At 57.5% G+C, this 55369-nt stretch carries 58 protein-coding genes, 2 other RNA genes and 1 pseudogene (1 of these 61 cut by a window edge); 15 read left to right on the top strand and 46 right to left on the bottom strand.

What is annotated here, in order from left to right:
- Nucleotides 1-151, top strand: the 3' portion of a protein-coding gene (locus AB5Y89_RS12795; protein ID WP_039039881.1) for a helix-turn-helix domain-containing protein. The gene continues 146 nt to the left of window position 1, outside the view; only the last 151 of its 297 coding nucleotides appear in the window; its start codon lies beyond the left edge, outside the window; the stop codon is at nucleotides 149-151.
- Nucleotides 152-247: 96 nt separating this feature from the next.
- On the opposite strand, the gene AB5Y89_RS12790 is transcribed toward AB5Y89_RS12795, so the two are convergent.
- Nucleotides 248-724, bottom strand: a complete 477-nt coding sequence (locus AB5Y89_RS12790; RefSeq protein ID WP_045525252.1) for a hypothetical protein — start codon at nucleotides 722-724, stop codon at nucleotides 248-250.
- Between the two features lie 29 nt (nucleotides 725-753).
- Nucleotides 754-1689, bottom strand: coding sequence for a pyrimidine-specific ribonucleoside hydrolase RihA (gene rihA / locus AB5Y89_RS12785; RefSeq protein WP_010674039.1), 936 nt, complete (start codon nucleotides 1687-1689; stop codon nucleotides 754-756).
- A gap of 161 nt (nucleotides 1690-1850) precedes the next feature.
- Here rihA and AB5Y89_RS12780 point away from each other — a divergent pair, with 161 nt between their 5' ends.
- The gene (locus AB5Y89_RS12780; protein WP_368211688.1) at nucleotides 1851-2615 is read left to right on the top strand and encodes an RluA family pseudouridine synthase; all 765 of its coding nucleotides are present in this window, start codon (nucleotides 1851-1853) and stop codon (nucleotides 2613-2615) included.
- 107 nt (nucleotides 2616-2722) lie between these two features.
- Here AB5Y89_RS12780 and udp read toward each other — a convergent pair whose 3' ends face one another.
- Nucleotides 2723-3478, bottom strand: a complete 756-nt coding sequence (gene udp, locus AB5Y89_RS12775; protein WP_010674037.1) for a uridine phosphorylase — start codon at nucleotides 3476-3478, stop codon at nucleotides 2723-2725.
- Nucleotides 3479-3870: 392 nt separating this feature from the next.
- Here udp and AB5Y89_RS12770 point away from each other — a divergent pair, with 392 nt between their 5' ends.
- On the top strand, nucleotides 3871-4023 hold the full coding sequence (locus AB5Y89_RS12770; protein ID WP_368223940.1) for a hypothetical protein: 153 nt from the start codon (nucleotides 3871-3873) through the stop codon (nucleotides 4021-4023).
- 80 nt (nucleotides 4024-4103) lie between these two features.
- Here AB5Y89_RS12770 and AB5Y89_RS12765 read toward each other — a convergent pair whose 3' ends face one another.
- From AB5Y89_RS12765 to AB5Y89_RS12730, 8 genes are read right to left on the bottom strand one after another with little or no spacing between them, the layout of a single operon-like run.
- Entirely contained in the window at nucleotides 4104-4328 is a 225-nt protein-coding gene (locus tag AB5Y89_RS12765) for a hypothetical protein (protein ID WP_368223939.1), read from the bottom strand.
- On the bottom strand, nucleotides 4325-6271 hold the full coding sequence (locus AB5Y89_RS12760) for a hypothetical protein (RefSeq protein WP_368223938.1): 1947 nt from the start codon (nucleotides 6269-6271) through the stop codon (nucleotides 4325-4327). The genes AB5Y89_RS12765 and AB5Y89_RS12760 overlap by 4 nt, the downstream gene beginning before the upstream one ends.
- A 27-nt stretch (nucleotides 6272-6298) precedes the next feature.
- Entirely contained in the window at nucleotides 6299-6703 is a 405-nt protein-coding gene (locus AB5Y89_RS12755; RefSeq protein ID WP_239053225.1) for a hypothetical protein, read from the bottom strand.
- Nucleotide 6704: 1 nt separating this feature from the next.
- The gene (locus AB5Y89_RS12750) at nucleotides 6705-7874 is read right to left on the bottom strand and encodes a hypothetical protein (protein WP_368223936.1); all 1170 of its coding nucleotides are present in this window, start codon (nucleotides 7872-7874) and stop codon (nucleotides 6705-6707) included.
- A gap of 2 nt (nucleotides 7875-7876) precedes the next feature.
- The gene (locus AB5Y89_RS12745; RefSeq protein WP_368223935.1) at nucleotides 7877-9070 is read right to left on the bottom strand and encodes a hypothetical protein; all 1194 of its coding nucleotides are present in this window, start codon (nucleotides 9068-9070) and stop codon (nucleotides 7877-7879) included.
- 47 nt (nucleotides 9071-9117) lie between these two features.
- The gene (locus AB5Y89_RS12740) at nucleotides 9118-12735 is read right to left on the bottom strand and encodes a curculin (mannose-binding) lectin protein (RefSeq protein WP_368223933.1); all 3618 of its coding nucleotides are present in this window, start codon (nucleotides 12733-12735) and stop codon (nucleotides 9118-9120) included.
- Entirely contained in the window at nucleotides 12732-13100 is a 369-nt protein-coding gene (locus AB5Y89_RS12735; RefSeq protein ID WP_368223931.1) for a hypothetical protein, read from the bottom strand. The genes AB5Y89_RS12740 and AB5Y89_RS12735 overlap by 4 nt, the downstream gene beginning before the upstream one ends.
- Nucleotides 13097-15934 carry a tape measure protein gene (locus tag AB5Y89_RS12730; RefSeq protein WP_368223929.1) on the bottom strand — a complete coding sequence of 946 codons (2838 nt, stop codon included), beginning with the start codon at nucleotides 15932-15934 and terminating at the stop codon, nucleotides 13097-13099. The genes AB5Y89_RS12735 and AB5Y89_RS12730 overlap by 4 nt, the downstream gene beginning before the upstream one ends.
- 212 nt (nucleotides 15935-16146) lie before the next feature.
- Between AB5Y89_RS12730 and AB5Y89_RS12725 the strand changes: the two genes are divergently transcribed.
- Complete coding sequence (locus tag AB5Y89_RS12725) at nucleotides 16147-17562, top strand: hypothetical protein (protein WP_368223927.1); 1416 nt, start codon at nucleotides 16147-16149, stop codon at nucleotides 17560-17562.
- Between the two features lie 56 nt (nucleotides 17563-17618).
- On the opposite strand, the gene AB5Y89_RS12720 is transcribed toward AB5Y89_RS12725, so the two are convergent.
- The 21 genes from AB5Y89_RS12720 to AB5Y89_RS12620 all read right to left on the bottom strand — a co-directional run bounded on the left by AB5Y89_RS12720 (nucleotide 17619) and on the right by AB5Y89_RS12620 (nucleotide 32732).
- Complete coding sequence (locus AB5Y89_RS12720; RefSeq protein ID WP_368223925.1) at nucleotides 17619-18368, bottom strand: hypothetical protein; 750 nt, start codon at nucleotides 18366-18368, stop codon at nucleotides 17619-17621.
- Nucleotides 18368-18796, bottom strand: coding sequence for a hypothetical protein (locus tag AB5Y89_RS12715; RefSeq protein WP_368223924.1), 429 nt, complete (start codon nucleotides 18794-18796; stop codon nucleotides 18368-18370). Before AB5Y89_RS12715 ends, AB5Y89_RS12720 begins: the two co-directional genes overlap by 1 nt.
- Entirely contained in the window at nucleotides 18793-19206 is a 414-nt protein-coding gene (locus AB5Y89_RS12710) for a gp436 family protein (protein WP_368223922.1), read from the bottom strand. The genes AB5Y89_RS12715 and AB5Y89_RS12710 overlap by 4 nt, the downstream gene beginning before the upstream one ends.
- A 1-nt stretch (nucleotide 19207) precedes the next feature.
- Nucleotides 19208-19690: a Rho termination factor N-terminal domain-containing protein gene (locus tag AB5Y89_RS12705; protein ID WP_368223921.1), complete on the bottom strand. Its 483-nt coding sequence runs from the start codon at nucleotides 19688-19690 to the stop codon at nucleotides 19208-19210.
- 104 nt (nucleotides 19691-19794) lie between these two features.
- Nucleotides 19795-20703 (bottom strand): Mu-like prophage major head subunit gpT family protein, encoded by a 909-nt coding sequence (locus AB5Y89_RS12700; protein ID WP_368223919.1) that lies wholly within the window; start codon nucleotides 20701-20703, stop codon nucleotides 19795-19797.
- Between the two features lie 54 nt (nucleotides 20704-20757).
- On the bottom strand, nucleotides 20758-21960 hold the full coding sequence (locus AB5Y89_RS12695; RefSeq protein ID WP_368223917.1) for a phage protease: 1203 nt from the start codon (nucleotides 21958-21960) through the stop codon (nucleotides 20758-20760).
- 32 nt (nucleotides 21961-21992) lie between these two features.
- Nucleotides 21993-23054, bottom strand: a complete 1062-nt coding sequence (locus AB5Y89_RS12690; RefSeq protein WP_368223916.1) for an LPO_1073/Vpar_1526 family protein — start codon at nucleotides 23052-23054, stop codon at nucleotides 21993-21995.
- The gene (locus AB5Y89_RS12685) at nucleotides 23044-23235 is read right to left on the bottom strand and encodes a hypothetical protein (protein WP_368223915.1); all 192 of its coding nucleotides are present in this window, start codon (nucleotides 23233-23235) and stop codon (nucleotides 23044-23046) included. The genes AB5Y89_RS12690 and AB5Y89_RS12685 overlap by 11 nt, the downstream gene beginning before the upstream one ends.
- Before the next feature lie 318 nt (nucleotides 23236-23553).
- Nucleotides 23554-24900, bottom strand: a complete 1347-nt coding sequence (locus AB5Y89_RS12680) for a DUF6161 domain-containing protein (RefSeq protein ID WP_368223914.1) — start codon at nucleotides 24898-24900, stop codon at nucleotides 23554-23556.
- Nucleotides 24901-24962: 62 nt separating this feature from the next.
- On the bottom strand, nucleotides 24963-25403 hold the full coding sequence (locus AB5Y89_RS12675) for a phage virion morphogenesis protein (RefSeq protein WP_368223913.1): 441 nt from the start codon (nucleotides 25401-25403) through the stop codon (nucleotides 24963-24965).
- Nucleotides 25403-25603 carry a hypothetical protein gene (locus AB5Y89_RS12670; protein WP_010674009.1) on the bottom strand — a complete coding sequence of 67 codons (201 nt, stop codon included), beginning with the start codon at nucleotides 25601-25603 and terminating at the stop codon, nucleotides 25403-25405. Before AB5Y89_RS12670 ends, AB5Y89_RS12675 begins: the two co-directional genes overlap by 1 nt.
- A complete protein-coding gene (locus AB5Y89_RS12665) occupies nucleotides 25600-27075 on the bottom strand; it encodes a phage minor head protein (RefSeq protein ID WP_368223911.1) in 1476 nt (491 codons plus the stop codon). Before AB5Y89_RS12665 ends, AB5Y89_RS12670 begins: the two co-directional genes overlap by 4 nt.
- Nucleotides 27075-28646 (bottom strand): DUF935 domain-containing protein, encoded by a 1572-nt coding sequence (locus AB5Y89_RS12660; protein ID WP_368223910.1) that lies wholly within the window; start codon nucleotides 28644-28646, stop codon nucleotides 27075-27077. Before AB5Y89_RS12660 ends, AB5Y89_RS12665 begins: the two co-directional genes overlap by 1 nt.
- Nucleotides 28646-30205 carry a hypothetical protein gene (locus AB5Y89_RS12655; RefSeq protein WP_368223908.1) on the bottom strand — a complete coding sequence of 520 codons (1560 nt, stop codon included), beginning with the start codon at nucleotides 30203-30205 and terminating at the stop codon, nucleotides 28646-28648. The genes AB5Y89_RS12660 and AB5Y89_RS12655 overlap by 1 nt, the downstream gene beginning before the upstream one ends.
- Nucleotides 30205-30780: a DUF3486 family protein gene (locus tag AB5Y89_RS12650; protein ID WP_368223907.1), complete on the bottom strand. Its 576-nt coding sequence runs from the start codon at nucleotides 30778-30780 to the stop codon at nucleotides 30205-30207. The genes AB5Y89_RS12655 and AB5Y89_RS12650 overlap by 1 nt, the downstream gene beginning before the upstream one ends.
- A gap of 12 nt (nucleotides 30781-30792) precedes the next feature.
- Nucleotides 30793-31089 (bottom strand): hypothetical protein, encoded by a 297-nt coding sequence (locus AB5Y89_RS12645; protein ID WP_010674005.1) that lies wholly within the window; start codon nucleotides 31087-31089, stop codon nucleotides 30793-30795.
- Nucleotides 31086-31388, bottom strand: a complete 303-nt coding sequence (locus AB5Y89_RS12640) for a DUF2730 family protein (protein WP_081332095.1) — start codon at nucleotides 31386-31388, stop codon at nucleotides 31086-31088. The genes AB5Y89_RS12645 and AB5Y89_RS12640 overlap by 4 nt, the downstream gene beginning before the upstream one ends.
- Nucleotides 31369-31596: a TraR/DksA C4-type zinc finger protein gene (locus AB5Y89_RS12635; protein ID WP_042074576.1), complete on the bottom strand. Its 228-nt coding sequence runs from the start codon at nucleotides 31594-31596 to the stop codon at nucleotides 31369-31371. The genes AB5Y89_RS12640 and AB5Y89_RS12635 overlap by 20 nt, the downstream gene beginning before the upstream one ends.
- 26 nt (nucleotides 31597-31622) lie before the next feature.
- Nucleotides 31623-31844, bottom strand: a complete 222-nt coding sequence (locus tag AB5Y89_RS12630) for a hypothetical protein (protein ID WP_368223906.1) — start codon at nucleotides 31842-31844, stop codon at nucleotides 31623-31625.
- Complete coding sequence (locus tag AB5Y89_RS12625) at nucleotides 31837-32148, bottom strand: hypothetical protein (protein ID WP_336593112.1); 312 nt, start codon at nucleotides 32146-32148, stop codon at nucleotides 31837-31839. The genes AB5Y89_RS12630 and AB5Y89_RS12625 overlap by 8 nt, the downstream gene beginning before the upstream one ends.
- The gene (locus AB5Y89_RS12620) at nucleotides 32145-32732 is read right to left on the bottom strand and encodes a glycoside hydrolase family 108 protein (RefSeq protein WP_368223904.1); all 588 of its coding nucleotides are present in this window, start codon (nucleotides 32730-32732) and stop codon (nucleotides 32145-32147) included. The genes AB5Y89_RS12625 and AB5Y89_RS12620 overlap by 4 nt, the downstream gene beginning before the upstream one ends.
- Before the next feature lie 218 nt (nucleotides 32733-32950).
- On the opposite strand from AB5Y89_RS12620, the gene AB5Y89_RS12615 reads away from it, so the two are divergent.
- Entirely contained in the window at nucleotides 32951-33865 is a 915-nt protein-coding gene (locus AB5Y89_RS12615; protein ID WP_368223903.1) for a hypothetical protein, read from the top strand.
- A 58-nt stretch (nucleotides 33866-33923) separates the two neighbouring features.
- Here AB5Y89_RS12615 and AB5Y89_RS12610 read toward each other — a convergent pair whose 3' ends face one another.
- From AB5Y89_RS12610 to AB5Y89_RS12560, 11 genes are all read right to left on the bottom strand, one after another.
- Entirely contained in the window at nucleotides 33924-34352 is a 429-nt protein-coding gene (locus tag AB5Y89_RS12610) for a Mor transcription activator family protein (protein WP_368223901.1), read from the bottom strand.
- Nucleotides 34345-34926: a gp16 family protein gene (locus tag AB5Y89_RS12605; RefSeq protein WP_368223899.1), complete on the bottom strand. Its 582-nt coding sequence runs from the start codon at nucleotides 34924-34926 to the stop codon at nucleotides 34345-34347. Before AB5Y89_RS12605 ends, AB5Y89_RS12610 begins: the two co-directional genes overlap by 8 nt.
- A 149-nt stretch (nucleotides 34927-35075) precedes the next feature.
- Nucleotides 35076-35306, bottom strand: a complete 231-nt coding sequence (locus AB5Y89_RS12600; protein WP_368223898.1) for a hypothetical protein — start codon at nucleotides 35304-35306, stop codon at nucleotides 35076-35078.
- Between the two features lie 40 nt (nucleotides 35307-35346).
- Nucleotides 35347-35416, bottom strand: an RNA gene (locus AB5Y89_RS12595) — hammerhead ribozyme type II.
- Between the two features lie 2 nt (nucleotides 35417-35418).
- Nucleotides 35419-35616, bottom strand: a complete 198-nt coding sequence (locus AB5Y89_RS12590; protein WP_368223896.1) for a hypothetical protein — start codon at nucleotides 35614-35616, stop codon at nucleotides 35419-35421.
- A gap of 14 nt (nucleotides 35617-35630) precedes the next feature.
- Complete coding sequence (locus AB5Y89_RS12585) at nucleotides 35631-36251, bottom strand: DUF3164 family protein (protein WP_368223895.1); 621 nt, start codon at nucleotides 36249-36251, stop codon at nucleotides 35631-35633.
- Nucleotides 36252-36283: 32 nt separating this feature from the next.
- The gene (locus tag AB5Y89_RS12580) at nucleotides 36284-36514 is read right to left on the bottom strand and encodes a hypothetical protein (protein WP_010673991.1); all 231 of its coding nucleotides are present in this window, start codon (nucleotides 36512-36514) and stop codon (nucleotides 36284-36286) included.
- A 55-nt stretch (nucleotides 36515-36569) separates the two neighbouring features.
- Entirely contained in the window at nucleotides 36570-37130 is a 561-nt protein-coding gene (locus tag AB5Y89_RS12575; protein ID WP_368223893.1) for a transcriptional regulator, read from the bottom strand.
- Complete coding sequence (locus tag AB5Y89_RS12570; protein ID WP_043133130.1) at nucleotides 37114-37719, bottom strand: hypothetical protein; 606 nt, start codon at nucleotides 37717-37719, stop codon at nucleotides 37114-37116. Before AB5Y89_RS12570 ends, AB5Y89_RS12575 begins: the two co-directional genes overlap by 17 nt.
- Nucleotides 37720-37763: 44 nt before the next feature.
- Nucleotides 37764-38486, bottom strand: a complete 723-nt coding sequence (locus AB5Y89_RS12565) for an AAA family ATPase (RefSeq protein WP_010673988.1) — start codon at nucleotides 38484-38486, stop codon at nucleotides 37764-37766.
- A gap of 41 nt (nucleotides 38487-38527) precedes the next feature.
- Nucleotides 38528-40741 carry a DNA-binding protein gene (locus AB5Y89_RS12560; protein WP_368223891.1) on the bottom strand — a complete coding sequence of 738 codons (2214 nt, stop codon included), beginning with the start codon at nucleotides 40739-40741 and terminating at the stop codon, nucleotides 38528-38530.
- 443 nt (nucleotides 40742-41184) lie between these two features.
- On the opposite strand from AB5Y89_RS12560, the gene AB5Y89_RS12555 reads away from it, so the two are divergent.
- From AB5Y89_RS12555 to AB5Y89_RS12540, 4 genes and pseudogenes are all read left to right on the top strand, one after another.
- Complete coding sequence (locus tag AB5Y89_RS12555; protein WP_109421871.1) at nucleotides 41185-41868, top strand: helix-turn-helix transcriptional regulator; 684 nt, start codon at nucleotides 41185-41187, stop codon at nucleotides 41866-41868.
- Nucleotides 41869-42139: 271 nt separating this feature from the next.
- Nucleotides 42140-43183: pseudogene (gene yiaY, locus AB5Y89_RS12550) on the top strand (L-threonine dehydrogenase); the annotation flags it as partial.
- A gap of 132 nt (nucleotides 43184-43315) precedes the next feature.
- Nucleotides 43316-43654 carry an outer membrane protein assembly factor BamE gene (locus tag AB5Y89_RS12545; protein WP_029314185.1) on the top strand — a complete coding sequence of 113 codons (339 nt, stop codon included), beginning with the start codon at nucleotides 43316-43318 and terminating at the stop codon, nucleotides 43652-43654.
- Between the two features lie 100 nt (nucleotides 43655-43754).
- Complete coding sequence (locus tag AB5Y89_RS12540) at nucleotides 43755-44390, top strand: NAD-dependent epimerase/dehydratase family protein (protein ID WP_201935455.1); 636 nt, start codon at nucleotides 43755-43757, stop codon at nucleotides 44388-44390.
- 67 nt (nucleotides 44391-44457) lie between these two features.
- Here AB5Y89_RS12540 and AB5Y89_RS12535 read toward each other — a convergent pair whose 3' ends face one another.
- Both AB5Y89_RS12535 and AB5Y89_RS12530 read right to left on the bottom strand, forming a co-directional pair.
- On the bottom strand, nucleotides 44458-44814 hold the full coding sequence (locus AB5Y89_RS12535; RefSeq protein ID WP_039039886.1) for an RnfH family protein: 357 nt from the start codon (nucleotides 44812-44814) through the stop codon (nucleotides 44458-44460).
- Nucleotides 44807-45241, bottom strand: a complete 435-nt coding sequence (locus AB5Y89_RS12530) for an SRPBCC family protein (RefSeq protein ID WP_010673974.1) — start codon at nucleotides 45239-45241, stop codon at nucleotides 44807-44809. Before AB5Y89_RS12530 ends, AB5Y89_RS12535 begins: the two co-directional genes overlap by 8 nt.
- A 248-nt stretch (nucleotides 45242-45489) precedes the next feature.
- Here AB5Y89_RS12530 and smpB point away from each other — a divergent pair, with 248 nt between their 5' ends.
- The 6 genes from smpB to AB5Y89_RS12500 all read left to right on the top strand — a co-directional run bounded on the left by smpB (nucleotide 45490) and on the right by AB5Y89_RS12500 (nucleotide 54980).
- Nucleotides 45490-45978: an SsrA-binding protein SmpB gene (gene smpB / locus AB5Y89_RS12525; protein ID WP_010673973.1), complete on the top strand. Its 489-nt coding sequence runs from the start codon at nucleotides 45490-45492 to the stop codon at nucleotides 45976-45978.
- Between the two features lie 122 nt (nucleotides 45979-46100).
- Nucleotides 46101-46460: a transfer-messenger RNA gene (gene ssrA / locus AB5Y89_RS12520) on the top strand.
- A 111-nt stretch (nucleotides 46461-46571) separates the two neighbouring features.
- Entirely contained in the window at nucleotides 46572-47066 is a 495-nt protein-coding gene (locus AB5Y89_RS12515; protein WP_368223889.1) for a JAB domain-containing protein, read from the top strand.
- A 165-nt stretch (nucleotides 47067-47231) separates the two neighbouring features.
- The gene (locus AB5Y89_RS12510; protein ID WP_368223887.1) at nucleotides 47232-49841 is read left to right on the top strand and encodes a type I restriction-modification system subunit M; all 2610 of its coding nucleotides are present in this window, start codon (nucleotides 47232-47234) and stop codon (nucleotides 49839-49841) included.
- 1 nt (nucleotide 49842) lies between these two features.
- Nucleotides 49843-51126 (top strand): restriction endonuclease subunit S, encoded by a 1284-nt coding sequence (locus AB5Y89_RS12505; protein WP_368223885.1) that lies wholly within the window; start codon nucleotides 49843-49845, stop codon nucleotides 51124-51126.
- 14 nt (nucleotides 51127-51140) lie between these two features.
- Entirely contained in the window at nucleotides 51141-54980 is a 3840-nt protein-coding gene (locus AB5Y89_RS12500; protein WP_368223884.1) for an HsdR family type I site-specific deoxyribonuclease, read from the top strand.
- Nucleotides 54981-55146: 166 nt separating this feature from the next.
- On the opposite strand, the gene AB5Y89_RS12495 is transcribed toward AB5Y89_RS12500, so the two are convergent.
- On the bottom strand, nucleotides 55147-55369 hold a 223-nt coding region (locus tag AB5Y89_RS12495; RefSeq protein WP_368223883.1), incomplete at its 5' end, for an integrase core domain-containing protein.

Raw genomic sequence — 55369 nt, 5'->3', positions numbered from 1 at the left:
GGCGGAGCTCGACATCCAGTGCGCCTTCGAGCAGACCGAGGGGGCTCGCCATCTGCAGGGGCACTACCGCATCAGTGACTGGGGGCCCATCAATCCGGCCTGGATTGCCGCGCAGCTTCCCGTCATCAGGCAGACCCTGGGGTATCCCTGACACCCCGGACCCGGGTCTGCTCCCATAGAGAAGGGGCCAGCCTTGCGGCTGGCCCCTTTCTTGTCTGGCCTGATATCCCGTTGCCCTCCCCCGGGCTCACTCCCCTTCGCCGAAAGACGCTTCCGGCAGCGGCTCCGCCGACTCACCCCTGGTGCAGTCGATGATGGAGCGCTTGGGATTGTTGGGGTCGCGCAGCAACAGGGGGGCCATCCCCTCGTCATGCAGCCTCTCGTCGGAAAATTCGCTGCCATAGGCGTTGTGGGTCAGCCTGCGGGCATTGGCGATGGGGGTATCCACGAAGAGGGCATGTACCTCGAAGGTGGAGGCCGGCACCAGGAAGCCGACGATAGGCAGGCCGTGCAGCTCCTGATGGACCTTGTACCAGGCAAAGCCCTCGCTCACCTTGTCAGGGGTATACATGGCGAGCTGCGGATTGGCCGGGCGCCCGGTCTCGATGTCGAGATGAAGGGTGTCCAGCTCGCAGGTCGCCAGCCCCTGCCACATCTTCTCGAACGGGGTCGCGCAACCCGTCAGTTGCATGCATGTCAGCAGCGCCAACGTCCCTTTCCACATTCCCAACCCCTTATCCGATGTCCAGGATGTCAACCAAATGAGCGCAGTCGCTGCACCAGCAACTCGATGAAACCGACCCTGTCGAGCCCCAGCAGCACCAGGGCATTGGCCGGTTTGCCGGTCAGGTCGTAGCGATCCACCACCGTCATCCCCAGGGTATGGGTCCCGCCGGTTTCGATATCGACCCGGCACTCCACCCCGTGAAACAGGGAGGGCGCCAGCAGCCAGGCGATGGTACAGGGGTCATGGAGCGGCGCGCCAGCAAATCCCCACTTGGGATCCCGATGATAGATCATGAAGAAGTCGAGCAGTTGTGCCACGCACTGCGCCACCGGGTTGGGAATGGCGCGTACCCGCTCGATATCCTCGTCCATCACCTGGGCCTCGTGGGTCACGTCCAGCCCGCACATGGTGATGGGCAGCCCCGACTTGAAGACCATATCGGCCGCTTCGGGGTCCACATAAATATTGAATTCCGCCGCCGGGGTCCAGTTGCCCGCACCGGCGGCGCCCCCCATCAGCACGATGCGGGCGATCTTCTGCTTGAGCTCGGGGTGGGCCGCCAGCAAGAGGGCAATGTTGGTGAGCGGCCCGGTCGGCACCAAGGTGACCGGCTCCGGGCTCTCGCGCAGACACCTTGCCATCAGTTCAAGGGCGCTCATCGCCCGGGGAGCAAAGGCGGGATCCGGCAGCTCTGGGCCGTCCAGCCCCGATTCGCCGTGGACGTTGTCGGCGATGATGAGCTCACGGGCCAGGGGCTTGGCAGCCCCCGCCGCCACCGGGATGTCGTCGCGGCCGAGCAGGGTCAGGATACGCAGGGCATTGTTGAGGGTCTTGTCCGGGGTCTGGTTGCCCGCGCTGGTGGTGACCGCCAGCACCTTGAGTTCGGGGCTCGCCAGCGCCAGAATGAGGGCGATGGCATCATCGTGGCCGGGATCGCAATCGAGAATAACGGGCAACGCCATGGACAGACTCCTTACAACATGACAGGGAGCCATACCTTAGCAAGAGATGGCCAGATGAACTCAGGAGGGAGTCACAAAACGCCTCAACCAACGAGATCAAGTACTTGGCGATATGCCTTGGGAGCGGACACCCAGATTCGCCGCGCCGCCATCGTTCGGGTATGATCCCTCCCCCTTCATCGTCCGGTTGCCCCATGTCCGCCATCATCGACACCTTTGTTGCTCCGCCCTGCGCCGCCACCATCGAGATCCTGTTTGAGGATGCGCATCTGCTGCTCATCAACAAGCCGAGCGGCCTGCTGAGCCTCTCGGGCAAGAACCCGCAGAACCTCGATTCGGTCCATTACCGGCTGGTACAGGATTACCCCGGCTGCACCCTGGTGCACCGCCTCGACTTTGGCACCTCGGGCGTCATGGTGGTGGCCAAAAACAAGAGCATCAACGCCCTGCTCTGCCACCAGTTCAGCCAGCGCACCGTGAGCAAGGCTTACGAGGCACTGCTCTGCGGCCATCTGGCGGTGGATGAGGGCGTCATCGACGCATCCATCGCCAAGGATCCGGCGCTGTTCCCGCTGATGAGCATCTGCGCCGCCAGCGGCAAACCCGCCCGCTCACGCTATCGGGTGATGGAGTGGCTCACCCTGGAGGGGGCAGGCCAGCCGGTGCCATTGACCCGGGTCAGGCTGGTACCGGAAACCGGGCGCACCCACCAACTGCGCATCCACAGCCAGTGGCTGGGCCATCCCATCCTGGGATGCGATCTCTATGGCGGCCTGCTCCCGCCCGGCTGCGAACGAGCCCCCAGACTGATGCTGCACGCCAGTGAACTCGGTTTTGTGCACCCGGTGAGCGGCGAAGCGGTACAGATCCGCTGTGAGGCACCCTTTGCGCAGGCACTGGCGGCCATGACGGTGCAACAGGGGTAACGAAGAAGGGGGAAAGCAGGGCCAGGAAGGCAAAAGGGGCAAACGGCGGATAAAGATAGGGGCCGCGCTTTCGCAACGGCCCCCACCCCCCACTCGGTGTGGTGCTATCAGATCAGCTTGCGGGCGGCGCCCAGCACGATCTTGATGGCATCAGATTCGGTTTTCGCCATGGTTTCGGCGTTCGGGATTTCCTGCTGGGTACGGTTCACGATGACACCGGCCACCATGCCCGCACGCAGGCCCTGGCTGGTACACATGGTCAGCAGGGTCGCGGACTCCATCTCGTAGTTCAGCACGCCCATGGCTTGCCACTCTTTCATGGAACCCTGGAAACGTTGTACCACGCGACCGGATACGGTGTCGTAACGCTCCTGACCCGGGTAGAAGGTGTCAGAAGAAGCAGTGACGCCCACATGCAGCTTGGAGCCCAGCTCCTTGGCGGTGTTCACCAGGGCGGTGGTGCAGTCAAAGTCGGCCACTGCCGGGAACTCCATCGGCGCGAAGTGCAGGCTGGCACCGTCGAGGCGCACGGAGCCGGTGGTGACGATCACGTCGCCCACGTTCAGGTGCGGCTGGATGGCGCCGGTGGTGCCGATGCGCAGGAAGGTACGGATACCCAGCTGGGCCAGCTCTTCCACCGCGATGGAGGTGGACGGGCCACCGATACCGGTGGAGCAGATGATCACGGCCTTGCCGTCCATCTCGCCGCGCCAGGTGGTGAATTCACGATGGCTGGCCAGGTGCACCGGGTTGTCCAACAGCTCTGCGATGCGCTTCACGCGCTCGGGGTCACCGGGGACGATCGCCAGGGTGGCGCCTTGCAGATCCGCTTTTTTCAAACCCAAGTGAAATACATCAGACATAGTGGACTCCTGGTTGCGCCCCGCCGCATGGCAGCCGAGTGCAGTTAAGGTGATTCTTTACGGTACTTTCAAGCCGGTGTCCCCTCATCCGGGGAGGCGCCAACTATGGTCGAAAGCGCTTTCCAATTCCTTGATGCGCCTCACACTTCTGCGCTTCAAAGCTGACAAAAATGGCGCGAAACGTTTGCTAAGATGATGAATTTCTTGAAAAACGTTTTTACGTTCCTTTTGCACTACCATCCCTTGTCAAGCCTTGAGCGACCGTCCATTCAAAGAGCGCGATCGAGTCCACAAAGTTGCAAACGAGATACCATTGACCCCTTCTCATCCCCTCCGACGCTGTTATGTTGGCGCCCGAATACCACTTAATGGCTAATCATACGGAGTCCATCATGGCGACATTCAAGTTCTACATTCCCGCAATCAACCTGATGGGTGCGGGCTGCCTGCAGGAGGCGGCAGCGGATATCCAGGGACATGGCTATCGCAAGGCGCTCATCGTCACCTGTAGCCCGCCGCGAAAAATGAAAAAATCTTCTGGGTAAAACGATAAACAGAGCTCTGCTGCATTTATCAAACTCGGTGAATCAGGAATCACCCAGTTTGAAAGACGCTTAACAGGGGTTTAAACCTCGATTTCATAGGTTGGTAAATCAGGCGCGGGCCCAATGATGGCGCCTCCCTGATAAAACGCCTTCTGGCCGATGGCCACCCCTCCCCCTCGCACGATCACCACGCCCCCGCCCTGGGTCTCCAGCGTGGTACTGGTACCCGTCGTTGCGGTGACGGTACCGACCATCAACGGGTCGGCACCGGGTATCAGCTCCCGGAACTGCTTGAACAGGTTCATACAAATCGCTCCACACTCAGTTGCTGGCGCACCGTCATGGCCTTGTTCTGCAGCTCAGCAGAGACCCTGACGCCCCGGTTGTATCCCTTCCAGCCATCCACCGCGAGCAACGCCCCGGGCAGAATAAGCCCCGTATCGGCAGACAACGGCAGCTGGATGGTCTGGGTGCGCTTCGGCATAGTCTTGGCCAAGCCCACCACACCCTGGGCGCGGGCCGCCACCACATCGCACACCAGCGGGTGGGTGATGGCCGGAGCTTGCCGCTCCCCTACCGTGCCTTGGCGCAGCACCCGCGCGTTGATGCCCTGATGGCCACCGCTGACATAGATGCCGTTCGCCGGCTGCCCCGGCTGGAAGTCGCTGCCCAGCGTCGTGATGATGGCTCGGGGGATGGCCACGTCGGCCAGCGCTCCATCGAGCTGCCAGGGCACGCTCGGATAGCGCGGCTTGATGACCAGGTGCCGATCGCGCTGGTGCGGCAACACGAACCCACCTGCCGCCTCGGCCAGGTACTTGATCGCCTCGATGGGTGTCTGACTGTCCAGGCTGAAAAACCCGCCTGGTACCAGCCAATCCGGCGCCTGCCAGTCCAGGGTCCACCCGAACGGTAGCAGCGCCTCTGCGAGCTGGGCCATGGTCGCTGCACCGATCTCGCTCACTGCCTGGGGTAAGACATGGGTCGGTGACAAATAGGCGGTGCGAGATCGCCCGGTGAGGGTCGCCGACTCACGGGCAAAGCTCTGACTTGACTGCCAACCATCGCACACGCAATCCCACTGCTGGCCGTTGACGAAGATGCTTACCTCCTCCTCGTCCGTCATCTCGGCTGCCGCGATGCGGGGGATCTGGGCCGTGAACTGCCAGGCCCAGGAGTCGGTGTCGAGCTCGATGCTCAGCGAGGTGGCGGGAATGTCAAGCCCGTCCCTGACCCGCACAATGCTTGCTGCGTTGCTCACCAGGTAAACCCTCCGGGTTGGAATAACGATGTGGGCTTGTCCGAACCAGACAAACTCAAGAGAGGCATCCCCCCGGGGGCGGCCGAACGCCAGCTTGCGGCTGCGCTTGTCCGGGCGCTCCGGGGTGATGGGGGGCTTGGGGGGCGGCGTGATGCCCCAGGGGGGCTGTATCGCCTCGTCCCACCCATCCCGCCAGCTTTTGCGAAGGGGCAGACCCCACTGCCAGCGCTGGCCGGTCAGGGTGAACCCCAGCCCGATACCCTGGGACCAGCCGCCCGGGTGTTCGTTGTCCAGGCGCGGCAGGTCACGATAACCGCTCACCTGCCAGCCCCCCGCCCTGGTGGCCTCACGCCACGGCGAGCGCGGAGTGACATCGCAGCGCGGCAGGCTGGTAAAGCCGGTGCCGTGGGTCGTGCCCAGTGCCGGGCCTTCTTCAAAGCGATCCTGCACCAGGTTATCGCAGCGCGGCATCTGGGCCACGACACCTACCAGAGTGCTCTCCAGCGCCGTGCCCTTTTGCCAGGACTGCTGATGGTGCGCCTGGGCCACCCCGGGGCGCTCCCAGTGGCTGATGACGCTGGCCACTACATCCTGGGCTTGCTGCCACTGACCCTGGCTGGTGTGGCTCGGCCCCCGAAACACGTTGATGTCATAGCCCGCCTCAATCTGGTAGAGCGCGGCCCGCGCCGTCACGGTCAGCGTTGCATCGATCACCACGCTGGCGGTGATGTCCGTGACCGTGGCAGGGGCCGTGCTGGCCAGGGTAGCCGGATGGATGGGCGTGATCGTGACATCTGTCAGCGGTGCCTGCCCCTGCCCCTGCAAGACGGCAGGCAGCACCAGCCCGGGGGAGCTGGCGAAGGTGGGCGGCAGACAGGTGCCCTGCAGCACGGCCACATAGCGCACCACCATGGCCGGGTTCAGCTCCAGGGCAGCGGACGACTTGCGGGCCTTCTGCAGCGCCAGGCGGGCGTCGGTTCTGGCCATGCTGACCTCTTGGCTCACGCAGAGCGGTTAGGGTTCGGTGAAGGTGGCATTGTTGATGCGCACCATGGCGCCCGCATACAGCTCGTTCGCCGGGATCTCGATGTCGGCCCCGCTGCCCGGTGGCCCCACATCCAGGTCTGCGATAAAGACCCCATCGCGGTTGGCCAACCGCCCCCACGTCTGGACTCCGTTACCGGTGACCATCTTCTCGGCAAGCGGCTTGAGGGTCAGCACCCCGCCCGTCACGCTCTGGGCGCAGGGGTGGGTAAACTGCATGGCGACCAGCAGCACCTGACTGGTGACGGCGGCCCCCGGGGCGGGCCGTGGCCCGGTGTAAATGGTGAGGGTCGCCGGCCCAGCACTGCCTGAGTCGATGGCCGTGGCCAGCAGATTGGCGCGAGCGGTGCGCAACGTATCGGAGTAGGTGAACATATCAACCTCCTGACAGGCCGACCCCCTCCCCGGGGGCGTAGGGGGTGGGGAGCTGGTAGTCGGCCGCCACGGCGTTGTAATCGGCCGGGCCGAACGCCGGATCGTCCTGGGCGACCAGCATGTAACGGCGGTTCAGCCACAGCAGATCGAACCGGTACTTGCCATCGCTTTCCCGGCTGTAGGTCTCGCCGATGAGGTTCCCCGCCTGTTCAAAGCACAGCACCCGGCGTCTCACCCCCTCCCCGTTGATGGTGACTGTGCTCTCGATGTAACCCTGCTCGGCGCCTTGTTCGCCATCCCTGATCCAGTTCTGATCCCGCCCCTGGCAAAGCGGCGCCGCCGTCACCGACACGGCAGACATGGGGCCGGCATAGACTGCCCCTGGACTGCCACGCCACTCTACATCCTGCGGCTCGAACTGGCTGCGGGGCTCCTGGTTGGCGGGAACGGCATTGAGCGCGGCGGTCTTGATCATCGGGTCACCCAACCGAAAGGGCTGGCGAGCGGTGATCTCCTCTTGTGTCAGGGGCCGACCATAGATGGCGACATCACAGGTCTGGCAAGAGCCGTTATTTACGGCGTTGTAGTAATAGGCCCCCACCGTCAGGTATTTGCCGGCTGTTTGAGAGAACACATCGAACGGCACCGTCATTGCCGAGTCTTTCACGCCGTCGATGTAAACATAGGTCGCCGTGCCCGCCTCATTGAGCTGCACGACATAGTGATGATTGCCGACTGATAGGTTTTCCCAGAAGTTGGTCAGCGAGGGGTAACTGACAGGCACCGATGGGTTGGTCATATTCTGGTAACTGCACACACCCAGGTTGTCTTGATAGAGCAGCATGTATCGGCCCGCGTTCCCTGTAAGGGGCTGATTCACACCGATGGCGGTGCTGTATGTGCCATTTCCTTTTTCGCCATCCAGTCTGAATATCCCCTCAACGGCCTTGATCTTCGGCAAGCTGTCCTGGGCAATCCGCAGTGACCCACTAAATGGGGGCGTCAGAACCGATGGCACCAGTTGTGTCGTCATCGGTGGGGCTAAAAAACTCACCGAACCGACCGGGGTGAGATGACGGTTATTACCACTGAGATCATTGCCGTTACTGTTCAACGGCCAGTAAGCAAGCAAACCAGCGGTGGCCTGAATGAGATCAGAGAGTGTGGCCATGCTTACCTCCACGGTCCGGTCAGATCAAACGCCACCAATGTGACCAGCCCGGCGGTGGATTGTGTCTCCGAATAGCACGACTGGATAAAGCGCACAATTTTCCCGGGCACGGCGGGCAAGTCAGCGAAATTCTTGCGATCCCAGCCCGCGATGGTGCCATAGGGCACAATCAGGCCCGGCATGAAGCCACGCAGGTTAGACCCTGTTTCAAAGAGCATGATGGGATCGGTGCTCATGTAAAAACCGTTATCCGGGCCGTTGGGGGTATTCATGCCGGTGCCAAACCGGGAAAAGATGCCTTTCAGCCACCAGTCAGCAGAGCCAAACAGTTGGCTATATGGCCGCGCCATTTTGCGATAGAGAGACACATCAAAGTTGAGGAACTGGTTGCCATAGTTGCTGTTGGATGCCCCCGCGCCTTGAGCCCAGTTTCTGGCCGTTTCTGTCGCCAGCAGGCTGGGATAATGGGCTATGACAGCATGATAGCGATCCCCTGGCCTGACCGACTTCAAATAGCCGAAGAGGTAGAAATGCTGGTAGTTCGAGGCGCCATAGGCGGGCAGAAAATAGAACAGCTGGGGATCACCGATAAGATCCCAACGCTTGTCGCTATAGCGCCCCGTGGCAGGCCAGCGGTGCTCGTAAATGGTGGTGAAGGTGTTGATGTCCACCACATCCTCGACCATGGCCACCTTCGCCAAATAGGCGTTGGCTGCACCGGTCCAGCCGCTGAATGCGGTGTTGTCGATGCGCAAGGAAACGTTGCCCGACTCGCTGACATTGGTGGGGCGATAGATGGCCACCTGGCCGTCACCACTCTCATGGGTCAGGGTCCAGCCGAGGGGTGCCACCTTCATCGACATGGTGCCGCTGCCGGCACTGCCCGGGTTGCCGCCGTCCAGCTCGAACCAGACTTCGGTGCTGCTCACCTTCTTCACTCGATGCTCGCCGTTGTAGGCGGCCGGGCTCGCCCCGCTCACCTCGATCACCGAGTCTTTGAGGTAGGCGTGCCCGCTGGAAAACGTGGCCTTGGCGGCCCCTTCGGCGGCATCCCACACCAGGGCATTGATCGTGAGGTTGCCGAACCCGGTCACCAGCACCGCCTTGAGCAGGGCCGTCAGGGCCCCGGCGGTGGTGTCCCCCAGGCTCGGGGCTCCCTGCATCTGACTCGCAAACCATTTCACCGGAAACGCCATGATGATCTCCTATGGGGTGGGGCAGATTGCCCCACCTGGTTGGTCCCTTATGGGGTGTTGATGTTGCCGCGCAGGGCCAGCTCAAACTTGTCGGTATCCTGTGACGCCACCGACTGCAACACGGTACGGATCGGCCAGAAGGGGGCGCCGGCTGCCTGGGTGGTGAAACGCAGCACGTTGCCACTCGCCCAGCCTGACCCCCAGCCCCGCTTGTCCAGCAGGAAATAGGGCTGGCCGTTGTTGGGGTTGATGGGGGCCAAGTCGGTGTTCACATCCCCCACCGCGATCTGGCCCACATGCTCCCCAACCAGCACAAAGGTGGTGCTGGAGGTGAAGATCACCGCCCAGCGCTCCTGCAGGGCGCCCCGGTTGGTGACCTGAAGCGGGTAAACCGTGTCGTTGTACTGCGCGGTGGACTGGTCGCCGATGAGGTAATCAGACCAGACATTGGTCCACGCCTTCTGATCGAACAGGTTGGTATACCTGGCCCACAGGTCGCCGATGATGAGGGCGCTGGAGACATAGGTATCTGCCGGGTCATAGGCATGGGACAGCGCCTTGGTCAGCAGCAGGCGGCCCGAGATCTCCACGTCGCTGACCAGGCTCATGTCCTCGATGCGATGCACGGCATAGAGGGGTTCGACATAGCCGGTCAGGTCTAATGGGGTGCCGAGCGTCACCACGCCGCTATCCAGGTTGGCGCTGTAGAGGGTGGTCGCCAGCGCCTTGCCGTTCTTGTCCTCCACATGGGCATGCGCCAGGCGGGTGCGGCCGGTGCTGAGCTGCTGCCCGGCACTGACCCCCAGCGGGAACGCCGACTTGCGGGTGCTGTGAACCACCACCGTGGTCCCCTTGCGGATGAAGGGCACCCGGCCATCGGACGGCAGACGCACCGGATCCAGCCCGATGATGTCGGCATCCAGCGGCAGATAGCTGAACACCACACAGTTGAACAGGATGGTGTCGGCCACCACGCTGATGGGCCGCCAGATCTTGCCGTCCAGCCCCACCTGGTCAACGTCATACCAGGGCTGGCTCTCGTTGCCCGCAGCGGTGACGAACCGACCAAAGCGCACCGTCACCACCCCGGTCTGGTAGTTCACCCGGCCATCCATGTCGGTGGTGGTGAAATAGCCGTCCCCGTCCGCCGTGGCCTCAATGCGCCGCCCGCTCGCGGTGTTGGCGCTGATGTAGAGGCTACCCGGCGCCACCGGGGCCCCCGGGGTGCGGAAGGTCACCTCATCCACCGACTGGGCGCTGAACGATGTGGCCAGGGACTGCAGCGACGGCTGAGCCGTCTGCCCGGCCGCCCAGTCAGACAGCACCGCCAACCCGTTCGAGTAGTCGATGGTCCCTGCCTGGATACCGGATCCCGTCTCCGGGTCCGGGTTGCGGTAGAGCAGGCCTTGGCGGTCTACATAGACCGCCCCCCCCAGGGTGAAGCGCAGCGACCCTTCCAGAATGGCCTCCGCAAACCCGGGGGTGACATCAATGCGCAGCGCCTGGGCGGTCAGGGTGGCGTTTTGCGCCAGCGCACTGTTGTTGTTGCGGTAGGTCACTTCGACCCAGCCCCCCTCGCCATCGGGGAAGGTGTACGCCGTGTTGTGGTACTCGATTCCGGTCATGGTCCAGCGCTGCACCGCCACCTGGTTGTTGCCCACCCATTTGGTGCCCACGGTCACCCAGGCATAGGTCGGCTTGGGCAAGGGGGCACTGCCATCCGGCATGAAATGCAGAGTGCCGGCGGCGTAGTTGATGGCCCCCAGGGTGTTGCCGCTGGCGTCCTTGAGGTTGCCCTGGCCGTCATCCAGCAGGGTGATCACCGGGTCGCGGGTCTGGATCACCAGCTCCTGATCGTCCACATCGAACTTGTGATAGAGCGCGTTGAATTTGACATGCACCGACCCGGGGGTCAGGTTGGTGGCCCCGCCACCTGCCCCGTCCAGGGTGATGGAGAGGTGCCCCACCTGGCCGGGGGTACTCAGGCGCCCCGGTTCAACGTGGCGCTCGGTCACAGGCTCACCGTACTGGTACTGGGCGATGTACTCCTGGCCCAGCGCCGGCAGGGTGATGTGATCGAGGATGATCACCCCCTCGGCATAGTTGATGGTGCCGGTGATGTCGCCGCGCAGGCGCCCGTCCCCCACCGCATCGTTGGCCGTTTGGCCGCTGCCCCAGGTCAGGATCACGCTCTTGGGGGTGATCCCGGTGTGGGGCAGTTGCCATGCCGATTTGCTGATGCTGATGGGCTGGTTGCTGCGGTTGGTGTAGTTGACCGGGGTCGCCCAGCTGAACAGGATCGCGGTGTCCACGTCCGGCAGGGCCCCCAGGGTCAGCATGACCGACCCGGTGGCCAGGTTGACGATCCCGGTGCCGAACGAGCGATCCGCGCCGAACAGCTCGCCGCGCCCGTTGTCCTTCAAGTCGTACCATTTCCCCTGCGCCATAAACGACACCGTGAGGGTGCCCGGTGCCGGAGTCGGCAGCAGGGTGATGGTGTAGGCATAGCCCCGGTTGTTGGCCTTGATGTCGATCCTGGCCGTGTCAGCGATACGGGACGGGCGAGACGCTGGCCAGAAGCTGATGGTTTTGCTGGCGGCCCCGTAGTTCGGGCACTGGGCGTTGAACTCCAGCTGACCACGGCCATAGTCGATAGCACCCACCACGGACCCGGCCACAACCAGCTCACCCCCCTTGTCGGTGATGACGGCCGCACCGATGGTGATGGTCAGGGTGCCGGGTTTCACGCCCGTGCCGAGGAACAGGCCCCGGCTGGGGGCAATGCTGACCACGGTCGAGAAGCTGACCAGGCCCTTGCCCGAATCCACCAGGCTGGCCATTTCGCCAGCTGCTGTCAGATCCACCGCTGGGGTCTCGGTGCGGGCAGACGGCACGATCTGGGTAAAGATCGTCTTGGCCCGCACCTGCATGGCGCCCAGGTTCACCGCCTCCGCCAGCTTGGTGGTGGCGAAGTAGTTGGCGGCATCGGCCACCACGGTTTCCCGCAGGGCGGTTTTGACGTTGGTCACCACATCATAGGGGGTCGGCTGCTCCCCCTCGAAGGTGTAACGCAGCGGGTCCGCCAGCTTGCAGGTCACCACGTTGCGCGTGAACTCGGGCACGTTGGGCACCTGGAACTTGGCCAGCTGCTGGGTGACTTCCAGCACCCGCACGTACTGCTCGAACTCCCCCGCCTTGCCCTCGTTGCCGACCAGCACCAGAGTCTCCCCCACTTCCGGCAGGCGCACTTCGACGCGCTGGAAGAAGCGGATCGCCCGCTGGCCTTCGAGCTGGGTGTCGTACAGGAAGCCGCGCCACTTGGGACCACGGGCCAGATAGCGCTCCAGCACGTCGCGGGCATTGGCGCGGGTGTCGTGATGATCCCGGGTGTTGATGAGGCATAGCCCCACGTTCGGGTCAGCCGGGGGCACCTGCACGATGATATGGGCACCCCTATAGGTGTCCGTGTCATCCGTCTGCACCGCCAGAAACGCCTTGCGCATGCTGACCACCCCGTAAGTGCGGTCGAGATCGCTGATGTCCTGAAACAGGCCATTGTGCTCGCCGCTCACGATCTCCTGCCCAGTGATGCGGCCGCCGCCGTCCGTGGTGTCAGTCAACCGCTGACTGGCCATCAGTTTGATGTCGCCGGAATGAATGGTCATCTGATCACCTCGGTGAAGTTAAGAGTCAGGGCATAGGGCTCACCCGCCTCGGGGTCAGCCATCTCGATCACGGGGGTGGCCACGACACCAGGCCGCCGCCAGACCACCTCCCGCTGCAGCCCATCGAGCAAAGTGAGGGTCATCAGCTGGGCCACCTGCGCCTCCAGCGCTTTAAGCAAGAGCACCGTGGCGCGGGGGGCATGGCCCACCAGGGTGATAGGGCGTCCCTCCGGCGTGGCCGTTTCCTCGACCAGGAGAGCGCCAGAGAGCGTCGGCGTGACAACCTGCTCGACGGGCGACCAATCGAACTCGTCGCGCCAAACGAGATCATCGGGCAGGAACAGCCCGTTTAAGGTGACGTTCATGAGCGCAATCCTTGCTGTTTAAGGAGGTTGATAAAGGCGGCAGCATTGGCCTCATCGGCCTGAACTTCGGCCCGGGCGGAGCCTGATCTCAGTTCGATGATGATCCGCTGGGGCTGCCCCTGGCTGAAAGAGGTTTGGGAAGATGGCCCGGCTTGACTGGTGGCCGAGGTGGTGGTCTGCGCCTTCTCTGCTTCCTTGGCCTGGGCTTTGCTCAGTTCCTGCTGGAGCTTGGTGCGCATGGCCTCCATCTCCTTCTGGAACTTCTCTGCGTACCATTTGCTCCACTCGCTATAGGCAGGGATGTCCCTGACCTTCTGGCTGTAGCGGGCCAGCTCCTCTTCCACGCCCGCGAGGGTGTTGGCCAGGGCATCGGCATTGCCCCGCAGGTTGTTGATGTCCACGGTCTTGTAGAAGAACGAGCCGGCGCCCACGGTGCGAGTGACGTCCCCTCGGCCCCCACCGGCACCGCCCCCACCACCTGCCGAGGCCACGGCATTACCGGTCTGCTCTGCCTCTTTCTGCACGCCGCGAAGGCCGGAGCGCATGGCATCGGTGGCACTCTTGGCCTTGGCGGCTGCCGTGTCGAAGCCATCGCCGATCGCCGCCACCGCCTGTTTGGCATCGCCGCTGCCCCCCTTGACCTTGCTCATGGCGTCGGCAGCGATGGCCATCGAGCGGGTGATGCCATCCCCGGTGAGCTGGCCCTGCTTGGCCATCGCCTGCATGCGCTCGATCACCGCATCGATCTCGGCCTTGTTCTTCGCCTGGTTGAATGCGGCCGCCAGGTACTCCTCACAGGCCGCCGAACTGGAGCCACTGTGCTGCACCAGGGTATCCAGGGCGCCGAGGGTCTCCTTGAAGCTCTCGCCGATGCGGCCATTGGCCCGCTCGAAGTCCAGCCCCAGGGTCTGGGCTGCCTTGCCCAGCGTGGCGGGGAGCTCTGCCGCCGTTTTCCTGGCGACGGCGTTGATCTCATCCAGGTAGTCGCGGGTCTGCTTGGCCTCGGTACCGAGCGCCTGGACGGCGGCGGCCCCCGCTCGCCAACTGCCGGTCGCCTCGTCGTAATGCACCTTGCCCTCGGCGACCAGGCGATCGAGGTCTGCCATGCTGGTGATGGCCAACCCCAGCTCGGCAGAGAGGGCCGCCAACTGGCCATTGAGCTGGGCCTGGGTTTGCGAGCGCTGGGCCTGCGCCTCTCGCAGCGCCAGCTCGGCCTGCACCAGCTGGCGCAATGCGTTGGCGAACTGGGTAATCTGGATGATGGATTCCACCGTCACGGCAGCCAGCACAGCCCTGATGGCCATGCCCAGCGCCCGCACACCGATGGCAGCACCAGCGGCTGCCGTCCCTGCCGTGGTCATGCCGCCGGCGGCGGTCGCCGTAGCCACTGGCAGCGCGACAAACTGGCCATAAAGGCCGCGCAGATCGGCAATCCAGCCCGCGATTTTCAGGCCATACCAGGCCTGTGCCATCACCAGCAGGGCATCCCGCCAGGCATAGACGGTCTGGATGAAACTCTTGATGGACTCCCCAAGCCCGACGATGCCGTCGGAGAGACGCTGGGCCCACGCCTGCAGACGGCCATCCTGAGCCATCTGGTCGAATTCACGGTTGAGGCTGGCCAGCTGGTTCTTGAGCCAGGTCAGCGCCCCGTTCTCTGCCACCATGCGGTAGAACTTGGCCAGGTTGTCCTGGGCGTTGGAGATAAGCCCCGAGAGCAGGCTCATGTTGTTGGCCGCTGCCCCGCTCGACTGGGCGGCGATCTCGTTCATCAGGGCCTGGATGGTGTCCCGGCCGAGTTTTCCCGCTTCCGAGAGCTTCTGCAGTTCGGCGGTATTCTTGCCGGTGACCTGCTCCAGCAGTTGCCACACCGGCACACCGCGCTCGATAAGCTGCAGGATCTCTTCGCCCTGCAGCTTCTGCTTGGCCCAGGCTTGGCCCAGCGCCAGGGAGATACCCTGCACCTCCTCGAAGCCGCCACCGAGCTTGTAGGCCTGATCGACGATGCCCTGCATGGCGCCATTCATGGGGTCGATGCCAAAGGCTTTCAGGCGCACGAAGACCTGGGTCACCTCGTCAAGCTGCAGCGGGGTGTTCTTGGCGAAGTCCTGGATCCAGGCAGACGCCTCTTTGCCGCCGGCAATCGACCCCATCACCGCCTTGAGCTGCACACTGAGCCGCTCGGCCTGATCGCCGGTCTGGAACATGGCCATCAGTTGGGTGGTGAGGGTCTGGATCCCGAACCAGGTACCGGCCATGGCCACCAGGCGGCCGGTCAGGCTACCGATGGCTCCCTGGAAGCCGCCAGCACCTTGCGCTCCCTGCACCAGGGAACGCCCCAGCCGTTCGGTCTGGGCCGCGCTGCCCCGCAGCTCTCGCTGCAGTCTGTTTTGTTCTTGGGCAAGGTTGCGGGTATCGAGCCCGGCTTGGGAGAGACCTGCATGCAGGCGACTATGGCTGGCAGCCTGGGCGACAAGTTGGCGCTCCAGTTGCTTGACCTCGGAGGCCAGCAGCCGTTCCTGGTCGGTGAGCTGGCGAGCGCTACCCGCCGCCCCCTGCTGCTCGCGGCGCAGTTCGGCCAAGCGGCCACGGGAAAGGGCCGTGGCCTGTTCGAGCTGGGTCAGGGCGCGGCCGCTGGCCTCGAACTGATTGATCAGCTCCTGCTGCTGAGTCAGGGTTTCCAGGGTTTGCGCCAGGCGCTCGGTCTCGGCGGCAGTCTCGGTCGAGAGGGGCCCCAGCTCCTCCACCTGCCCCGCCAGCGCGGCCAGGTCCTCGCGGCCGGTGACCTTGGCCGCCAGCTCCAGGGCGAGTTTGAGGGTGGAAGAGGTGGACATGGGGCATTCCTGTAAAATTAGGATATGCCCCATGATAAAGAGGTAGGGAAATGCGCGGATTTATGGTGAATTACTGAGATAGCTCACAGGAAGCCACTGAACGTTCAACTACGCTGCACGAATAGAATCTCTTGTTCTAGTATCCATATTGGAAATGTGACATACATTGAAAAACTTACGACATAATTTAATTCTATATTGCAGAGGGAAAAATGCTAGCACCCACAATCATCGCAAGCCAAACACAAGTTGCAGAGCGGGTAGACCAGTTTACAGTAGCACTCGTTACCTACCTTGATGAACTCGGGCTTCCAACTCAAAATGTTCTCGTACCCACTGCTGAGCGACAACGTGTTATTGCCAACTTACCTGATGTCATATCACTAATCGACCATGCAAAACGCGGAGAAGCGCTCTACCTATCTAAGTTCATTGCTGCATGTGGTGCTGGATTATTTGATGCTGCTTTGAATTTTGCTTGGGACGAAACAGTTGTCCACCTCAGAAGAAAGGTTGCACGGTTCGACCTTGAATACTTTTATGACAGTGTAGTTACGGATCCATCTCGTAGATCCAAGCTACGAGATGAAAGTGACTTATCAAAGATTGAGGAATGGGAGCTTGTCCGTGGCTGTCATCTAACAGGGATTCTTTCCGACATTGGATACAGACATCTCGACTACATTAGAGATATGCGGAACTGGGCTAGCGCTGCTCACCCAAACCAAAATGAGCTAAGTGGATTGCAAATCATCTCATGGCTTGAAACATGTATTAGAGAAGTCATAGCCAGAGAACCCGAAGCTGCGGCCATTGAAGTTAAGCGATTTTTGAATAGCATTAGAACTTCAGATCTTTCCGAAGCAGATGCTCAGCATATTCGTACAGGGATGGAGCATCTTCCAGCAGATATCATTAGGTCATTACTCAGGACATTGTTTGGTATGTATACCGCTGACAATGCAGCTGTCCGGGTGAGAAATAATATTAGGCTAATTTCCCATAAGTGTTGGGCTCTTGCCCCAGAAGATGCAAAATATGAATGTGGCCTTCGCTTCTCCACATTCGCCTCAAACGGTGAAGTTGTACGGCGTGCGGCTGCCCATGAGTTTCTAACTGGAACTGAAGGTCTTGGATATCTCCCACCTGACACTCTTGCTGTAGAAATGGCAGAGCGAGTTACTGCTTTGTACAACGCCCATAATGCTTTCAACAACTTCTACAACGAGCCTGCACATGCCAAGAGCCTGCTCGCTTATGTCCCAGCAACGGGACGCATCCCAGAAGCTGTGAGGCGAAGTTATGTCAAAACATTAGTAATGACCAGGATTGGTAATGGTTATGGTGTATCTGGTGTAGCGATCCCCCACTACGATGCCATGATCAGCCGCTTTACGGAGGAAGAGTTAAAGGAAGTTGTCAAACTTCCTACAGATCGGGAGTTTGCTGCTCGGCTCACTTTACGATCATGTGCTCCAAGCTACAGAGGGTTAGTCCAAGGATTGGTTCCACTAACAACCAATCAAATTACTCTCACCGCTATGAATACAATAATCCAGATGACGGACCAACAATTACCGAATGTCGGAAGAGATAGTGCGTTCCTGAGAATCATAAATTCATATTAGTGTTTCATTCTCAGTTGATAGAAACGGCGGGGCTCCCCGCCGTTTCTTATCCCCCCCTACACCGTCTCCGGCCGATCCACATAGAAAGGCGCATCCTCGCCATCCAGAGCCAGCAGCTCCCCTTCCAGTTCGATCTCGATGGGCTTGTCGCTTAGGAAGTCCACCGCCTTCTTGGGGGCCAGGCTGGCGCGGGGCACCGTCAGCAGAATGGCCTCACCGCCAATCACGCTGCGCCCATCCAGGATCAGTTTCGCCTTCACCTCCGGCTGCACGTTGCCGGCGATACGGGTGCCGGTGACGGCGTTATAGCTGGCGCTGACGGTCACGGGCCCGCCATCTGCCACCGCCCCCGCCTTGGTAGCTCGCAGCAACCCCAGGGCATAGTTGATCTCGAAGTCGGTACCGAGCACCAGCGGCGTGGCCCCTTCATTCACCACCAGGCCGGTGGCCGAGAGGTTGGTCTTGCCCAGGCTCACCCACTTGGGGTGGGCAGGCAGGGTCAGCGCCACGTCGGTGAGCGTGCCCGCCCCCTGGTTGATGGCGCTCTCCAGCCCCATAAAGGCGGCTGCCAGCAGCACCGGCGGGATCTCGCTGGTCTTGATATTGATGGTGGCGGGCTTGGGCACGAAGTAGGTCTCCCGCGCCTGGCCCAGCTTGCCCTTGCGCTTGCTCGGGATGCTGATCTTGTCGCTGTCGGGTTTAACCTCCAGGCTGTTGACGTCCACCGGGCCAATCACCCCGTTCGAGACGTTGTTGGTGAAGGTCTCGATAAAGAGATCCCCTTCCAGGTGCAGTGTTTCGCTCATCAGCGTTCTCCTTTGAATTTCACGGTCACATTGAAGGCGAGCGGCAGAAATGCCACCCCGCCCTGGTAACTCGGTCGGGCAGGACTCGCCGCCCGACTGAACACGCTGCTCTCATAGGGCCGACCCGCCACGGCCTGCAGGATGCGTCCCATCCACACCCCGGCGCTCGGCTGGTTCGGGGTGGCACGGTGCACCAGCAGCACCAGCCAGAGCTGCTCGAAGTGGCTCACCCGCCCGGACTGGCTACCCTCCAGCGGCCGCTCCCCCTGGTAGAGGATGTGGATGGCCGGATGAACCTGCGCCAGGTTGGTGGCAGCCGCCATGTCGGTGGCCACAAACACCTCCTTGAGCCCCTCGGCTTTCAAGGGCAGCAGTAGCTCGCGCAGCCGCTCCCCTGCCGCCAAGTAATCGAGTCCCTGCTCGCTCATAGGAAGCCCCCACTGCCCCGCCCAAACACCCGGCCATCGGACTGCAACTGGGCCAGATTCTGGCTCTCCAACTGCTCGCCATCGGCCGCCAGCCCCAGCGCCAGCTCCCCCTTGCCCACCGATTTGAGGAAGGCCAGAGCCGCCTCATTGCGCTTGGCTATCTGCTCCGGCGCCTGCTCGTCATAGAGGCGGTGGCGGGCAATGTCGGCGCAGATGGGGACCAGGGCGCTCGGGACATGGGCCAGCGGCAGCGGGTATCGCCCCGCCAGGTAGCCGTCGATCAGGGCGCAGGCGTCCTGCAGGGCGACGGTGATCGCCGCTTCATCCAGCTCGCCGGCCGGGGTCATGGCCAGGCGCAACAACTCCGCCTCGCCAAAGCGGGTCACCATGTCGTTGACGCTGGCGTACATATCAGGCGTCCTCGGCCACGGGGTCGGCAGGCGGCTCAGTGGTGACGCCAGCCTCGTCCTTGACCGGGTATTGCACCTCGGTCGCCGCAATGGCAGCCACCAGCTCGGCCTTCTTCATGCCGGCGGCCCCCTGGATCGCCATCTCCACGGCCAGTTCACGCAGCTCATCGACCTTCATCTCGGCCAACGGGGTGACCTTGCCATCCAGGGTGGCGACGCCCGCCAGATAGCCCGAGCCAGTCAGGCCGCCCACTGCTGCGTCCAGATCCCCGTTCGTCTGCGGTGCATCAGCAGTCGCAGGGGCGATGTCTTGACCCAGGCGGGTGACCACCAGGCGCGGATCGGCCTCCAGGGTCTCGCACTGCACAGGCGACACAGCCAGCTCAGACTTGCCAGGTGCAATCGCCAGGCCCGCGCGAAAATAGACCTGACGAACCGTTGATGTGATGCCAACGCGAATAGCCTGTTCCATCTCGTGTTCCATCTCATGTTTCCCTCTGTCTCGTTCAATCCAGGATCCGGTTTAAACGGGGGTTAAACGCCCACACTGCGCTCGCTTCACCCCGCCGTTAAACAACTCGGTGTCGCTTACAGGTAGTCAGCCACCACCAGCTCCAGCTTGCCCTTGAGCTCGTTGCTGGAACTGCTTTCCAGCTCGCGCTCCAGCATCTTGGTCGCCAACTTCTCAAGCGACGCTGGCACCACCAGCAGGGTCGGCTTGATGCCGAGCTTGCGGCCACCGTCCGCCTGGAACTCCCGCATCCGGCTGTAGGCATCCCACAGGTTGTCGGGGGTCAGTGCCCGCCTGTTGGCGAACGCCAGTTGCCAGAAGCCAAAGCCAGCGGCATCGCGGCAGTCCACCCCGTAACGGAACTCCTTGCGGGTGAACACCGCCTCGTCGTCGATCTTGGTCATGGCGATGAGCTCGGGGGACTTGCGATCCTGGAAGATGATCGGCTTGAGGGCGCGGCTGGTATCGAGCAGGAACCAGGGCTCGCCGGTATAGGCGCCATCCACCACCAGGTTGGCAACCAGCGCCGGGGTGCCGGTGCCATCGACCTTGGGGTAGACCGGGTGATCGGTATCGAAGAAATACTGGGCGTCGTAGCAGGGGGTGGTGAAACCGGCTCCCAGCAAACCGAAACAGAGCTCGTCGGGATGTACCCCGGCCGAGCGCCCCATCTCGGCGAACAGCGGGGCATAGATGCCCAGCTCGTCGTCCGCGATATCGTTGCGATCGACGGCCACGGTGGCTTCGAAGTCTTCGTTGACGATCTGGTAACCGTGGGTCTTCATCGACTCAATCACCCGATCCCCGACCCACTTGCGCAAGCTCGGGAACTTGCCGAGCCAGCCATAGGTGTTGGACTTGGTGGTCGACTTGATCACGGTGGCGATCTTGGTGTACTGGGTCGGCGCCTCGCTCTTGGCGTCTTCAAAGTTCTTCTTGAAGCCGGTGAAGAGGGACTGCAGCAGCGCGGGTGTAATCATGGCCATGGTCTATTCCTTCTCTGGTTAAACAGAACTGCCTTCGTGTGAAACGGGGCTTGCTCAGGCCTTGGCCTTGGCAAAGTCCTCGTGGCTGATGCCGAGATGGTCGGCGGCGTACTTGTCCTCGGCCGAGAGCACGGCCTCCCCCTTCTTCTCCGGCAGGGTGACGGCGGCGGTCTGGCTCGCCGTGAGCGCGGCGATGGCCGGGCGCGGCTCCAGCAGCGCCTTGAGGGCGGCCACCCCCTTCTGGGCGGCGTAGGCGGTGAGGTATTCCTCTTCGGCCGCCACCACCTTGCCTGCGGTACGGGCCTCCTTGATGAGGGTCGCGGCGTCGGTGGTGTCCACCTGGGCGGTCAATGCCGCCACCTGGGTGACCAGGGCGTTGTAGGTCGCCACCGGCACGTATTGCGCCAGGTCAACCTGGGCACCTTGTTGTACTGACGTCGTCTGTGCCTTGAGGGCGGCCAGAGCGGTCTTCTCGGCCGAGAGCGCCGCCTCCAGCTCCGGCGCCTTCTTGGCGCTGGCCTGCAGGCTGTCGAAGGCCGCCAGAGCGGCGGTACCCTGCTCGGTGGTAAGCTGACCATCGGCCCCCAGCTGAATGCCGAGTTTGCCGAGCAGCGCGATCAAGTGCTCGTTCATGGTTTTCTCCTTTTGTGCCGCTTGGGCGGGGGTGGCCAACGGGCCGGTGTGGGTAGGCAACGCACTCAGGGCCGCCAGTGCCTGCATGCCCACCACCCCGGGATCGTTGGTGATGGCGGTCATGCGCAGCTCCAGGGGGCGGCCCTCGGTGTCATAGGGGAATACTGCGGACAGGAAGCGATACTCTTTGGCTGCGACCAGGGCGGCGGCCCGTTCGGTCCAGCGGGGTTTGATAAAGAGACCTTGGCCCTCGCGCCACTCGATTTCGTCGCCGTTGTACCAACCGGCCGCCGGGGCGGGCTGGCCGTTCTGGTCGGTCTTGAGGGTCTGATGGTCGTAGTCGATAAGGATGTCTTGGCCGAGCGCCTTGGCCCGGTTGATCAGGGTGGTGGCGATAGTTTTGTCGAGCTGCCAGTGGCCACCAGGCACATCAAAGGGGCGACCATCACGGGCCTTGAAGGGGCCGACCGGCAGCAGCTGGTGCCAGCCATCGCTTTGAGGGCTTAATTGCGCATCGAGCACCGCCAGCCGCTCCCCGCTTGCGGGGTGGGTATGGAGAATGGCCACGGGGGGCGCTGCATATGGGGGCTTGGATATGTTCATGCCGCCATAGTGCGGCGGCATGAAAGGGGATGGGGTTTATGGTGGGTTAATACTTAGTTTTTTAACCACAGTTCTAATGAAAGATGCTTCCCTGTTTTTCGTAACAAATTAGCCTGTGCGATAGCAACACCGACCGGGGTGATATTGATGTGAGAGATCAAAGAGTTGTCCCACTTTGAAAAAAGATCTGCTATCGAGGGTCGATATTTAATTAGATGCGCCTTAGCCTCTTCACCATTCATTGTATTACTTAACAGCAGCGCACTTAATTTATCCCTAACATCCATTGATACTCCATCCCTATCGCACGCATTCAACAATGAGTTTTTGTTCAATGCTGCCAACTGTAAAGAAAGTGGTAATTCATGATGCCCGATGAAATATTCATCAGAAATGCCAGTATCTTTTTTGAATTGATTCACTTCATCAGGTGATAGTCCCTTAGAAAAAACGGCTGCATATCGCTCCCTGTACGAGTTGTATAACTGCGGCACCCTTCCCGTAAATTCAATTGTCGCCACACCTAAATATGCAAGATGCTCATACATAGAATTGGGGCAATCTAAAACAGAGATAAATGGCAATACATTTAAATCAATATGCGTTAAGAACGAATTGAAATTATTTATCTCATTATCCATCAGCCTGCATATAACAAAGCTGAGTGTTAAAACGTCCATCTGTTCAGATGTTAATTTTGATATTATGTTTATTGCTTCATCCAGAACTATTTGATGGATCCCTCGTTCTTCACTTTCGCATCTTTGCACCATAAAATTCAAAAGAATATTTTTTTGCTTCTCATCCCCAGTAATAGCATACTGTTTCTGTGCCGAGTAGAGTGAGTTTTGAATAGAGGGCTCATTCATTCTGTCTAACAATGAAGCATTAGTTGACTGCAGTTTTACCAAGAACTCATCAATAAACCTTTCAACTCGAGCCAATGCAACCTGAGCTGCATTTTCTGACAGTTTAATAAAGTTTTGACTGTATACATCAATAGCAATATCTTTAGCATCACGCACAGATATCCCTTGGAATATATTTATTTCCTTTGCCTGATAATTTGTGCTATTAGAACCAGCCTCTTGCCGTTGATTATGGTCATTTATCATTGTCTTTATGCTCCACAGTAATCGAGGTGCCAGCTTGGTAATTATTGCTGTTATCACCCGACTTTTGTGACTGCTTGAGCTGGTTACCTGAACGCATAAAAACACCCACCAAAATAGTTATAATTACGCCGCCGATACCGCTAAAAAGCCACTCTTTATTGGTGATAATCCAATCCAGCATGAAAGACTCCCTATCTGTTCTCTGCTCTCTTAAGGTCATGTGCATAGCTTCTAAGGTGAGGTTTAGCTGCACTCTCTGGAGACAAGCCTCTTAACTCAGTTCTACGCTGTGAACCATCAGGTAGGGTGATAATAAGTTTGTCCCCAACAACGATGTAGCTAGCGTTGAACTCTATCCCATCAACGACTACAGAAATGGTGTCTTGCATACTACCTCCGGTCAGAGCATGAGTATGGCTGTTTAATGGTGTTTAAATGGCCATAAAACGCCGTCAAACCATGTACCCCATCCTCTGGGATGGGGCTGTAATCCAAACAGCTATACCTTCGCCTTGTCTGCTAGTGATTTCACTATGATATCAACAGGACTGTTAAATGAGGTTTCGGCAATCATCCCGGTCTGAGAAGTGCGGAACAGAGCCTCTAATGCCAGATGACGATCTTGGTCAGACTTCAGCTTGCCTTCGTTTAGCAGGGCCAGATAGGTTTTGACCATGGTGACGCGTTCTGCCGCCTCAAGACTGAGATGGGAATAGGTATTGAACTGACGTAATGCAACCCTAATCATTACTGCCATCAATGTTACCACTAGAGCCGCACCAGTTGCATTGAGCACCAAATGCTCCATTCCTACACCGCCCCCAACAACGCTCCCTATATTATTAGATATTCCGGCTGTTCTATCTATATTCTCATTTCCTGCTTTGGCTAATTGCATCGAGAGGCCAACGATTCCACCTTCCGTATAGTATTTCACCAACAATAAAAATGTTAATGCTATCGAACCTACTATGCCACATATGAACCAAACAAATGCACTTATGCTGTTACTCAACTTCTTTTTTGTCCAGTAACTAACTGAAGCATCGAGGTCAACCTGCTCATGATATGCAGTGGCAGCCAGTTTAACATCCTTGCGAGCATTATCCAGTTTTTCTTTAGCATTTTGTCCAACACGGTTAATTGCTCGCAATATACGCAAGGTTAATCGCTTATATTTGTTTTTGGTATCCTCATACAACTCATTCTGTTGCTGTAAAACAGCATCAAATTTTCCGTTGTACTCATTTACAGACTGGACTAATTGAGTTTCTACAGATGTGAGCGTCATCATTAATTGCTCAATTCTTTTCTTTATTGATTCTTCATGTGCATTTTGCGAATGAACACCCATGTTGCTTTTAAATAACAAAACTAAATTTATAGCTGTTGCATTCTGTGAGCTAAATGCAATAAGCATATTGTGATAATGAGAACCAGAGCCATAGTAATTCACAAAGCCATCAAATTTTAAATCACAGATACTTAGCAAGGCAAACGAAGCAATAACCGGCCCATAGTTATTACGAATGTCTTCAATAAATTGCCCTTCAGGTGTAAATGAATATATTGGTAACCATGTACTGCTTTTTTCAATCAACGTTTCTATATGCGCTTCAAGATCTTCAAAGTTTGGATCCCAAAATAAATGGTCAATACATAATTGTTTGGCAATTCTGTAAATGTCTATTTGGGGTGAATATGCATTTACACTAAGCCAACGCCAAAAACCTATCTCACTCTCAAGAAAGTTCCTGTATTGCTCAATCGAAGAAAATATTTTATCTGTTCTTCCATTACCTAACGGTATTGAAATTCCACTATTCACAACTTGTTCGCTCATCATGCACCAGCCTCAATCGAATTCTGGATATGATGACATTGACTCTAACTAAATCTCAATCCTTTTCAATCAGTTATGAGATATCCCTCCAGCGTCTCCAGCACGCTCTGCTGGTCTGCTGCCGACAGCCCCAGATAGGGGCGCTCGGGCAGATTGCTCTCGGGGCGGCCGAACTGGTGAGCGGCGCCATATTCGAGCGGGGTGCCAAAGTAGAGGGCCTGGGGATCGGCCTGATAGTTGAGGGTGTCGCGCAGATCGTCGTTGAGACGCAGCACCTCGTCGGCATGGCGCGGTTTGCGGGCGCGGTACTTGTCCGAGAGCGGGGCCCAGTGCTCCCCTTCCGGGGTCTCCTGCACATCCCAGCGATCCCGGTGGGAGAGCGCCAGCCCCTCGCCGATATCCGCCAGAGGCTCGCTCAAGTCGCCGGTGCGCTGATAGAGCCGGGCCAGCAGCTCATGGGCATCAACCACCCCGTGGTGGCTGATGGCGATAAAGCTGCCCGCCATCAGACGTCATCCTCGAAGGTGGTCATAAAGTGCAGGGCCTCCTCATCGGCCGCAGCCATGGCGGCAGCCCAGAGATCCCCCAGCAGGTCGGCCTCTTCACCTTCGGCTTGTTCGCACAAGGCATCCAGCGCCTTGGCCTGTGCCAGGGTAAAGGGGCCATCTTCTGCCAGCAGGGCGCTGGCTTGCTCCAACAGGGTCATCCTTTCTCTCCTTTGCGGCTGGCGGTCGTGGCCTGGGCCAGCATGGCCTCCACCCGTTTGGCCAACTCGGGGAAATGCGCCACCATGGCATCCCTCGCCAAGACCCAGGCGGCAAACGCCTCGGCGGCGGCTTCCATCCTGGTCTTGCCGGCATACTCCGTCAGCAGCCCCACTCCCGTCAGGTCAGGCTCCCCGGCCCAGAAGTGAACCTGGTGGCCCAGCTCGTGCAACCAGGTTGAGAGCCGCTGGGCTGACTCTCCCTGCTTGCCGCCGACGTTGGCGGAGATGCTCCAGTGACGGCGCAGGGTCTCGCCGCTGGTCCCCCTTGGCTGCCACTGGCGGGGCCCGGTGTTGGCATGGGCATCGGTCACCACCTCGGCCGCTGCCGCTTGCACCGCCTGCATATCCACCGCTTTGAGTGTATCACCGGCCTTGACCTTGATAACCAGATGGCCCCAGCTTTTGGCCGTAAAGCCGTTGGTCGCGCTGGCCCGCCGCGTGTAATAGAGGGAGCGCACCAGGTAAGGGTCTGTGCCCAGGTACTCGGCAATAGCCGGCGCAACCTTGAGCCCTGCTGCTCCCTTGCCCATCTCGGTCTGCTTGATAAACAGGGTCTTGATTGGGTGCGCCTTGAGGAAGGCCGCCAAGGGCTCGCGCTGGGGGGCGGGAAGCTGGGCCAGCAGATCGCTGACCCCCTGCGCCGTCACCCCCTTGGCCGTCGAAAAGGCGCTCTCCACCAACCGCTGCGGCAAGCGCTCGGCCAGCGCGGGTTTCGCCGCCTCCCGCTTGGCCATCGCCTCGGTCAGGGCTGCAGGCGTCTTTGGCCGGTAATCGAAACCCGGATCGATGCCACGGGGGATCCGGTGTATCTCCCCGGTCGCCTTGTCCACCCACTCATAATTGCCGTCATCCGGTGCCTGGCCCACCGTCAGCCCCCGCCGCTTGAGATCCGCCTCGGAGAGCAGGAACTTCTTGCACTTGCAGCCATAGCCGTTGCTGGGGCTGTGAGTATCCCACCAGGGATGGTCCACCGGCAGCACCAGGTTGTTCCACTTGAGGTGCAGCTCCCTGGGGTGCTCGGAATCGCCGTGACGATAGAGCGCATAGGGGCGCTTGTGCTTGATGCGCTCAATCTGGTCATCACGCCCGGCGTTGTAGCTCTGGCGCAGGTTGGTCTCGAAAATGACGCGAGAGCGCCAGGATGCCGGGCCGGTATGCTCCCAACCGTGGCGAGCCACGACCTCCTTGAACTCCTTCTGAAAGGCCCCGATGGATTGCCCTTCGCTTATCGCCTTGTCCACCGCCCCGCGCAGGTCCGCCAGCAAGTCCGTCTTGGTCGCCCCCGCCACCATAAAGGCGCGGTTATGGGCATCCCGCCACACATCGGCCCAACGCTCGCTCGGCATATTCAGCTTCTGGCGAAAGAAGGCGATCGCCTCCTCGAACGGCAGACTGCCGTAACGAACGGGCATCAGTTGCCCTCCTCCATCTCCAGCATGCCGAGCAGTTCGCTGGCTGCAATGGCCTGGGCCAGCAGCGCCCCCAGCTCGTCATGACTGAGGTTGGGCTCCAGCGCCAGCAAGCCATCCCGGATCTCCTCCAGGGTGGTGGACTGCATCACCAGTGCCTGGACGGCGTCGGTCATGCCGGCGAGCAAAGGGGCCACCTCGGCCTGCAGGCGGGCAAGCTGGGCGTCATTGTTATCACCCTGGACAGGGGGCTTAGCCGCCAGCGCCGCCAATCCCTGCGCCCTGAGAGCCGCCTCCCCGACCCCTGCCTGCTTGTCGACGATGACCAGCACCTCTTCCCCTTCCTTGGGTGCCGGGATCTGCAGCTTGTCCCGCACCCACTGCGCCGGGATCTGCATCCCCATGCCCACCAGGGCCCGCAGCGGATAGGCCAGATCGCGCATGTCCTCGGGCTCGGTCACGTCAAACTCCAGGCGCGGGCAGCGGCGCGGCCCCTGGAAGCTCTTGCCGTTCAGGGCAAACAGCGGATAGACCAGATCCCGGGTCAGGGTCGCGGCGAGCTGGCGAAGGTCTGCATCCCGTACCTCCTGGCGCACCTCGTTGTGGACGTTGCCGAGCGCATGGGTCGAGCTCTTGCCGTCGGCCTGGCTGGTCAAGGTTCCCCCCAGGATGGCCTTGCTCATGGAGCGCTCACACCAGTCCATCATCACCACGAAGGGATCGGCCTGACCGTTGGCCGCATTCTGGAACTCGATCTCCATCCCCCGGGGGATGATGCCGCCGGCGTTATGGCCGATGGAGAGCACCGCCTGCAGCAAGGTGGATTTTTCCTTCTCGGTGGCCCCTTCCGGGTATTTACCCAGACGCACCGGCAGGCCATAGATCTCCAGAAACTCGGCGAGATCCCGCACGCTGTAGTTCTTGAACAGGAAGGGCCAGACCAGGGTGCGGATAAGGCCGGTGCGGGCGAGATACCCCGACTTCGACTTGGCCTTGTGCATGACCCAGCCGAACGGATTGAGGGCCGCCCCCTCCTTGCTGCCGTCCCGCAGTCGCAACTGGTTCCAGTCATCCGGGTGGGTCTGGAACCAGGCGGGATCGCGCCAGACGATGCCCTTGGGGAGCTGCAGTCCCTCCACCATTTCCCAGCCACTGAACTCCTGGGCACTGAATCCCTTGAGCACCGCATCGGTGGCGTCAAAGATGGCATCATCCAACCAGGTGAAGTCCTCCAAGAGTTCCCGGATCATCTCGCAGTCGCGCTGCTCGGCGGGGGTGGCATTGCGGGGCGGCTCTATGGTCCAGCTCACCCCGAGCAGGGACCGGCGCCGTTTGCCGAGCTCGCTCTGCAGATGGGCATCCTTCTCTTCCATGTCTTCGGCCAGCTCGCACTGGGCGATGAGGCTCCCCTCCTCCGCCTCTTTGAGCGCAGCGGCCGCCTTGCCCGGGGTGAGCCCCACCGTGGGGTGTTCGCTGTAGTGACGGCGCAGTTGGGCCAGCTTGGCGTCGTTTTCGGTTTGCGGCTCTTTCTGCAGGCGCAGCGAGTTGCCATGAATGTCGATGAGTCCGGCCATTACCAACCCCCTCTCTCATATCGGTGATAGTCGTCGTTGCGCTCTGAATCGTGTTTACCAGGTAAGGGGGTGAACTCGATGGCGCCCCCCTCCATCCAGCTGGCCCGCACGGCCATGGCCAAGGCCACGGCAAAGTCGCCGTGGCGCTGCTGGCCGCCCTGGCCGGTGTTCTTGCCCTTGTCGATCTTGGGAATGCCGTTGATGACCTGGATTTTGCCGAGGTCGTCCTGCACGTCTGCATGGCGCGGGATCACCAGGTTGTCGTCCTCGAACTCGGCCTTGAGCTTGGGCATCCACTCCCGGTACCAGGGGTCACTGAGCATCACGCACTCGATCATGCTGGCGCCCCAGCGCAGCCGAGCAGCTTCTGCCAGATAACCGCCGTTACCGGTGGCATCGAAGGCGGCCGCCGTGAAGCGGTGTAGCCCCTGCAGCAGGTAGAACAGGATCTGGCGCTGGGTCTCATAGGGAGCGTTGACCAGTTCCACCACGAAGGGCACGGTCTTGCGCAGGCTGGTCGCGATGGATAGCGGAACAAACACCGAGAGATCCCCCTTGCGGGCGAAGTCCTCCCCCAGTACATGACGGCAATTGCGATCGAGCGCTTCCAGGCAGGGCTTGAGATTCTCCTCACACCAGATCTCCGCCACCGCCTTGCGGGTCTCCTCGCTTTGCAGCTCGAAGTCCTTGGGGGTGGTGAAGCGCAGGATGGGGATATCCGGCTGCATGGCCCGCTCGATCAGGGTTCGCTTGATATAGACGCCGCTGCTCTGCTTGGGCACGCAGAAATACTCCTCCAGCGCATCCTCTTCGGTGGCGGTGTCTTTGAGGAGGCCCTCCTTCCAGGCATCCTCTGCCTCTTGGGACCAGGACATACCTTTGACCTGGCAGATGCGGCGATAGAGCCCTTGGCGGCAGGCGTCATCGAGTGTGATGGTGTGGATGGAGTAGCGTTTCTTGCCCGCCCGGCTGTCGTTGATAAGCTGGTTAAACAGGTTATCGACGCCATTATGGGTACTGATAAGGCGTACCTTGGCCCCCCACATGGTCAGCGCCAGCGCGGCTTTCAGCACCTCGGCGAGCCGGTCGTGGAACGCCGCCTCGTCGATGGTGACATTGCCCTGCATCCCCCGCAGGTTGGAGGGGTTGCTGGAGAGGGCCTGCACCTTGAAGCCCGAAGCGAAATAGACCACGAAGGTGAGGATTGCCTTGTCCTCGTCGTCGGTGAACACCTCCTCCTGGATCTCACCGGCAGCCTTATTGAATGCCTTGGCCCACATGGCCACCGCATCGATAAACTCCCGGGCCATCTCCTTGTTGCTGCCCACATAAAAGTGGTGGCAACCGCCAGCTGGCTTGGATTTGGAAGCGGTAAGCGTGGCGTCGGCCGCCTCCGCCCAGGTGATCCCGGTACGACGGCTCTTCTCGGCGATCTTGAGCGGGCTCTCGTCAGCTATCCAAATCTTCTGGTAGGGCAGCAGCACCTCGTCGGGGCTGTATTCAGTACCGAGGGTCTGGGCCAACTGCTGGGCGATAGGGGTCTGTGCGATCGTGGTCATCAGACAATCCCCAGGATTTCGCGCCGTATCTCGGCGGCGGCTTCACCGCTCAAGCCCGCCTGGGTGACGATGGCCTCCGTCTTGGCGGCCACCTCCTCGGCAAAGGCCTGGCGGATCTCTTTCTCCCGCTTGTGGCTCTGCATGGCCGTGGATTCGAGGCGCTGGGCAGCCAACATGGCGTTTTTCAGCATGTCGATATCCACCGCCTCCTCCGGGTTCTGCACCTGGGCCAGCATCGCCTTGAACAACTGGGAGCGGCCGAGTTCCAGGATGAGCTTGGTGGTCTCCCCCATCGGCTTGTCACCGAGCTGGGAAGTCAGTGCCGCCGTGGTCTCCCGCAAATCCCGCAGGTGCTGGCCCACCTGCTCCACCTGGCTCGCGTGGCGGCTGAGCCCAGAGCGGGAGAGCTTGAGATCATCGGGCAGCCCAGCCCCCTCGATAAGGCCATTGATCTCGTCCAGGATGGCGGCCTGGCTGTTGGCCTTGTCGCGCAGCATCTCGTTGAGGGCGTTGCGGATAGCTTCGGGCAGCAGCCACACCTTGCTGGCCCGGCCCCGGGTCGGTTTCTCGGCCATGGTCATCCTCCCTCAATCTTCGGCACGGGGCTTCTTGACGCCAGGCACGCTGGATCGCCCTTCGGCCACGTCCTGGCCACGGCCGGTCAGATGGGCCACCTGCACCTGGGCCAATTTCTCGATGCGCACCAGCCCCTGCTCATCCAGCCAGGCCAGCAGGGTCTTGACCCGATCCCGGGACACCCGGCCGGTACCCAGCTGGTCGAGGCAGTCATTCAGGATCGATTCGTTGGCCGCCCCGCCGATATCGAGCAAGGATCGCAAGATCACCAGGCGTTGCTGGGCGTCCAATATTCCTTGAATGCTCATGGTCTCTCCTTGAGTTCATTTTCCAGCAGCAGGTCGGCGAGCCGGCGAGCCTGGCGCAGCTCCGGCGCCAGTGCCCGCAGCTCGCCGCGCAATTCGCTTATCTCCAGTTGCAGGGTGTGCAGCTCCTTCTCGGTCGGCAGATCCGAGAGTTGCTGCTCGACCCTGGCCACCCTGGCGGCCAGGCCGGTGACATCCTCACGCTTGGCATAGGTCTTGGAGAGCAGGATGATGACAATCAACCCCACCAGACTGGCCAGGGCGTACAGGGGCCCCCAGTTCTTAACGATGAAATCCCACACGGATTGCCTCCTTGCGCTCGAATAGGGTCTGGCACTCGATGCAACGCGGCGCATCGGGTTCGGCATGCAGCCGTGCAATCGGGATGGGCTCATCACAATCGCAGCAGATGCCATCGCCACGGGGTTTGGGCCTTGCCCGGTGGGCGTCAATAAGGCGCCCGGTCCGCTCGGCGTCGAGCTGCTGGGCGCGGTCTATGGGGTCGCTCAAGGGTGTCTCCTGCCTTACTTGATGGCTTATTTGATGACGTGGGTCGCCTTGAGGCGCCCCCAGATGGCCAGCAGGCCGCCGACGGCACTGGCCAGATCCACGGCGGTGGAGACCAGGCTGGCTTGGGTACCGGTATCGATCGACACGCCGAACAGGCCGGCGATACCGGCCCCCACGGCGATGACGCCCCCGATGACGGCGCGGCTCCTGAGCGCAGGTTTTGCTTGGGGTAACAGGGAATCAGGCATGATGGGCTTCCTTAGGTTGGGTTGGGGTAAGACGGGCACGGGCCCGCAGGCGATCCAGCTCGCCCACCGACCGCCAGCCCTGCTCGTACAGGGATTGGCGAGTGGCGTGATGGCTGTAGAGCGGGATCGTCTCCAGGTCCATGGAGGCGGGTTCGGCCAGATAGGCCTTCAGATGGGCGCGGCGCCCATCCTTGAAGCAGGCGAGGTAACGGGGGTTCTTGAGTTCGGGGATGCCGAAATAGCCGGCGGCCTGGATCCCCTGCAACGCCTGGCGGCGCTTGTTGATGAGGCTGGGTTTGCTCATGCAGCCCCCTCACCGAACCGGGTCGAGAGCAGGTAGCTCTGCAGGCGAAGCAGGCGGTTGATCCAGCCATGGGCATTGGCCCACTGGCTCGGGTCTTTGCGCACGATGCCGAGCATGAAGCCGGCGCGGATCTCAAGCAGCGTGAGCAGCAGGGCCCGACCACCGTCCCGCCCCGTCTTGGCGGCCAGCACCCGCAAGGTTTGCGAGCCCAGCACACCATCGACCATGACGCCGAGCGCCTGCTGCAACTGGCGCACCGAGCGACCAGGGCCGTGATGCACGGCCCCATCGAACAGGGCGATGGCAATCAGCGGGCAGACGCTATCAACCCTGTCGCAACGGGCTGGCAGCCAGTAGTTCGCGCGGTAAAACAGCTGGGCGTGGGCAGGGGTCGCATCGCCGACGGCAATATCCGGCCTGCCATCGCGATCGAGATCGAGCATGCCGTCTTTCTTGCCGTCGGCGGCATCGGCCATGCCGAACTTGGTGTGGCCGCCACGGTCGGCCGGGTGGTTGACCTCGCCCCCTTCCACATCAGGACGGAGCAACCAGGCAAGCGCTATGGGGTAGGTATCAGGCAACATAAAAGGCCCCTCGATTAACTGCGTTATCGCAGCGTACCGAGGGGCCTTAATGGCAGGGGTTTATGGTAGGTTAGTGGGAATAATTCCTTATATCTCCGCATTTGATACATAACCCCTAGAATATGTAGCTTTATGGGGCCAAATGAATGTGATAGCGTCCCATACATGTCGACATGACTAGATAAACATAAAAACACACTGTTAATCAGGGAGTTATCGTGGATTGGAATGTTTTTTTTAGTACTATCAGTCAGACCTCAGGTGCTATCGTCGGCATCTTTGCCGCTTTTTTAATTACCAAAATTGTATCTAATCAGTCTGAATTTGCTAAATTGAAAAATGAAGCTACTCATCACTTAATAGATTCAGAATCAGCCGCTGCGGAGACTAATGTTCGATATTTCAAGTGGTATAATGAACGCACAAGAGAAGAGGCGTTGAATGAGATTACGGACAATTTTTGGGAAACTGAAGAGCTTCCATCTTTAGATAATTGTATATCAAAGTACAATTTCTCTCCATTTGAAAACTGTGAAGAAGTAAAGCTAGCGATGGCTAATAAAGTAGCCGAACTTTCGGGAAAATTAGAAGCGAAGAAGCAAGCAGAAGAATCTCAACGGTCTGCTGCATTTCGTATTGGTTTAGCGTTTGAACATCAGAGAACGGTAAATCTCTCGATTCTTACATCCCCAGAATTACGAGCAAATCTGAACGAGGAACGGGAAGCCATTGACCAATTAGTGGTAAAGATAGAGCGTCAAGCCAAGAGAAATCATGCGTTGAATGCCGAGCTGAAAGGAGGGGCTGATTCCGTGAATCTAGTGAGTTTTTCTATTTTCGCTGTACTCATGCTGTTTTATGCCGGTGTTATATATCCATTAAGCTTTCTACCTTGGGATCAAAAACAAGAACTATCGCTCTCTTTTTCAGCCTTTTGGGATATCCTATTTTCTCTGCAAGGCTTCATGTTGGTTTTGATATCAGTGACTTTTTCAACACTGATGATTGTTTTCCTAATAATTAACTGGAGACTAAGGCATAGCGTCGAAGTGATTGCACGTATCACATACTATAGCGACGTTGCCAATTACTCTCCGTATTTATCTAACTACATTAAAAACAAAGCCAATTGAATTATTAATAGTAAAAGCCCCGCTGTAACGGGGCTTTTACGTTCTGTGAATTAGTTCACTATTGATGCCCAAACAAGTCAGGCTGATGGCGGCGCCGTGTCAGCTGCCGCTGTTCTGCCACCACCGCATAGGTCTGGGGCACCGAGAGCCCGTGCTTGCGTGCCAGCTGGTCGATGTTGCGGCCGTTGAACTCATCCCAGATGGCCCGGTCGCGCAGCGCGGCCTTGAGATGATCGCCGGTGGGGATGTAGTAGGCACGGCCCCCCATATAGTGAGCCTGCACCAATGCCAGCTTGCGGGCCTGGGCCAAGGCCTTATTTGCCGCCATCCCGCCGCGCCCCAGCTCACAGGCGAGCACATCGACCAGCTCGGCCAGCGCCTTGGGCCATTTGGCAGTCAGCTCGGCCACAGGGATCTGATCCAACCGGTCCACCAACTGACCCAGTGACTCATGATCGTCGGCAAACAAGTCCAAGTTCTTATCCATGCTGTATCTCCTCAAACGCCCCGAGAACGGCCTGATAGCCTGCCACCCGCCCGGTCTTCTCATTGATGGGGACAGTTTTCTTGGCCGCCTGCAGCGCCTTGACCATCTCCCGCTTATGCCAGTGCTTGAGGGACTCCAGCACCGAATAAGCCAACACCTCACTGAGCCAAGCCACCTCGGCCACACCCACCCCGTTGTTTATCCGCACCGTCTGACGCTCCACATAGTGATTGAGCGCCGTCTCGCTGCCATCACGCAGCAGGCCATGGCGGTGCATAGTGATCCAGATAGCCCGGATCACCCCTATCTCGGCCGTCTTGACCGGCGTGCCACGAACAGGGCTTAAACGCTTCTGTTTTCCCCCCTTTACCGAGCGTTTAACCGTCGGTTTAAACCCTGCCCCCTTCATGGCCTGCAGCACCTTGTCCAGCTCCTGGATCGTCAGTGCTGCCGCAGAGCGTTTGCCACTCTGCTGGGCCAGCAGCTCCCGATAGGTTTCGTCATCCAGCCCCAGGGAGCGGCGGCCCACCTGCACCAGCCGGATCAAGCGGGTGCGTTCATTGCTTGCTGTCATGACTTCTCCCCACTTTTGCCACCCAGATTTGACCGGCAGGCACATCGTTTCCATTGCGCCACTCAGGGCAATGACTATCGAGCCACTGCTCGGCACCTTGCTGGTTCAAGGGGCCAAACTTCATCACATAGGCCAGCAGGGCCTGCCAATTAGACGCCGCCATGAGTGACCTCTGCTGCTCTGGCTTGCTGCAGCTCTGCCACGAGTTGCCAGCGCATCTGGCTGGCCTCTCCTGCCAGGGCAAACAGCCCTTGGGCACGAGCCTCTCTATCAAACTGCTTGAGCTGTCTGCACACAGCCCGTTTATCAGGGGTCGCCTGTGCAATGGCGGCCGCGCTGAATATCTTGGTAAGCCGAATATCCATCTCTGTTTTGGTCATCGCCGTGCTCCTTGTTCGAGGCGGTGAAGACCTGGGCCCAGGTCGGCTGCTCATCAGTACCCGGCCACCACGCCGGGCAGACAGGGCGGCGCAGCCGCCCTGTTTCGCACTGTTACTGCTCGAACTGCAGCGGCATCAGATCCTGGTACTCCTCTTCGCTCAACGGCGCCGGGCCCAGCCCCAGCACCCATAACAACGCGGCCTTGATGCCATCCTCATAGGTGTCATCGGGATAGCAGGTGCCTTCGGTCTCGCTGATATGTTCACAGAGCTGCAGTTGCTCTTCGGCCTGTTCTACGTTGATTTCCATCGCGCACTCCTCCCTTATAACTTGGCCAGATCCAGGCTCATCTGAACGTAACGGCCCTGGCCGTCCCGCTCGTAGAGCCGCAGGTATTGGCTGGTGCCGGTCACCTGGATGGCATCGGCGATCGCCTGCATGGCCTGCTCCCAGTCGGCGTCCTCGATGTTGAGCTGACGCAGGGAGAGCACCTGGTTTACGTCGATATGACCGGCCTTGGAAACCCGAAAGGCGTGGTCCACCAGGGCCCGCAGCTTAGGACTGGCGCCGTCGCTCCAGCGCTCGATGCAACTATCGATCAGCACCTTGGCCGCCTGGATCCGTTCATCAAATTTGCGGTGCTCCCCCACCGCTCGAATGAGCTTGTAGCGGCCGTCGAAGCTGAGCAGGGTGACGTTGCCCTTGGTGCCGCCCCAGGCCACCCCGTACTGCTCGGCCGAGAGGTCCACAAAGTCGGCGATCTGCTTCATGGCGTCGATCTTGAAGGCGGCAAGCAGTGAGCGCTGCTCGCGGGCCGCTGCGATAATGGCCATCACCACCTCATCGCGCAGTTTGTCCGCTGGGGAGATGAGGGTGTCCGGTACCCAGTGCCCCTGGGCGTTCTGCCGCATCGGGGTCGTGTTGCTGGTCTGTGCTTCTTGCATAAGGCTCTCCTTGATAAATCCCGTTGGTTCTCTTACTGGCGCCAGTGCAGCAGGCAACCACCAAAGCGCACGATGGCGACATCCCGCACCACACCCGCGAGGCACTCCCGCCCCCACACAGCCCGCTTGGTCATCGCTTCGGGCAAGGGGCCAGTCACCGCCAGCAAGGGGGTATGGCATACCCGGCTGGTACTCACCTTGCACCCTTTCGCCGTCAGCCAGATCCGCAACTGCTCGGCGGTCTTCTGCAGATTTCTGTTCATCCCGTTCTCCTTGTGATGTCTCACTGGGCCCACCGCACACCCCGAGCCCGCTGGTTTACTGGCCGTGCTTCTCAACCTTGTCGAGCAGCCGGTTGTATTTGATGCCCAGGATCTTGAGCTCCTCGGCCAGCAGCTCAGCCAAGATGCGCAAGCTGCTGCTGGCGTTCTCGCCATCGCTTTTCGCTTGGCGGCGCAACCTGGAGAGGGTGGCCTCGGCGTCATAGCGGGCGCCCTTCTCCACGCCTCTGCCAACTTGTTCGACGGCCAGCCGCATCGGCCGACGCAGTTGCTGATCCTCACTGAGCTGGCTATGGGGGCAGCCGCTGTGACAGGCTTTCCAGAGCTTGATGTCCATCGGTCTGGTCCCGACCTCATCCGCTCTTCGGCGCTGAAACGCCAGGCACTGATGCACCGGGATCTCCCCCAAAATGGGACAGGTCACCTTGTGTCCCATCAGGTTGCCTTCCACCAGCTTCTGCACCCGGGCCAGATCTCCTGGGTACTTCTCGTTGCAGACCAGGCTTATCGTGGTGCGGGACAGACCGAGCTTCTCGGCCACCACGGACAACGAGCTGGCCCCAACCTCGGCTTGCAATACCTCAAGCCACGTGTCCATGTTTCTCCTCCTCAACCAGGAACGGATAGAGCCGCTGCTGATTCTGATCCCAGCAACCGTTTTGGCGGACAATGGGGGCAAAGCGACCTGTATCTCTCAGCAACTGGTACTTGGCGACCTCTCCACGATGTGGCATGGCTTTGGCCTGAACTTTTACGTAACCAGCCTTGGCCAACGCCTTTGCATAAACGCCTGCATGGTTACTGGTTGAATTCGAGGTCATCGCCAATTCCGTCAACGTGAACACCCGACTGATTTTCATGGTGTTCCACATCTTTTGTTGGCTGGTCTTGCGCCGGCTTTTCCGTTTCTTCCGAGAGATGCAAGTTCCTTGATTGGTGCCAAATTTGGGTGGTTCATTCACATCCGAAACTTGATACCGATTGCAGCCAAACACCTCTCTTTGGCGCAACGGCCCTTCTACAACGCAACTGAGATGACCGCTCGCTAACCAACGACGCATCAGGGCATATAAATTTGCTTGCTTAACGTCTGTCGCTGCGAGTAACTCACTCATATCGAACGAGTCCTGTTTACACATCCACAACCAAGCCTCTTCCGTCTTGGACTTATCGTTGATATCAACCACTGGTATCCCTCCCGTGCTTTGTTGTTATTTGCTAGTCCTCGCGGCTACCGGCTGCGGCGCACGTCATGCAGCAGTTCGCTGGCGTCCACGTCCTCCAGCCGGATAATCCGGGCATCAGAGGCCATGGCCATCTTCTCGATCTTGTCCAGGGCCGAGACGATGGTGCGCACCACCCCGTTCGAGCGTTTGCGGATAAGATCCAGCAGGGCGTCGTCAATCTCCACGTCCACCTCCAGCATCTCGTTGGCGATGAGGGAGACGTCTTCCAGGTCGGCGGGTTTGAATTCGATCCACTGAGAGATGCGGTTAAACAGCTGCTTGCGCTGGCTGATGCGACGGGCAATCTCCTCCATCCCCACCAGGATCAGCGGCTGTTCGGTGGCGTCATAGATATCGCGCAGGGTCTCCATGATGCGGGCATTCCCGACCACGTAATCCGCCTCGTCCACGAAGATGGCCAGCTCCTCGGCCCGCACCGCTTCGACGATGCTATCGACCTGGGCCCGCAGGTTGTGGCGCTGGGGAATGCCGATCTCCTTGGCGATCTGCTCCAGCAAGCTGGTCACGGTGTCGGCTTTGTAGCAGCGCACATAGATGCCGTTCACCTCGTCCTGGTTGAACAGCCACTCCACGGCGGTGGTCTTGCCAAAGCCCGAGGGACCATGGATCAGGCCGATGCCCGGCACAATGCTGGAACGGTTGAGCAGGTTGTCGAGCAACTGCTCGGTCTTGATCATGTTTTTGACTTCGACGATCTTGTGTTTCATAGTCTTTTTGTCCTTATGAGGTTGTTTTACAGGGCCGCTTGCTAACCTTTTGCATGGGCGTTGCGAGTGGCCCTGATACTTTCCAGATGGCGGATAATCCGTTTCGCCATCAGCTTGTGGCTGTAGAGGTACTTGGTCAGCCACTCCTTCTCCCGCTCGCCGAGCGGGGTATCCAACTCCTTCTCGGCCAGATACATGGCCTGTTCGTACTCGGTCTTGAGCGCCCTGGATTCCTGCCCGGCCGTCGCCTGGGCACGGGCCGTTTTTTCTTCGCGGCGTGCTTCTATCGCAGCCAGCTCTGCCGCGCTGAATTGGGCCGGTTCACTGGGTGAGGCAATGCCTGAGAGCGCCGCCAATGCCGGGTTATCGAGCCCGAGATCACCGCGCTGGAACTGGGCCACATCACGGGCCTGGTCAACGAAGTGACGCACCACATCCTGATGCAGCTCGTTGACGCCGAAGGTCTTGGCGAGACTGCGCATCTCACGGCGAAAGCTGGCCAGCGCCTTGGCATCTGCACGCTTGGCCGCACGGAAGGCATCCGGGCTGACGCCATTGCCCAGCAGGTCGAGGTTCACGGCCTCGATCCGCTCGTTCCAGTCGCCAGTGCGGTACAAGATGGCGCGACCCACGTCGCTCGGGTCGAGGAACACGCTGACCCGCTGGCTCTTCCAACTGTTCTCCAGTAACTCCGGGGCGCTGTACTTGAGGCCACCGGCCTTGATAAAGCCCTTGGAAACGGTGGCCTCACCGATATGGTTGAGCAGCAGATCCAGCGCCGACTCATCGACAATGGCGCGGCGTTGGTAGCGGGCGCTTTGGTACTTCTCGTTGGGAGTCATCCCGAGTGAGCTGTGTTTGCGGTTGTGGTAACGGGCATCGAGCCAGTCATCGAGCAAGATCTGCAGCTCGGCCGCCGTCATGGCCAGCTCGTAGATCTCCTTCTCTGCATTGGGCTTGCGCTTCTCCTCCAGCCGTTCGGCAAAGCTCTTGCGAGCTTCGATCACCTGACGGTCAGCCACGCAGTGCCCGACATAGGCAGGCAGCAACTCGATCAGACCGTGGGAGAGAGTGCGGAAGAAACGTTCGATATGCGGCTTCTCCCATCCCGAATAGGCGTTGGAGCGGCTGACGTTCATACCGAGCAGGGTGCAGATAGACATGACACGCTGGCTCACGTAATCGGAGCCGTTGTCGGTACGCATCACCCCGTTGTCGTTGAGGGTGCCCCAGGCCAGCAGGGTCTTACGCAGCAGCAGGCAGATCCCCTCGCTCGACGAGGTTTTGGCCACCAACAACCGCACCCGACGGGTGAACACATCGATCACCGCGATGATGCTGTGGCGGCCATCCACCAACATGGCATCGACAGGGGTACTGTCGAACTCCCAGACGTCGTTGGGCTGGCCCATCCAGGGGTACATCTCTTCGATGGCAGTGCGGTACTTGTTGTTGTAAGCGTCGGGGTTGGTGGCATAGGTAAAGGCCACCTTGTTCTCTGCCAACCACTTGACCAGCCAGCGACGCAAAGAGGACTGGCTGGGGATCTGCCAGCCAAGCTGGTTCATCTCGCTGTACTGGGTCGCCAACTCATGCAGCGCCCCCCACTTGTTGGCCAAGTGCGGTTTGGCGGTGATCAATGCCGTGAGGAATCGGGCCAGATCCGGGCTTTGCTCAACGCTGGATGGCCGCTCCCGCTGGTAATTGCCCGCCAGAGCAGCTGGACCGGCATCCGCCAGGGTGCCTTGCCAGCGCCGCAAGGTGATCAGGCTGAACGGCTTTTGCTGCTCATAGACGCTCGCAGGGAGTGACAGGCTGCGGGTGCGGTATGCCTCGATAAAGGCGCGGCGCCCCACCTCCCCTTGCTGACATGCTTGATAAGGAGCCAGGAAGAGATCGGCGGCCTGCAGGATCAACAGCCGGGCATCTACCTTCTTGCGGGCGGCGGCGCCCAGGGTCAGCAATTTGCGGCCCGCATCCGGCTTCACTGGCACTTCACGAGCAAGCAGCTTGGCCATTGCCTTGCCGCCGGCCGCATGATCGGTCACCGTTTGTCCCTGCAGGGCAACAGCCTGCTCTGCTAGGTAGCGCCGGGTTTCTGCGGGCAGCGAGCTTATGTGGTACTCACTGCCTTTGCCATCCGAACATTTGCGTGAACTGAACTGCTCAGATCTTGCGCGGTATCGCACGCCCTGTACCGTAGTAGGCATACCCGGCAAACTGACTAGCTCCATGGATGTGAACCACTCTTTCATTTGCCATCTCCATACAGAGCCACGCCAAGGGTTTCACTCAATCCCGCCATGATTCGCGATGAGACAGTGCCATCGGCTGGCTGCCGGTGCTTGCAAGGGGCATAAGTGTGAATACACTCCTGTACGGTGCGGGGGCTGAAACCACGTTCAATGGCCCAGTTCCTTACGGAGTAACCACGCTTCCTAAGCTCTCCGTAGATGTGGTTGGCTGTACTTATGCTCATGGGGTCACCGTGATACAATTTGAGAAATCTTTCGCGCATTGCGCGAACAATTGAGAGCATTGATCAACTCAAAAACTCTTGCAATGGAAAGATTCACTCTTTTCTTTTCACGCATTCACTCATTTGAGGTTTCTTGTTCTTTTCCTCATGAATCAATGAGTTAAACAATGGAAAGTGCTCGCGCCAAAAGAAAGCACGCTTTCCTTCTTGAGGGCTTTTATGGAAAGTGAATTCAAGAACAGACTTGAATCGATTATCGGGACGGAAAGCGCGCGCTCATTTGCGTTGAGGGCAGGGATGGCTGATACCACTTTGCGCCAGTATCTGAATGGTCGTTCTGAGCCAAACATGAGCCAGCTCATCAAGATCGCAGACACCGCAGGGGTTAGAATTGACTGGCTCGCAACTGGCCGTGGCCCAAAGGAAGACGTACAAGATGAGAGCCTCAACCCTGATGGGTTGGATAAGGCTCTGTTTGAAGAGGAATATGCGCTGATCGATGGCTACCACATCGCAGTCAGTGCCGGGCACGGAACGTTCAATGACCAGCATGAGGTTAAACGCAAGCTGGCCTTTCGCCGCAAGTGGCTCAAGTTCCGCCAGCTCAACCCGGACAACCTGGCCGTCGTCTTCGCCAAGGGTGACAGCATGGAGCCAACTATTCATTCTGGCGATTCCATCCTGGTAGATCTGAGCCGCAACCAGATCCAGGACGGAGGCCTGTTCGTGCTGCGCCTGGGGGATGAGCTCTATGCCAAGCGGCTGCAGAAGCGGGTCGATGGTGGGGTAAATATCATCAGCGATAACAAGGCAGGGTATGAGACGCTTTCCGTGCTCCCTAACGAGCTGGAGTCATTGAGCATCATCGGCAAGGTAGTCTGGCTGGGGCACGATTTTTTTTAACCAGGAACATCCTAATCCCATTTTCTAACAGCCATTGTGATGGCTGTTTAATCCGCCATTAAACATCTAGGATTCCGTTCTGACGGGGCCAATCTGATCTTTCATTCTTGGCGCATTCATTCCTGATTGGGTGCGCTGACTTTCATTTTGGCGCCGCCCACACCTAGAACCTTCCGATCCCCCTCTAAGCCTTATCAGCCTTGAGTTTGTCCCACGAGATCCCACTTGCTTTCGGCTGCTCCCGGTTTTCTCACTCTTGGTGACTGGTTACATCACCGACAAGATCCTGGGCCAGATTGGCGTGGTGGGCCGGCTTGCCGCCCTCCTGGCCGAGCACGGCATCGGTGCCGTGGTGTTCGACGAGACCAGACCCAATCCCACCGTGGCCAACGTCGAGGCGGGTCTTGCGATAATCCGGGCCCACGGCTGCGACTGCGTCATTTCGCTCGGCGGCGGCTCACCCCACGACTGCGCCAAGGGCATCGCCCTAGTGGCCGCCAACGGGGGCAGCATCAAGGATTACGAGGGGGTGGATCGCTCCGCCAAGCCGCAGTTGCCGCTCATCGCCATCAATACCACCGCCGGCACCGCCTCCGAGATGACCCGTTTTTGCATCATTACCGACGAATCCCGTCAGGTGAAAATGGCCATCATCGACAAACACGTCACGCCGCTGATGTCGGTCAACGACCCGGAACTGATGCTGGCCAAGCCCGCCGGCCTCACCGCCGCCACCGGCATGGATGCCCTGACCCACGCCATCGAAGCCTATGTCTCCACCGCCGCCACCCCGGTCACCGATGCCAGCGCCGTGATGGCCATCGCACTGATTGCCGAACACCTTCGCACCGCCGTGCATCAGGGGGAGGATCTCCATGCCCGCGAGCAGATGGCCTATGCCCAGTTCCTGGCCCGCATGGCCTTCAACAACGCAAGCCTGGGCTATGTGCACGCCATGGCTCACCAGCTCGGCGGCTTCTACGACCTGCCCCACGGGGTGTGCAATGCGGTGCTGCTGCCCCATCTCCAGGCCTACAACGCCCGGGTTTGCGCCGGCCGGCTCAAGGATGTAGCCCGTCATATGGGGGTGGATGTGAGCGCCATGAGCGATGAGCAGGGTGCGGCGGCAGCCATTGACGCCATCCGGCAACTGGCTCGCGACGTCAAGATCCCCGCCGGTCTGGAGCAGCTCGGGGTCAGGGCCGACGACCTCGACGTGCTGGCCACCAATGCGCTCAAGGATGCCTGTGGTCTCACCAACCCCAGGCAGGCGACTCACGCGGAGATCGTCGCCATCTTCCGCGCCGCCATGTAAGGGGGCAAGATCTGCCAGGGCCGCCACGCGGCCCTTTTTATTGGCTGATGGATCAATGGCTTTTTACTTCCGCACGGGGAGTGGGTATGATTTGCCGAGCTAAAAAGACTGTATGGATGATCTGAACCCGATATGCGGATGAAACACCTGATTGCCGCGGCCCTGACCGCCCTCACCCTGTCCGGTTGCAGCCTGGTCTATCGCATCGATATTCCCCAGGGCAACTATGTGGAACAAAAGCAGGTCGACAAGCTGCGCCAGGGCATGACCCGCGAACAGGTCGAGTTCGTGCTGGGTTCTCCCATGTTGCGTGACAGCTTTGACCCCAACACCTGGTACTACCTCTATGAGTTCCAGCCCGGTCGGGGCGACAAGGAGCGCAAGGAGCTGACCCTCAACTTCGTGGGTGACAGACTGGCCACCGTGACCGGTGATTTCCCTCTCCCTGCCGCCTTCACCACACCGCTCTAGATGACATCACAAAACCGGCTTCTGCCGGTTTTGTTCTCTCTGGCCCCGGTGATGTCGCCGGGCCACACTCTGGATGCCTCATTGCCCCGAGGAGATCATCATGAGTCGATTCCTGATTGCCGGCGCCACCGGTCTGATTGGCAAAGCCTTGCTGCGCGAGCTGGGGACGGAGCACGACCTCCTCCTGCTCTGCCGCAAACCGGGCGATCCCGCTCCGGGACGCACCTGGCTGCCCACCTCGTTCGACGCGCTGGACAGATTGACGCTGCCCTCCCCTGTGGACATTGCCTTCTGCTGCCTTGGCACCACCCGCAAGGATGCCGGCTCGGCCGAGGCCTTTCGCCGGGTCGATTTCGACTATGTGCTGGCCTTTGCCGCGCTCGCCCGTCGCCACGGCTGCCGCCGCCTGCTGGTGGTCTCCAGTCTGGGCGCCAACCCGGGTTCCCCTGCCCTCTATCCCCGCACCAAGGGCGAGATGGAGCAGGCCCTGCTGGCCCAGGAGTGGCAGCGGCTCGTCATCCTGCGCCCGGCCATGCTGCTCGGCCATCGAGAACCTGCGCGCCGTTCGGAGCAGATCATCCAGGCCATCTATCCGCTGGTAAAGCCCCTGCTGCGCGGGTCGCTGCGCCGCTGGCGTGCCATCGAGGCCAGTCAGGTGGCGCACGCCATGGCGCGCCTTGCCATCCAGGAGAGCGGGATAGAGACGGTGGAAAACGAGCGCCTGCTCACCCTGTGATGCCCCGTGCCGGGCGAGACGATCACAAAGGGGCGCCACGGCGCCCCTTGTCACAACCCATCACCCGTCAGGTGCCGGCATCGTCTCGCTTGCGGTGCACATCGGGCCGCCCGCCGGTGACCACATCGGCACGCCCCTCTTCCTTGGCTTTTTCCGCCCGCTTCTTGCGCATCTCCTTGGGGTCGGCGATGAGAGGGCGGTAGATCTCGATGCGATCCCCCTCCTGCACCGACTCTGTGCCCTTCACCGGACGGCTGTAGATACCGAACTTGTTGACCGACAGGTCGATCTCCGGGTGCTTTTGCAGGATGCCGGACTGTTCGATGGCCGCCAGCACGCTGGTCTCGGGCGCGACCCGGATGCACAGCACCGTCTGCCGCTCGGGCAGGGCATAGGCCACTTCGATATTGAGGAGCTCAGACACCGTAAACCACCTTGGCACGATTGGAGAAGGCAAGCACCATGGAGCTCACCAGCTCGCGGAAGATCTGGCCAAAGGCCAGCTCAATGAGCTTGGAGGTGAACTCGAAGTCGAGATCGAACTCCACCTTGCAGGCATCCACGTCCAGGGGTGTGAAGGTCCACCATCCCGCCAGCTTGCTGAAAGGCCCCTCCACCAGCTCCATCTTGATGGTGCGATTGGCGTCGAGCTGGTTGCGCGTGGTAAAGGTCTTGGCGATACCCGCCTTGGCCACATCGACCGAGGCCATCATGTAGTCTTCACCCGACTCGTGAACACGGCTGCCGACACAGCCGGGCAGGAACTCAGGATAGGCATCAACATCATTGACCAGCCGGAACATCTGTTCCGCGCTGAACATCACCAGGGCACTGCGAGTAATACGGGGCATGGGTTTTCCTCATCCAATCGGCCCGATTTTATCACCTTGTCAGCCAAAATCACCGCCGAAACTGTTCGCGGGTCACCAAGCAGGGCAATCGCACACTTTCCGGACAGTGTGGTCCGCTCTCGCCCCGCCCTTCCCTCAAAATCGTCATCGAACTGCTCACAAAGCCGCCACTCGGAGCGCTGTGCGTTTTACAGCCGCCGCCACCCACGTATAATGCGCCTTCCTAAACATTGCCTAAGGCCCCCGTCATGAGCAAAAAAAACAGTAAAAACAAAGCCGGGTCCAGCACCATTGCACTCAACAGAACCGCCCGTCACGAGTACTTCATCGAAGAGCGCGTGGAAGCCGGCCTGTCCCTGCAAGGGTGGGAAGTGAAGTCCCTGCGGGCGGGCAAGGCCAACATCAGCGAAGCCTATGTCATCTTCATGCAGGGGGAAGCCTTCCTGTTCGGCTCCAGCTTCCTGCCGCTGAACGCCGCCTCCAGCCACGTGGTATGCGATCCGACCCGCACCCGCAAATTGCTGCTCAGTCGCCGTGAACTCGACAAGCTCGAGAGCCTGACCGCTCGTCAGGGCTACACCATAGTGCCGCTGGCCCTCTACTGGAAAGCGTGCTGGGTCAAGGTCGAGATCGGCCTGGTGAAAGGTAAGAAAGAGCACGACAAGCGGGAAGACACCAAGGCACGGGAATGGGATCGGGAAAAAGCCCGCATCATGAAGAACAAGCACCGCGGTTGATTGTGCGCCGCCGGCCCCCATGCGGCGACCAATAAACCAGCAATCGACCGGCCAAGGCCGGTCGATTGCCATCAACGCCTTGCCATGACAGGATTTTTGCGTACAATCCCTTTTGACAACTTGGGGCTGATTCTGGATTCGACAAGATTCACGAAACCCAAGGTGCATGCCGAGGTGCGGTAGGCCTCGTTAATAAACCGCAAAAAAATAGTCGCAAACGACGAAAACTACGCACTCGCAGCTTAATAACCTGCGCTGAGCCCTTCTCCCCTAGCTTGCCTGTGTCCTAGGGAAATGGAAGGTCATCCTTCACAGGATCGTGTGGAAGTCCTGCTCGGGGCGGAAGCATTAAAACCAATCGAGCTAGTCAATGCGTGGCGTGTCTCTCCGCAGCGTGTTGGCGAATGTAAAGAGTGACTAAGCATGTAGTACCGAGGATGTAGTAATTTTGGACGGGGGTTCAAATCCCCCCAGCTCCACCAAACAATGTTCCGGCCGGGAACGAAGAAGTACAAAAACCCGCAAGATTCAACGTCTTGCGGGTTTTTTGTTGTCCGTAGAACTCCGAGGGAGTCGCCATCACCGATAAACACGTGGCCCATCAGGCCCTGCAAGGACTGCTGCAAACACGGGATCGCGAAGTATTTGCCGCACTGTTCCTCGATAACCAGCACCGGATCCAGGCCTACGAGGAGCTGTTCCTTGGCACCCTGTCCGCTGCGACCGTCTACCCCCGCGATGTCGTCAAGCGGGCACTGCGCCACAATGCTGCTGCCCTGATGCCGGTGCATAACCACCCGTCGGGATACCCGGCCCCCAACTGGGCAGATATCGAGGTCACCCTGCGTCTACAAGATGCCCTGGCACTGATGGATATCCGCCCCCTGGAGCAGCTGGTTTTCAGCACTGAGGGGGAGATCGCTGGCAGAACGGGAAGAGCAGTCATCAATCTCAAGCCATCCACAGGGTGGCTTGTTTTGATTTTGTACTGCTTCGCGGCTTCGTCCTCTACAATCCGTTCTGATTTTGAAACATTGGGTATCGTGTCTTGCTGCATCAATGGTTTACCATTGTGCCCACTCGAATAGGAACACTGCTCTCCCTACAGTGGGAGTGATACAGCTTTAGAGCATCAAGGGTCACCATGGCCGTCAATCAGACTACAACCCCGATGACTTGAAAGCGCTGATCAACACACCTGATCAATCCGACATTTATCTTTGGTTCGACATGGTCACAGAATAGGAAATATCATGAACAAGCAACAACTGGCCGCCAAAATCTGGGAATCAGCTAACCAGATGCGTTCAAAAATCGAAGCAAACGAATACAAAGACTACATATTGGGCTTCATTTTTTACAAGTATCTAAGCGACCAATTAGTTCAGTTTGTCACCAAAGAGGGCATGACCCCTGAAGACATTAAAGCCCTACACGAACAAGATGCAGACACAGTCAAATACATTCAAGAGAATCTAGGCTATTTCATCGCTTACGATAACCTGTTTTCAACCTGGATTGATCCAAAATTCGACTTTTACGAGTCCGACGTGCGCGATGCACTCTCGGCGTTTAGTCGCTTGATTTCGCCTACCTACAAAAAACTGTTTGAAGGTATTTTCACCACCCTGGAAACAGGCCTAAGCAAACTCGGTGAAAGCGCGGGTAAGCGCACAAAAGCCATTAGTGACCTACTGCATTTGATCAAAAGTATCCCAATGAACGGCAAGCAAGGCTATGACGTGCTGGGCTACATCTACGAATACCTGATTGAAAAATTTGCCGCTAATGCCGGAAAAAAAGCCGGAGAGTTTTATACGCCTCATGAAGTCTCGGTACTGATGTCGCACATCATCGCTCACGAGTTAAAGCACAAAGACACCATCGAGATTTACGATCCAACGTCGGGATCTGGCTCGCTATTGATCAATATTGGTGAAACGGTTGAAAAATACGCCAAAAGCAAAGACAGCATAATCTATTATGCCCAAGAGCTAAAAGCGAACACCTACAACCTTACCCGTATGAACCTGATCATGCGCGGGATAAAAGCCAGCAATATCAAAACCCGTAACGGTGATACCTTAGAAGACGATTGGCCCTACTTTGATGAGAACGACCCTCAAGGCACTTATCATGCGTTGTATGTGGATGCGGTCGTCTCCAATCCGCCTTACTCACAAGCTTGGGATCCAAGCCACAAAGAGAGTGACCCGCGTTATTCGCGCTTTGGTTTAGCACCCAAGACCAAAGCCGATTTTGCCTTTTTACTGCACGACCTTTACCACCTGAAACCCGATGGCATCATGACCATTGTATTGCCCCATGGTGTGTTGTTCCGTGGCGGTGAAGAAGGCGAAATTCGCAAGCAATTGATTGAACAGAACCACATTGATGCCATTATCGGCTTACCGGCCAATATCTTTTTTGGTACGAGTATTCCTACCGTCATTTTGGTGCTCAAACAAAAAAGACAAAATACCGATGTGCTGATTGTGGATGCCTCCAAGCACTTCGTTAAAGAAGGCAAAAACAACAAACTGCAAGCCTGTGACATCAAGCGTATTGTGGATGCGGTCATTAACCGCGAAAGCATCGATAAATTCTCACAGGTAGTGAGTAAACAAACCCTGCGCGACAATGACTACAACTTAAACATACCGCGTTATGTAGACTCGTCCCCGGCCGCTGAAAGCTGGGATTTACACGCCACTATGCTAGGTGGCATACCCAATAGCGAGATTGCGCAGTTACACCCGTATTGGCAAGCATTCCCGCAACTGCACGATGCACTGTTTGTGGCCAAGTCTGCCGCCTACAGTAAATTGGCTATTGCCAAACAAGACGTCAACAAAACCATTACCCAGCACCCACAAGTTATCGAGTTTATTAGCGCTTACAACCAAGCCTTTGCTGGCATCAATGGCGATCTCAGCTTTGATAACTATTTACACACCGAACTTATTCAAGGCTGGAAAGAGGTTAACCGCAACCAGCAAGAGACAGTATTAAGCACTGAGTTATTTAATCGCCTGGCCCCCATTGCCCTTATCGACAAATACCAAGCCTATCAATATTTAAGCAACCAATGGCAAGTTATCAGTGCCGATTTGGAAATGATGCAAACAGAGGGTTTTGCCGCAACTAAGCAAGTTGACCCCAATATTGTGGTCAAAAAAGTTAAGGGCAATGACACCGAAGTACAAGATGGCTGGAAAGGCCACATCATGCCCTTTGATTTAGTACAACAAACGCACCTAAGCGATGACTTGGCGGCACTGGCAAAACAAGAAGACCGCTTGGCAAAAATCGCCAGCTCACTTGAGGAAATTCTCGAATCCCTCAGCGAAGAGGAAAAGGAGCAAGACACCGTAAAAGAAAGCAAAGATGGCTTTGCCAATGCCGACGTCGCCAAGGCGGCTAAAGCCTTCCTAAAAGAGCAAAAAGAGACCAAAACCAAGTTCTCAGCCGAAAGCTACGAAGCAAAAATCATCGCGGTGAGTAAACTCATTGACGAAGAAAAAGCCCTGAAAAAAGCGGTCAAAGAAGCCGCCATTGCTCTGCACTTAAAAACTAAAACCACCATCGAAGACTTAACCATTGATCAAGTCAACGAATTGCTGCACTTAAAATGGATCATGCCATTAAGCCTTGAGCTCGCCGCTATGCCAAGCGCTGTGATAAGCCAGCTCACCAGCCAAGTACAAGCACTTGCCGATAAATACGCGGTGACTTATTCGCAAGTAGCGAATGAAATCAAAACCACCGAGCAAGAGCTGGCGAAAATGATGGGCGAACTGACTGGTAATGAGTTTGATCAGCAAGGCTTGAATGAGCTCACCAAGTTATTAAAGGGCGAATAAGATGAGTGTTGAAAATAACGTGCCTGAGATTCGGTTTAAGGGGTTTAGTGATGAGTGGGTGCAACACAACCTTGGTAAGCTACTAGATATTCGTTCTGCCGCACGAGTTCATAAAGAACAATGGACTGAATCAGGGGTTCCATTTTTTAGAACCAGTGATGTCGTATCAATATACAAAGGTCAGGAAAACACTAAGGCTTTTATTTCTTATGATGTCTATAAGGAGTTAACAGGGAAAATTGGTAAGGTCTCTAGTGGCGACCTACTTGTTACTGGTGGTGGATCTATTGGTATCCCCTTTTTAGTACCAAATGACGAGCCTTTATATTTTAAGGATGCCGATTTACTATGGTTTAAGAATGACCAGAAATTTGATGGTTATTTTCTTTATACCTTCCTATTTAGTGAAACTTTTAAAAAATACATCAAAAGTATCTCGCATATAGGTACGATTGCACACTACACCATTGAGCAGGCAAAATCGACGCCAATAAACAATTGTGAAAGAGCAGAACAAACCGCCATCGGCAACACCTTCCATAAGCTCGACAACCTAATCAACCAACATCAACAAAAGCATGACAAGCTCAGCAACATTAAAAAAGCCATGTTGGAAAAGATGTTCCCCAAACAAGGCAAAACCATCCCAGAAATCCGCTTTAAAGGGTTTAGTGGGGAGTGGGAAGAAATGCCCTTTAGGTCATGCTTTGCCAATGTACCAAACAATACTCTTTCTAGGGCAGAACTAAACTACCAATCTGGAATAGCAAAAAACATTCATTATGGAGACGTATTAATTAAGTTCGGTGAGACTCTGGATGCTGAGAGTGAACTGATACCATTTATTACAAATAATGATGTATCTAATAAACTAAAACATACTGCTTTGCAGGATGGTGACATAGTCATTGCTGATGCGGCCGAGGATAATACTGTTGGTAAATGTTTAGAGCTATTCAATGTAGGTGAGTTTTTGGTTTATTCTGGATTACACACTATTGCAGTAAGGCCTATTTTGCTCTTTGCCTCAAAATATCTAGGATACTATTTGAATTCAGTCTCATTCCACGATCAGCTTTTATCGTTGATGCAAGGTACAAAAGTACTATCAATATCAAAAACTGCAATACAGAATACCTATATAGTATTTCCCAAAAAAGTGGAAGAACAAGCTGCAATAGGTGGGTACTTCCAAAAGCTCGATGCGCTGATAAACCAGCACCAACAACAAATCACCAAACTGACTAACATCAAGCAGGCCTGCTTGAGCAAAATGTTTGTCTAGCAGGGAGCACAACCATGACCACGTTTAAAACTGAAGCACAATTTGAGCAGGCCTTTATTGAGGTGCTTACCCAAAAAGGGTGGGAATCTGAAGTACTTAGAAACAAAACAGAAGCGGATTTACTGCAAAACTGGGCGAACATTTTATTTGAAAACAATCGCCAGCAAGACCGCTTAAATGATGTGCCGCTGACGGCAACGGAAATGCAGCAGATTATTGAGCAGATTAAAGCGCTCAAAACACCGCTTAAACTCAACGGGCTAATCAATGGCAAAACGGTAGCCATTAAGCGCGATAACCCTGATGACACGCTGCACTATGGCAAAGAAGTCAGCTTGAAGATCTATGATCGTCAAGAAATTGCAGCAGGCCAAAGCCGCTACCAAATTGTACAACAGCCTAAGTTTGAACGCGGCAGCCCCTTGCGTAATGACAGACGTGGTGATGTGCTGCTACTGATTAACGGCATGCCGGTGATCCATGTTGAACTTAAGCGCAGCGGCGTGCCAGTAAGCCAAGCAGTTAACCAAATTGAGAAATACAGTAAAGAGAGCGTGTTTAGCGGGCTGTTTTCGCTGATCCAGGTGTTTGTCGCAATGGAGCCCAATGAGGCAAAATATTTTGCCAACCCAGGGCTAGATGGCAAGTTTAACCCAGATTACCAGTTCAATTGGGCCGATTTTAATAACGAGCGAGTGAACCACTGGAAAGACATTGCCTCTACGTTGTTATCCATCCCGATGGCGCACCAGTTGATTGGTTTTTATACCGTGGCCGATGATACCGATGGCGTACTGAAAGTCATGCGTAGTTATCAATATTACGCCGCGAACGCAATATCGGACCGCGTTGCCAAAACGAGCTGGAATCAACTAGGGGGGGTAAATAATAAAGCCAGACTGGGTGGCTATGTGTGGCATACCACAGGCTCGGGTAAAACCATGACGAGCTTCAAGTCGGCGCAGTTGATCGCTCAATCAAAAGATGCTGACAAAGTCATTTTCTTAATGGACAGAATTGAGCTTGGCACTCAATCACTCCTTGAATACCAAGGTTTTGCTGGCGACGGGGAAGTGGTACAAGCCACTGAAAATACTCATGTGCTGGTGACCAAGTTAAAGAGCACCGATCCTGCTGATACCCTCATTGTTAGCTCAATCCAGAAAATGAGTAACATTTTTGAAGAGGTGGATGATGAGGGCACTGCAACTAATTCAGCCGACATAGATAAAATTCGGGCGAAACGCTTGGTGTTTATTATTGATGAGGCACACCGCTCGACCATGAGTGGGGGCAAAGAAAACAAAGAAGGCATGTTGGTAAGGGTGAAAAAAACCTTCCCTAAAGCCCTTTTCTTTGGTTTTACCGGTACGCCGATTCATGAAGAAAATCAGGTTAATAACAATACCACCACCGATGTGTTTGGTGACGAGCTGCACCGTTACAGCATCGCTGATGGTATCCGTGATGGAAACGTGTTGGGATTTGACCCTTATAAAGTGCCCACCTTTCGAGACAGTGATCTAAAACAAGCTGTAGCATTAGAGCAAGCCAAGGCTGACTCGGTGACTGATGCGATGGCAGATCCAGTCAAGAAGAAAAAATTTAATCACTTTATGAATGACGTGCCGATGGCAGGCTACAAAGATGCCACAGGTAAATATCATAAAGGCATCGAAGACTATGTCCCCAAAAGCCAATATTTAACTGACACTCACCAAGAAAAAGTCGTCAGTGACATCTTGGATAAATGGGATGTACTTAGCCAAGGCAATAAATTCCACGCCATTTTTGCCACAAATAGTATCGCGGAAGCCATTGACTACTACCGCCGCTTGAAAGCCGCCAAACCTGAATTGAAAATCTCTGCTCTCTTTGACCCCAATATTGACAACGACGGCAGCGGTGACCGTGGCCCAACCTTTAAAAGTGATGGTTTAGAAGAAATTATGGGCGACTACAACGCCCGTTACGGGCACGATTTTGATTTTGCCCGCCATGCAGCCTTTAAAAAAGATGTAGCAGCCCGACTTGCTCATAAGAAACCCTACGAGGGTATTCATACCGAGCCAGCAAAACAACTGGACCTGTTGATTGTTGTCGATCAGATGCTCACTGGCTTTGATTCTAAGTGGCTGAATACGTTGTATTTGGACAAAGTGATTAAGTACCAGAATATTATTCAAGCCTTCTCGCGTACCAATCGCCTGTTCGGTCCTGACAAGCCTCACGGCATCATTCGTTATTACCGCTATCCACACACCATGGAACAGCACATTAACGACGCGGTAAAACTCTATTCCGGCGACAAACCCATCGGTTTATTTGTTGACAGACTTTCAAACAACCTTGAAGCGATGAATGAACTAGCGGAAGAGATTACCGAACTGTTTGTTAGCGCTGGCGTCGGAAATTTTGAAAAATTGCCAGAAGATATTGAAGTCTGTGCCAAGTTTGCCCAGCTATTTAATGATTTGAACAAGCATCTGGAAGCTGCCAAAGTGCAAGGAATGCATTGGGGGCAGTCTGTCTACACATTTACTGACGCCTCAGAAGAGGATGGCGGTATTGATCGGGAAGTGTTGCTCGCCATCGAACAACAAACCTACTTGGTGCTGGCCTTGCGTTACAAAGAGCTAGCGAATAAAGATGATGGCGGCGGCTCAGATGGCGGCGATGTTCCTTTCGATATCAGTGGCTATTTAACAGAAATAGATACCGGCAAAATTGATGCCGACTACATGAACAGCCGATTTGATAAATACTTAAAGGAGTTGAATCAACACAAAGACTCTGCAAGTGTTGAAACGACACTAAATGAGCTACACAAGTCGTTTGCATCGCTCACCCAAGGCGAGCAAAGATACGCCAAGCTCTTTTTACATGATTTGCAGCGTGGTGATGCTAAATTAATTGATGGTCATTCGTTTAGAGACTACATCAATGACTACCAGAATCAGGCTGAACAGTCGCGGATTGCTGGTATTGTTGAGGCGCTTGGGTTAGACAAGGATTTGCTTCTTCAATTAATGAACGGCGACGTTAATGCACACAACATTAACCGTTTTGGCTATTTTGATAATTTGAAGTCAACAGTTGATAAAAGCAAGGCGAAGCTTTTCTTTGAGCGTATTGAAGGGACAACAATTTCTACATTCAAGCTCAATATGCATATTGATAAGTACCTTAAAGAGTTTATCCTCAATCAGAATGAAAACTTTATAATCGATGAAAATGTTGTATTCTCAGCAGATAGCCAGCTTCTGAAACCGGAACCTTTAACATTTGGTGATATTAAATTATATCGTGCCAAACAAGTATTATCGTTACCTGACGTGGTTGAATTAGGTGCGATTACTTTTAAAACTAATGCGCCATATGAGGTTAGTCCAGATTCGTTGCTGACAACTGCCTGTCACAATGAATTAAAAGAGCTTGGCGTGGTTTCTTCCAGCGTGTTAGACACTACGCTTACAGCTCTTTTAGAGCTTGAACAAGTCACCAAAGAACTTGACATCCCTCTATATAAAGAGGGAGAGAGTGGTATTGTCTGGGCGCTGAAAGAGGCACGAGAGGGCAGCGTCGTTGCTGAATTCATCGCAGTTGCCATTCAATTTTCAGGTGATGAAAGCTATAAACCATTTATTGAAAATATCATTTACGATGGTGCCAAACATGTTCTGTTTGCCAGCTGTGTTTTGTTGCCAAAAATGGTATTCAGCAATCTGAAAGCCAAATATGAAAAACAGAAAGAGCGTAATGCTGAAAAGGCAGCAATTGAAAGTTCGCCAAACGTAATTGATTTCAAAATGAATGAGAAGCTAGTGGAAAAATGGAAAGGCGCTCAGCACTAAATAACTGTTCCTAAGAGTTACGGTTATTTCTGGTGTACGGAGGGATAGAAGAGGTGGCGTATCCTGCTGATTGATTCCCGCAAAGAATCTCACTCAACAGAGGTGATACGCCATGACTGTACAGATCTAGTTATCACCTGACACCGGCCTCAAACCGGTGTCTTGTTTACGCTACTTTAGTGCGCACTTCCTTCGGTATCAATTTCAGACCCTTTTTGAACATGCTGTAGGGAGTCTGTCCTTCCATCATCCTGCCTTGATGTGGCCGCTGGGTGTTGTAGTGATCCAGATAGCTGTCCAGGTCTGTCTGCATCTGCTCTACCGACTCATACCAGGTTGTCCTCCCCTTGATACGGAAGTGTTCATCCAGCAGGGTGCGATGTAGCCGC

The organism is Aeromonas sp. s4 (assembly GCF_040907855.1).
Lineage (GTDB): Bacteria > Pseudomonadota > Gammaproteobacteria > Enterobacterales > Aeromonadaceae > Aeromonas > Aeromonas caviae.
The sequence above is the reverse complement of the archived record's forward strand: the minus strand, read 5'-3'. Positions and strand labels throughout refer to the sequence as shown.

Coding starts and splice junctions, on each gene's coding strand:
- AB5Y89_RS12575 (WP_368223893.1), bottom strand. CDS start 37,130: ATGGACACGTGGCTTGAGGTATTGCAAGCCGAGGTTGGGGCCAGCTCG.
- AB5Y89_RS12590 (WP_368223896.1), bottom strand. CDS start 35,616: ATGGAAATCAACGTAGAACAGGCCGAAGAGCAACTGCAGCTCTGTGAA.
- AB5Y89_RS12790 (WP_045525252.1), bottom strand. CDS start 724: ATGTGGAAAGGGACGTTGGCGCTGCTGACATGCATGCAACTGACGGGT.
- AB5Y89_RS12585 (WP_368223895.1), bottom strand. CDS start 36,251: ATGCAAGAAGCACAGACCAGCAACACGACCCCGATGCGGCAGAACGCC.
- AB5Y89_RS12770 (WP_368223940.1), top strand. CDS start 3,871: ATGGCGACATTCAAGTTCTACATTCCCGCAATCAACCTGATGGGTGCG.
- AB5Y89_RS12745 (WP_368223935.1), bottom strand. CDS start 9,070: ATGGCGTTTCCGGTGAAATGGTTTGCGAGTCAGATGCAGGGAGCCCCG.
- AB5Y89_RS12630 (WP_368223906.1), bottom strand. CDS start 31,844: ATGCCTGATTCCCTGTTACCCCAAGCAAAACCTGCGCTCAGGAGCCGC.
- AB5Y89_RS12725 (WP_368223927.1), top strand. CDS start 16,147: ATGCTAGCACCCACAATCATCGCAAGCCAAACACAAGTTGCAGAGCGG.
- smpB (WP_010673973.1), top strand. CDS start 45,490: ATGAGCAAAAAAAACAGTAAAAACAAAGCCGGGTCCAGCACCATTGCA.
- AB5Y89_RS12670 (WP_010674009.1), bottom strand. CDS start 25,603: ATGACCCTGTTGGAGCAAGCCAGCGCCCTGCTGGCAGAAGATGGCCCC.
- AB5Y89_RS12510 (WP_368223887.1), top strand. CDS start 47,232: ATGAACAAGCAACAACTGGCCGCCAAAATCTGGGAATCAGCTAACCAG.
- AB5Y89_RS12695 (WP_368223917.1), bottom strand. CDS start 21,960: ATGCCGCCGCACTATGGCGGCATGAACATATCCAAGCCCCCATATGCA.
- AB5Y89_RS12705 (WP_368223921.1), bottom strand. CDS start 19,690: ATGGAACACGAGATGGAACAGGCTATTCGCGTTGGCATCACATCAACG.
- AB5Y89_RS12680 (WP_368223914.1), bottom strand. CDS start 24,900: ATGATGAGCGAACAAGTTGTGAATAGTGGAATTTCAATACCGTTAGGT.
- AB5Y89_RS12665 (WP_368223911.1), bottom strand. CDS start 27,075: ATGCCCGTTCGTTACGGCAGTCTGCCGTTCGAGGAGGCGATCGCCTTC.
- rihA (WP_010674039.1), bottom strand. CDS start 1,689: ATGGCGTTGCCCGTTATTCTCGATTGCGATCCCGGCCACGATGATGCC.
- AB5Y89_RS12750 (WP_368223936.1), bottom strand. CDS start 7,874: ATGGCCACACTCTCTGATCTCATTCAGGCCACCGCTGGTTTGCTTGCT.
- AB5Y89_RS12555 (WP_109421871.1), top strand. CDS start 41,185: ATGGAAAGTGAATTCAAGAACAGACTTGAATCGATTATCGGGACGGAA.
- AB5Y89_RS12740 (WP_368223933.1), bottom strand. CDS start 12,735: ATGACCATTCATTCCGGCGACATCAAACTGATGGCCAGTCAGCGGTTG.
- AB5Y89_RS12500 (WP_368223884.1), top strand. CDS start 51,141: ATGACCACGTTTAAAACTGAAGCACAATTTGAGCAGGCCTTTATTGAG.
- AB5Y89_RS12755 (WP_239053225.1), bottom strand. CDS start 6,703: ATGTTCACCTACTCCGATACGTTGCGCACCGCTCGCGCCAATCTGCTG.
- AB5Y89_RS12700 (WP_368223919.1), bottom strand. CDS start 20,703: ATGGCCATGATTACACCCGCGCTGCTGCAGTCCCTCTTCACCGGCTTC.
- AB5Y89_RS12600 (WP_368223898.1), bottom strand. CDS start 35,306: ATGACCAAAACAGAGATGGATATTCGGCTTACCAAGATATTCAGCGCG.
- AB5Y89_RS12715 (WP_368223924.1), bottom strand. CDS start 18,796: ATGAGCGAGCAGGGACTCGATTACTTGGCGGCAGGGGAGCGGCTGCGC.
- AB5Y89_RS12760 (WP_368223938.1), bottom strand. CDS start 6,271: ATGGCCAGAACCGACGCCCGCCTGGCGCTGCAGAAGGCCCGCAAGTCG.
- AB5Y89_RS12685 (WP_368223915.1), bottom strand. CDS start 23,235: ATGCTGGATTGGATTATCACCAATAAAGAGTGGCTTTTTAGCGGTATC.
- AB5Y89_RS12780 (WP_368211688.1), top strand. CDS start 1,851: ATGATCCCTCCCCCTTCATCGTCCGGTTGCCCCATGTCCGCCATCATC.
- AB5Y89_RS12675 (WP_368223913.1), bottom strand. CDS start 25,403: ATGGCGGGCAGCTTTATCGCCATCAGCCACCACGGGGTGGTTGATGCC.
- AB5Y89_RS12625 (WP_336593112.1), bottom strand. CDS start 32,148: ATGAGCAAACCCAGCCTCATCAACAAGCGCCGCCAGGCGTTGCAGGGG.
- AB5Y89_RS12540 (WP_201935455.1), top strand. CDS start 43,755: ATGAGTCGATTCCTGATTGCCGGCGCCACCGGTCTGATTGGCAAAGCC.
- AB5Y89_RS12545 (WP_029314185.1), top strand. CDS start 43,316: ATGCGGATGAAACACCTGATTGCCGCGGCCCTGACCGCCCTCACCCTG.
- AB5Y89_RS12655 (WP_368223908.1), bottom strand. CDS start 30,205: ATGACCACGATCGCACAGACCCCTATCGCCCAGCAGTTGGCCCAGACC.
- AB5Y89_RS12530 (WP_010673974.1), bottom strand. CDS start 45,241: ATGCCCCGTATTACTCGCAGTGCCCTGGTGATGTTCAGCGCGGAACAG.
- AB5Y89_RS12650 (WP_368223907.1), bottom strand. CDS start 30,780: ATGGCCGAGAAACCGACCCGGGGCCGGGCCAGCAAGGTGTGGCTGCTG.
- AB5Y89_RS12620 (WP_368223904.1), bottom strand. CDS start 32,732: ATGTTGCCTGATACCTACCCCATAGCGCTTGCCTGGTTGCTCCGTCCT.
- AB5Y89_RS12690 (WP_368223916.1), bottom strand. CDS start 23,054: ATGATAAATGACCATAATCAACGGCAAGAGGCTGGTTCTAATAGCACA.
- AB5Y89_RS12610 (WP_368223901.1), bottom strand. CDS start 34,352: ATGGATAAGAACTTGGACTTGTTTGCCGACGATCATGAGTCACTGGGT.
- AB5Y89_RS12505 (WP_368223885.1), top strand. CDS start 49,843: ATGAGTGTTGAAAATAACGTGCCTGAGATTCGGTTTAAGGGGTTTAGT.
- AB5Y89_RS12720 (WP_368223925.1), bottom strand. CDS start 18,368: ATGAGCGAAACACTGCACCTGGAAGGGGATCTCTTTATCGAGACCTTC.
- AB5Y89_RS12765 (WP_368223939.1), bottom strand. CDS start 4,328: ATGAACCTGTTCAAGCAGTTCCGGGAGCTGATACCCGGTGCCGACCCG.
- AB5Y89_RS12580 (WP_010673991.1), bottom strand. CDS start 36,514: ATGAACAGAAATCTGCAGAAGACCGCCGAGCAGTTGCGGATCTGGCTG.
- AB5Y89_RS12710 (WP_368223922.1), bottom strand. CDS start 19,206: ATGTACGCCAGCGTCAACGACATGGTGACCCGCTTTGGCGAGGCGGAG.
- AB5Y89_RS12660 (WP_368223910.1), bottom strand. CDS start 28,646: ATGGCCGGACTCATCGACATTCATGGCAACTCGCTGCGCCTGCAGAAA.
- AB5Y89_RS12735 (WP_368223931.1), bottom strand. CDS start 13,100: ATGAACGTCACCTTAAACGGGCTGTTCCTGCCCGATGATCTCGTTTGG.
- udp (WP_010674037.1), bottom strand. CDS start 3,478: ATGTCTGATGTATTTCACTTGGGTTTGAAAAAAGCGGATCTGCAAGGC.
- AB5Y89_RS12645 (WP_010674005.1), bottom strand. CDS start 31,089: ATGAGCATTCAAGGAATATTGGACGCCCAGCAACGCCTGGTGATCTTG.
- AB5Y89_RS12730 (WP_368223929.1), bottom strand. CDS start 15,934: ATGTCCACCTCTTCCACCCTCAAACTCGCCCTGGAGCTGGCGGCCAAG.
- AB5Y89_RS12605 (WP_368223899.1), bottom strand. CDS start 34,926: ATGACAGCAAGCAATGAACGCACCCGCTTGATCCGGCTGGTGCAGGTG.
- AB5Y89_RS12560 (WP_368223891.1), bottom strand. CDS start 40,741: ATGAAAGAGTGGTTCACATCCATGGAGCTAGTCAGTTTGCCGGGTATG.
- AB5Y89_RS12565 (WP_010673988.1), bottom strand. CDS start 38,486: ATGAAACACAAGATCGTCGAAGTCAAAAACATGATCAAGACCGAGCAG.